This is a genomic window from Pseudomonas shirazensis (assembly GCF_014268785.2).
Classification (GTDB): domain Bacteria; phylum Pseudomonadota; class Gammaproteobacteria; order Pseudomonadales; family Pseudomonadaceae; genus Aquipseudomonas; species Aquipseudomonas shirazensis.
Window position 1 is genome coordinate 287865 of sequence record NZ_JABWRD020000001.1, and the last position, 57671, is coordinate 345535.

At 61.6% G+C, this 57671-nt stretch carries 47 protein-coding genes and 4 pseudogenes (2 of these 51 cut by a window edge); 30 read left to right on the forward strand and 21 right to left on the reverse strand.

The genetic code is table 11. The features are described from left to right. The 4 genes from sucC to HU736_RS01275 all read left to right on the forward strand — a co-directional run. On the forward strand, nucleotides 1-387 hold the 3' end of the coding sequence (gene sucC, locus HU736_RS01260) for an ADP-forming succinate--CoA ligase subunit beta (protein ID WP_008091914.1). 780 nt of this gene lie to the left of the window's left edge; 387 of the gene's 1167 nt are visible here — the last part of the coding sequence; its start codon lies off the left edge, out of view; it ends in the stop codon at nucleotides 385-387. Next, nucleotides 387-1271, forward strand: a complete 885-nt coding sequence (gene sucD / locus HU736_RS01265) for a succinate--CoA ligase subunit alpha (RefSeq protein ID WP_101318141.1) — start codon at nucleotides 387-389, stop codon at nucleotides 1269-1271. The genes sucC and sucD overlap by 1 nt, the downstream gene beginning before the upstream one ends. Nucleotides 1272-1581: 310 nt before the next feature. Further along, nucleotides 1582-2895, forward strand: coding sequence for a branched-chain amino acid transport system II carrier protein (brnQ, locus tag HU736_RS01270; protein ID WP_186698761.1), 1314 nt, complete (start codon nucleotides 1582-1584; stop codon nucleotides 2893-2895). A 199-nt stretch (nucleotides 2896-3094) separates the two neighbouring features. Continuing rightward, nucleotides 3095-3859, forward strand: coding sequence for a DUF599 domain-containing protein (locus HU736_RS01275; RefSeq protein ID WP_186698764.1), 765 nt, complete (start codon nucleotides 3095-3097; stop codon nucleotides 3857-3859). A gap of 51 nt (nucleotides 3860-3910) precedes the next feature. Here the strand turns inward: HU736_RS01275 and HU736_RS01280 are convergent, their stop codons facing one another. Next, a complete protein-coding gene (locus HU736_RS01280) occupies nucleotides 3911-4177 on the reverse strand; it encodes a hypothetical protein (RefSeq protein WP_103436753.1) in 267 nt (88 codons plus the stop codon). A gap of 149 nt (nucleotides 4178-4326) precedes the next feature. Between HU736_RS01280 and HU736_RS01285 the strand changes: the two genes are divergently transcribed. The 4 genes from HU736_RS01285 (at nucleotide 4327) to HU736_RS01300 (ending at nucleotide 8086) form a co-directional block, all read left to right on the forward strand. After that, on the forward strand, nucleotides 4327-4803 hold the full coding sequence (locus HU736_RS01285; protein WP_186698766.1) for a hotdog fold thioesterase: 477 nt from the start codon (nucleotides 4327-4329) through the stop codon (nucleotides 4801-4803). Next, entirely contained in the window at nucleotides 4803-5261 is a 459-nt protein-coding gene (locus HU736_RS01290) for a PaaI family thioesterase (protein ID WP_103436755.1), read from the forward strand. The genes HU736_RS01285 and HU736_RS01290 overlap by 1 nt, the downstream gene beginning before the upstream one ends. A gap of 96 nt (nucleotides 5262-5357) precedes the next feature. Beyond that, nucleotides 5358-7265, forward strand: coding sequence for a molecular chaperone HtpG (gene htpG, locus HU736_RS01295; RefSeq protein WP_103436756.1), 1908 nt, complete (start codon nucleotides 5358-5360; stop codon nucleotides 7263-7265). A gap of 74 nt (nucleotides 7266-7339) precedes the next feature. Continuing rightward, a complete protein-coding gene (locus HU736_RS01300; protein ID WP_186698768.1) occupies nucleotides 7340-8086 on the forward strand; it encodes a dienelactone hydrolase family protein in 747 nt (248 codons plus the stop codon). On the opposite strand, the gene HU736_RS01305 is transcribed toward HU736_RS01300, so the two are convergent. Beyond that, nucleotides 8075-8938 carry a pirin family protein gene (locus tag HU736_RS01305; protein WP_186698771.1) on the reverse strand — a complete coding sequence of 288 codons (864 nt, stop codon included), beginning with the start codon at nucleotides 8936-8938 and terminating at the stop codon, nucleotides 8075-8077. The genes HU736_RS01300 and HU736_RS01305 overlap by 12 nt on opposite strands. Nucleotides 8939-9052: 114 nt before the next feature. On the opposite strand from HU736_RS01305, the gene HU736_RS01310 reads away from it, so the two are divergent. Beyond that, nucleotides 9053-10057, forward strand: a complete 1005-nt coding sequence (locus tag HU736_RS01310) for an amidohydrolase family protein (protein ID WP_186698773.1) — start codon at nucleotides 9053-9055, stop codon at nucleotides 10055-10057. 78 nt (nucleotides 10058-10135) lie between these two features. Here HU736_RS01310 and fabB read toward each other — a convergent pair whose 3' ends face one another. From fabB to HU736_RS01335, 5 genes and pseudogenes are all read right to left on the reverse strand, one after another. Beyond that, nucleotides 10136-11356 (reverse strand): beta-ketoacyl-ACP synthase I, encoded by a 1221-nt coding sequence (fabB, locus tag HU736_RS01315; protein ID WP_101318171.1) that lies wholly within the window; start codon nucleotides 11354-11356, stop codon nucleotides 10136-10138. 11 nt (nucleotides 11357-11367) lie between these two features. Further along, nucleotides 11368-11883: a 3-hydroxyacyl-[acyl-carrier-protein] dehydratase FabA gene (fabA, locus tag HU736_RS01320; RefSeq protein ID WP_101318173.1), complete on the reverse strand. Its 516-nt coding sequence runs from the start codon at nucleotides 11881-11883 to the stop codon at nucleotides 11368-11370. Between the two features lie 227 nt (nucleotides 11884-12110). Continuing rightward, a pseudogene (locus HU736_RS01325) lies at nucleotides 12111-13619 on the reverse strand (ATP-binding protein); the annotation flags it as partial. Continuing rightward, nucleotides 13616-14506 (reverse strand): ABC transporter substrate-binding protein, encoded by an 891-nt coding sequence (locus tag HU736_RS01330; RefSeq protein WP_186698775.1) that lies wholly within the window; start codon nucleotides 14504-14506, stop codon nucleotides 13616-13618. The gene HU736_RS01330 and the pseudogene HU736_RS01325, both read right to left, overlap by 4 nt. Beyond that, nucleotides 14506-16620: a TonB-dependent receptor plug domain-containing protein gene (locus HU736_RS01335; protein ID WP_186698777.1), complete on the reverse strand. Its 2115-nt coding sequence runs from the start codon at nucleotides 16618-16620 to the stop codon at nucleotides 14506-14508. The genes HU736_RS01330 and HU736_RS01335 overlap by 1 nt, the downstream gene beginning before the upstream one ends. Before the next feature lie 186 nt (nucleotides 16621-16806). Between HU736_RS01335 and HU736_RS01340 the strand changes: the two genes are divergently transcribed. The 14 genes from HU736_RS01340 (at nucleotide 16807) to HU736_RS01405 (ending at nucleotide 30700) form a co-directional block, all read left to right on the forward strand. Next, a complete protein-coding gene (locus HU736_RS01340) occupies nucleotides 16807-17832 on the forward strand; it encodes an NAD(P)H-dependent glycerol-3-phosphate dehydrogenase (protein ID WP_103436761.1) in 1026 nt (341 codons plus the stop codon). Between the two features lie 26 nt (nucleotides 17833-17858). After that, nucleotides 17859-18206 (forward strand): DUF4389 domain-containing protein, encoded by a 348-nt coding sequence (locus HU736_RS01345; protein WP_186698779.1) that lies wholly within the window; start codon nucleotides 17859-17861, stop codon nucleotides 18204-18206. Beyond that, nucleotides 18203-18661, forward strand: a complete 459-nt coding sequence (sixA, locus tag HU736_RS01350; protein WP_186698781.1) for a phosphohistidine phosphatase SixA — start codon at nucleotides 18203-18205, stop codon at nucleotides 18659-18661. The genes HU736_RS01345 and sixA overlap by 4 nt, the downstream gene beginning before the upstream one ends. A 96-nt stretch (nucleotides 18662-18757) precedes the next feature. Beyond that, complete coding sequence (locus HU736_RS01355) at nucleotides 18758-19099, forward strand: hypothetical protein (RefSeq protein ID WP_103436764.1); 342 nt, start codon at nucleotides 18758-18760, stop codon at nucleotides 19097-19099. A gap of 102 nt (nucleotides 19100-19201) precedes the next feature. After that, entirely contained in the window at nucleotides 19202-19990 is a 789-nt protein-coding gene (locus HU736_RS01360; RefSeq protein WP_186698783.1) for an alpha/beta fold hydrolase, read from the forward strand. Continuing rightward, a complete protein-coding gene (locus tag HU736_RS01365) occupies nucleotides 19987-20841 on the forward strand; it encodes an alpha/beta hydrolase (protein WP_186698785.1) in 855 nt (284 codons plus the stop codon). Before HU736_RS01360 ends, HU736_RS01365 begins: the two co-directional genes overlap by 4 nt. A gap of 109 nt (nucleotides 20842-20950) precedes the next feature. Continuing rightward, the gene (locus HU736_RS01370) at nucleotides 20951-21733 is read left to right on the forward strand and encodes a DUF4892 domain-containing protein (RefSeq protein ID WP_186698787.1); all 783 of its coding nucleotides are present in this window, start codon (nucleotides 20951-20953) and stop codon (nucleotides 21731-21733) included. A gap of 12 nt (nucleotides 21734-21745) precedes the next feature. Continuing rightward, nucleotides 21746-22795, forward strand: a complete 1050-nt coding sequence (locus HU736_RS01375; protein ID WP_101322976.1) for an AI-2E family transporter — start codon at nucleotides 21746-21748, stop codon at nucleotides 22793-22795. 114 nt (nucleotides 22796-22909) lie between these two features. Continuing rightward, a complete protein-coding gene (kdpF, locus tag HU736_RS01380; RefSeq protein ID WP_101318193.1) occupies nucleotides 22910-22999 on the forward strand; it encodes a K(+)-transporting ATPase subunit F in 90 nt (29 codons plus the stop codon). Between the two features lie 9 nt (nucleotides 23000-23008). Then, on the forward strand, nucleotides 23009-24703 hold the full coding sequence (gene kdpA / locus HU736_RS01385) for a potassium-transporting ATPase subunit KdpA (protein WP_186698789.1): 1695 nt from the start codon (nucleotides 23009-23011) through the stop codon (nucleotides 24701-24703). A 9-nt stretch (nucleotides 24704-24712) separates the two neighbouring features. Further along, entirely contained in the window at nucleotides 24713-26767 is a 2055-nt protein-coding gene (kdpB, locus tag HU736_RS01390; RefSeq protein WP_186698791.1) for a potassium-transporting ATPase subunit KdpB, read from the forward strand. 10 nt (nucleotides 26768-26777) lie between these two features. Next, nucleotides 26778-27356 (forward strand): potassium-transporting ATPase subunit KdpC, encoded by a 579-nt coding sequence (gene kdpC / locus HU736_RS01395; RefSeq protein ID WP_186698793.1) that lies wholly within the window; start codon nucleotides 26778-26780, stop codon nucleotides 27354-27356. 3 nt (nucleotides 27357-27359) lie between these two features. Continuing rightward, on the forward strand, nucleotides 27360-30014 hold the full coding sequence (locus HU736_RS01400; protein ID WP_186698795.1) for a DUF4118 domain-containing protein: 2655 nt from the start codon (nucleotides 27360-27362) through the stop codon (nucleotides 30012-30014). Beyond that, a complete protein-coding gene (locus tag HU736_RS01405; protein ID WP_186698797.1) occupies nucleotides 30011-30700 on the forward strand; it encodes a response regulator in 690 nt (229 codons plus the stop codon). The genes HU736_RS01400 and HU736_RS01405 overlap by 4 nt, the downstream gene beginning before the upstream one ends. A 23-nt stretch (nucleotides 30701-30723) precedes the next feature. Here HU736_RS01405 and HU736_RS21995 read toward each other — a convergent pair whose 3' ends face one another. The 6 genes from HU736_RS21995 to HU736_RS01435 form a co-directional block, all read right to left on the reverse strand. Continuing rightward, nucleotides 30724-31197, reverse strand: coding sequence for a DUF6708 domain-containing protein (locus tag HU736_RS21995; RefSeq protein WP_367615276.1), 474 nt, complete (start codon nucleotides 31195-31197; stop codon nucleotides 30724-30726). 653 nt (nucleotides 31198-31850) lie between these two features. After that, the gene (locus tag HU736_RS01415) at nucleotides 31851-34517 is read right to left on the reverse strand and encodes a T6SS effector BTH_I2691 family protein (protein WP_186698801.1); all 2667 of its coding nucleotides are present in this window, start codon (nucleotides 34515-34517) and stop codon (nucleotides 31851-31853) included. 22 nt (nucleotides 34518-34539) lie between these two features. Then, nucleotides 34540-35406, reverse strand: a complete 867-nt coding sequence (locus tag HU736_RS01420; protein ID WP_186698803.1) for a DUF4123 domain-containing protein — start codon at nucleotides 35404-35406, stop codon at nucleotides 34540-34542. Beyond that, on the reverse strand, nucleotides 35406-37586 hold the full coding sequence (locus HU736_RS01425; RefSeq protein WP_186698805.1) for a type VI secretion system Vgr family protein: 2181 nt from the start codon (nucleotides 37584-37586) through the stop codon (nucleotides 35406-35408). Before HU736_RS01425 ends, HU736_RS01420 begins: the two co-directional genes overlap by 1 nt. A 349-nt stretch (nucleotides 37587-37935) precedes the next feature. Beyond that, nucleotides 37936-39996, reverse strand: coding sequence for a TonB-dependent receptor (locus tag HU736_RS01430; RefSeq protein WP_186698807.1), 2061 nt, complete (start codon nucleotides 39994-39996; stop codon nucleotides 37936-37938). A gap of 79 nt (nucleotides 39997-40075) precedes the next feature. Then, on the reverse strand, nucleotides 40076-40480 hold the full coding sequence (locus HU736_RS01435; protein WP_186698809.1) for a DUF2946 family protein: 405 nt from the start codon (nucleotides 40478-40480) through the stop codon (nucleotides 40076-40078). A gap of 201 nt (nucleotides 40481-40681) precedes the next feature. On the opposite strand from HU736_RS01435, the pseudogene HU736_RS21715 reads away from it, so the two are divergent. Then, nucleotides 40682-40864 (forward strand): annotated as a pseudogene (locus tag HU736_RS21715) (hypothetical protein); the annotation flags it as partial. On the opposite strand, the gene HU736_RS01440 reads toward HU736_RS21715, so the two are convergent. Further along, complete coding sequence (locus tag HU736_RS01440) at nucleotides 40842-42764, reverse strand: ATP-binding protein (protein ID WP_186698812.1); 1923 nt, start codon at nucleotides 42762-42764, stop codon at nucleotides 40842-40844. The pseudogene HU736_RS21715 and the gene HU736_RS01440 overlap by 23 nt on opposite strands. Before the next feature lie 229 nt (nucleotides 42765-42993). Here HU736_RS01440 and HU736_RS01445 point away from each other — a divergent pair, with 229 nt between their 5' ends. From HU736_RS01445 to HU736_RS22090, 3 genes and pseudogenes are all read left to right on the forward strand, one after another. After that, nucleotides 42994-44778, forward strand: a complete 1785-nt coding sequence (locus HU736_RS01445; protein WP_258035077.1) for a putative bifunctional diguanylate cyclase/phosphodiesterase — start codon at nucleotides 42994-42996, stop codon at nucleotides 44776-44778. Nucleotides 44779-44958: 180 nt separating this feature from the next. Then, nucleotides 44959-45645 (forward strand): annotated as a pseudogene (locus tag HU736_RS22085) (PAS domain-containing protein); the annotation flags it as partial. Nucleotides 45646-45744: 99 nt separating this feature from the next. Beyond that, nucleotides 45745-46197 (forward strand): annotated as a pseudogene (locus tag HU736_RS22090) (methyl-accepting chemotaxis protein); the annotation flags it as partial. A gap of 28 nt (nucleotides 46198-46225) precedes the next feature. Here HU736_RS22090 and HU736_RS01455 read toward each other — a convergent pair. The 7 genes from HU736_RS01455 to gloB form a co-directional block, all read right to left on the reverse strand. Next, on the reverse strand, nucleotides 46226-47836 hold the full coding sequence (locus HU736_RS01455) for an ABC transporter ATP-binding protein (RefSeq protein WP_186698814.1): 1611 nt from the start codon (nucleotides 47834-47836) through the stop codon (nucleotides 46226-46228). Between the two features lies 1 nt (nucleotide 47837). Then, on the reverse strand, nucleotides 47838-48857 hold the full coding sequence (locus tag HU736_RS01460) for an ABC transporter permease (RefSeq protein ID WP_101318217.1): 1020 nt from the start codon (nucleotides 48855-48857) through the stop codon (nucleotides 47838-47840). Nucleotides 48858-48860: 3 nt separating this feature from the next. Further along, nucleotides 48861-49934: a microcin C ABC transporter permease YejB gene (locus tag HU736_RS01465; protein WP_101318219.1), complete on the reverse strand. Its 1074-nt coding sequence runs from the start codon at nucleotides 49932-49934 to the stop codon at nucleotides 48861-48863. Nucleotide 49935: 1 nt separating this feature from the next. After that, nucleotides 49936-51783 carry an extracellular solute-binding protein gene (locus tag HU736_RS01470; RefSeq protein ID WP_186698816.1) on the reverse strand — a complete coding sequence of 616 codons (1848 nt, stop codon included), beginning with the start codon at nucleotides 51781-51783 and terminating at the stop codon, nucleotides 49936-49938. Then, nucleotides 51780-53609 (reverse strand): extracellular solute-binding protein, encoded by a 1830-nt coding sequence (locus HU736_RS01475; protein ID WP_186698818.1) that lies wholly within the window; start codon nucleotides 53607-53609, stop codon nucleotides 51780-51782. The genes HU736_RS01470 and HU736_RS01475 overlap by 4 nt, the downstream gene beginning before the upstream one ends. 122 nt (nucleotides 53610-53731) lie before the next feature. Further along, nucleotides 53732-55162, reverse strand: a complete 1431-nt coding sequence (locus tag HU736_RS01480; RefSeq protein WP_103436782.1) for a lytic transglycosylase domain-containing protein — start codon at nucleotides 55160-55162, stop codon at nucleotides 53732-53734. Between the two features lie 100 nt (nucleotides 55163-55262). Continuing rightward, nucleotides 55263-56042 carry a hydroxyacylglutathione hydrolase gene (gloB, locus tag HU736_RS01485; RefSeq protein WP_186698820.1) on the reverse strand — a complete coding sequence of 260 codons (780 nt, stop codon included), beginning with the start codon at nucleotides 56040-56042 and terminating at the stop codon, nucleotides 55263-55265. Nucleotides 56043-56126: 84 nt separating this feature from the next. On the opposite strand from gloB, the gene HU736_RS01490 reads away from it, so the two are divergent. The 3 genes in view from HU736_RS01490 to dnaQ are tightly spaced (at most 58 nt apart) and all read left to right on the forward strand, a layout consistent with a single transcriptional unit that may run on beyond the window. Further along, nucleotides 56127-56903, forward strand: a complete 777-nt coding sequence (locus HU736_RS01490; protein WP_186698822.1) for a class I SAM-dependent methyltransferase — start codon at nucleotides 56127-56129, stop codon at nucleotides 56901-56903. Nucleotides 56904-56926: 23 nt separating this feature from the next. Beyond that, nucleotides 56927-57379: a ribonuclease HI gene (rnhA, locus tag HU736_RS01495; RefSeq protein WP_101318230.1), complete on the forward strand. Its 453-nt coding sequence runs from the start codon at nucleotides 56927-56929 to the stop codon at nucleotides 57377-57379. Nucleotides 57380-57437: 58 nt separating this feature from the next. Beyond that, nucleotides 57438-57671 carry the 5' portion of a DNA polymerase III subunit epsilon gene (gene dnaQ / locus HU736_RS01500; RefSeq protein WP_224785558.1) on the forward strand. 510 nt of this gene lie beyond the right edge of the window, so only the first 234 of its 744 coding nucleotides appear in the window; the start codon lies at nucleotides 57438-57440; the stop codon falls past the right edge of the window.

The window sequence follows — 57671 nt, forward strand, 5'->3', positions numbered from 1 at the left end:
TGCATGGTCAACGGTGCTGGCCTGGCCATGGGTACCATGGACATCGTCAACCTGCACGGCGGCAAGCCAGCCAACTTCCTCGACGTAGGTGGTGGTGCTACCAAAGAGCGCGTGACCGAAGCTTTCAAGATCATCCTGTCCGACAGCAATGTCGCGGCCGTACTGGTCAACATCTTCGGCGGCATCGTTCGCTGCGACATGATTGCCGAAGGCATCATCGGCGCTGTGAAAGAAGTCGGCGTCAAGGTACCGGTTGTCGTCCGTCTGGAAGGCAACAATGCCGAGCTCGGCGCTAAAGTACTGGCAGAAAGCGGTTTGAACATCATTGCTGCAACCAGCCTGACCGACGCTGCTCAACAAGTTGTCAAAGCTGCGGAGGGCAAGTAATGAGCGTCCTGATCAATAAAGACACCAAAGTTATCTGCCAGGGCTTCACCGGCTCGCAGGGTACTTTCCACTCCGAACAAGCCATCGCCTACGGCACCAAGATGGTTGGCGGCGTGACTCCGGGCAAGGGCGGCACCACTCACCTGGGCCTGCCAGTGTTCAACACTGTGAAAGAAGCTGTAGAAGCTACCGGCGCTGACGCTTCGGTCATCTACGTTCCAGCTCCTTTCTGCAAGGACTCGATCCTTGAAGCAGCCCTGGGCGGCATCAAGCTGATCGTCTGCATCACCGAAGGCATTCCTACCCTGGACATGCTGGATGCCAAGGTCAAGTGCGACGAACTGGGTGTTACCCTGATCGGCCCTAACTGCCCAGGCGTGATCACTCCGGGCGAGTGCAAGATCGGCATCATGCCAGGTCACATTCACTTGCCAGGCAAGGTCGGTATCGTGTCGCGTTCCGGCACCCTGACCTACGAAGCTGTCAAGCAGACCACCGACGCCGGCTTCGGCCAGTCGACCTGCGTCGGCATCGGCGGTGACCCGATCCCAGGCTCGAACTTCATCGACATCCTGAAGCTGTTCCAGGAAGACCCGCAGACCGAAGCGATCGTCATGATCGGCGAGATCGGCGGTTCGGCTGAAGAAGAAGCCGCTGCCTACATCAAAGCCAACGTGACCAAGCCGGTCGTTTCCTACATCGCTGGTGTTACCGCTCCTGCGGGCAAGCGTATGGGTCACGCTGGTGCAATCATCTCTGGCGGCAAAGGCACTGCTGACGAGAAGTTTGCAGCGCTGCAGGACGCAGGTGTTAAAACCGTGCGTTCGCTGGCCGACATCGGCAAGGCCCTGGCCGAGCTGACTGGCTGGGAAGCCAAGAAGTAATACGCTAGACCCCCCACGCGCACAGAGGCCACCTTCGGGTGGCCTTTGTCGTTTCAGCAGCACTGCAAGTCAGCCCACCGGGGCTGTCGTTCATAACCGCGACAGCCAATTGCATTGGCGAGACACCTCGTCAGCCAGCCGTGCAGTCGGGGTGCAACTTGGTTACACTGTCGCCCACTTTCGTGTCGGCGCCCCAAAAGGGTGCGGGTATGTCAAAAAGGTCTGTCCCACCCGGACGGTCCCATATTTCCCTCATCCAAGGGGAAATCCCTCTCTAAATCCCGATTTCAGTAGTGTGGTATTTCCTTAAATGAAAGTTCTCAAAGGCCAGGATATTCTGGCGCTTGGCTTTATGACGTTTGCGCTGTTCGTCGGCGCCGGCAACATCATCTTCCCGCCGATCGTTGGCTTGCAGTCAGGCCCGCACGTGTGGATGGCAGCCTTGGGCTTCCTCGTCACTGCAGTAGGCCTGCCGGTCATCACCGTGGTTGCCCTGGCCAAGGTCGGCGGCGGCATGGACGCGTTGAGCAGCCCGATCGGCAAGTTCTTCGGTGGCCTGCTGGCGGCGGTCTGCTACCTGTCGGTTGGCCCGCTGTTCGCCACCCCGCGCACGGCGACGGTGTCGTTCGAAGTGGGCGTAGCCCCGTTGACCGGTGAAAGCCCGCTGGCATTGTTCATCTACAGCCTGGTGTACTTCATCATCGTGCTGGCAGTGTCCATGTACCCCGGCAAGCTGCTCGATACAGTGGGCCGCTTCCTTGCACCGCTGAAGATCCTCGCCCTGGCGGCCCTGGGTATCGCTGCGTTTGCGCTGCCTGCCGGGACCATCGGCGAAGCACAGCCGGCTTACGTTGCCGCGCCGTTCTCGCAGGGTTTCATCAATGGCTACCTGACCATGGACACCCTCGGGGCGCTGGTCTTCGGTATCGTCATCGTCAACGCGATCCGCTCACGTGGCGTCGAGTCGCCAAAGCTGATCACCCGCTATGCAATCATCGCCGGTCTGATCGCCGGGTTAGGGCTGGCACTGGTGTACATCAGCCTGTTCCGCCTCGGTGCCGGCAGCCATGACATCGCCGCTGATGCTACCAACGGCGCGGCCGTGCTGCATGCCTACGTGCAATATACCTTTGGCTCACTCGGTAGCGGCTTCCTGGCGGTGTTGATCGCGTTGGCCTGCCTGGTGACTGCGGTTGGCCTGACCTGCGCCTGCGCCGAGTACTTCAGCCAGATTCTGCCGCTGTCGTACCGCACGCTGGTGGTGATCCTGGCCGGTTTCTCGCTGGTGGTTTCCAACCTTGGCCTGACCAAGCTGATCATGTTCTCGATCCCGTTGCTGACGGCCATTTACCCACCGTGCATCGTGCTGGTGGCGCTGAGCTTCTGCAAAGGCATCTGGAACTCGCCGGTGCGTATCATGGGCCCGGTGATGGCCGTGTCGTTGCTGTTCGGCATTGTCGACGCGATCAAAGGCACGCCGCTTGCCCATATCCTGCCGGATGTCCTGGCGCATCTGCCGCTGAGCGATCAAGGCCTGGCGTGGTTGGTACCTTCGGCGCTGACCCTCGGCGTGGCGGTGCTTTGCGACTGGATGCTGGGCAAGCCGCGCGAGGCGCTGGCGTGAGGTACTGACAGCCCGCTGCAAGCGCTGGCCACAAGCCGCTGCTGCGCTCGCCCAGGCTGGTCATAAAAAACCCCGGGTCCGTGAGGATCCGGGGTTTTTTATGGCCGGCTCCAGGTTTTGTGACGCGGTGCGTGTCTTTTGCCACATTCGGGCGTCGAAACCGATATCCTTTTGTGCACCTGAACGGTCGAGAACCTGCATGAGCTTTATCCAAAGCAACCTGAGCAACTTGTTGGCAGTCTGCTGGTTTGCCCTGTGCTGGGGTGGTTACACCCGCTACGCAATCTGGAAGGGCCGCGATACGGCCTGCCTGGCCAGCGTTCTGCACCTCTATCGGGAAGACTGGATGCGGCGCATGCTGCTGCGCGACAACCGCATTGCCGATGCCAGTGTGATCGGCAACCTTGAGCGCAATGCATCGTTCTTCGCTTCCAGCACGTTGATCATCCTTGCCGGTATCCTCACGGTGCTGGGGGCGTCGGACCGCGCCGTATCGCTGCTGGCCGACCTGCCGTATGTGCAGGTGGCTTCGCAGGGCATGTCGGAAGTGAAGCTGTTGGGCCTGGCGGCGGTGTTCGTCTACGCCTTCTTCACCTTCAGCTGGTGCATGCGCCAGTACAACTTTGCAGCGGTGCTGGTGGGCTCGGCGCCGATGATCGGCGAGCGCCTGGTCAACGAGCTTGAGCGCAAGGCATTTGCCGCGCGGGCAGCACGGGTGCTGTCACTTGCGGCCAACCAGTTCAACTTGGGCTTGCGCGCCTATTACTTCGGCATGGCCATGTTGACCTGGTTCATCAACCCGTGGCTGTTCATGGTCGTCAGCTTGGGCGTAGTGCTGATTCTTTATCGCCGCGAGTTCCACTCCGATGTATTGGAAGTGATGGTGTTCACGCCGACTGAAAGTGTCCCTAGTGACGCGCCGAAAGAGCCGACCGCGGTGTTGACTGAAACGGTTAATCGTTAAACTTCAGGCATAAAAAAACCCGACAATGTCGGGTTTTTTTGTGTGCTGCGATTACGGCTTGACTGGTGCAGTCGGGGCCGGTTCGCCTTTGTCAGCAGCTTCTTCAGCTGCTTTTTGCTGCGCTTCAGCCTGGTCTTTGGCAGCTTCGGCGTTTTCCTTGGCAGCTTCATTCATCTTATCCTGAGCTTCGCCCGCTTTATCCTGGGCTTGCTCGGCGTGTTCCTGTGCATCTTGAGCCTTGTTTTCGCTTGCCTTGTCGCAAGCAGCCAGGCCCATGGCAGCAGCCAGCATCAGAGCAAAAGCAAAAGGTTTACGCATGGGGTGTCTCTCCTTGGGTGGAATAACTTGCTTGAACCTTCGAGTTCAAGTGCACGAAATTAGTTCCACAGAGATTACAGATATATAAGTGCGCGTCCACTCTGGAATTTTCAACGCGCTTGTGCTGTCACGCCGACGAGGGCTTAACGGTGATCGATTCGTCTCTGATGGCTATGGCTGAACGCTTTCTGTCGGCACTCCGGCATTGCCAGTTATTGAACATGCGCGTACATCAAGCTGATGCCGGCGGCATGACCCTGGTGCTGCCTTGGTCGCCGCTGCTGGTTGGCAATCCACAGACCGGTGCAGTCCATGGCGGCGCGCTGACCACGTTGATGGACACCACCTGCGGCATGGCTACTTTGTGTTCGTTGGCGCAGTTCGAAGTGTGCCCGACCTTGGACCTGCGCATCGACTATATGCACTCCGCCGAGGCCGGCAAGGATATCTACGGCCACGCGCATTGTTATCGTGTCACCCGCGATGTGATTTTTACCCGTGGCATGGCGTATCAGGATGACCCCGAGCAGCCTATCTGCCAGGTGGTGGGGACTTTCATGCGCCTGGGGCAGCAGGCCAGGGGTGGTATCCGCTTTGCTGGCAAGCTTGATGGAGGGCAGGGCTGATGATTCCGGCAGACGTTCGCCAGCGCCTTAATCAGGCCCACGCGGTGGGTGATTACGCACCACTGCTGGCATTGATTCCTTATGCAGGGCTCATCGGTATCGAGTGCGAGCGCCAGGGCGAGCAGCTGTTGTTCCGCTTGCCAGCCAGTGCCGACAATGTCGGTAATCCGCTGTTGCCGGCCATTCATGGTGGTGTCATCGCAGGTTTCATGGAGCTCTCGGCGGCGCTCTATCTGCTGGTCTATAGCGAAAGCGCGAGTATTCCGAAAATCATCGATTTCTCCATCGACTACCTGCGTGCCGGCTATGTGCGCGACACCTATGCCAATTGCCAGCTCTGGCGCCAAGGGCGGCGGGTGACCAATGTCGCGATCAGTGCCTGGCAGGACGATCGCAACCTGCCGATCGCCATGGCCCGTGCTCATTTCAAGATCGAACCGGAAAAGCCCTTGAAATAGTCCGCCATGCCCCCATCTGTTGGACATCCCGCCGTAAACGCCGGCCACCGCGGCCTGCCAGGCGACCATTGCCATCAGATCGGAGTTTTGAAGACCATGAGTGTGGAGACACAAAAAGAAACCCTGGGCTTCCAGACCGAGGTAAAGCAACTGCTGCACCTCATGATCCACTCGCTGTACTCGAACAAGGAAATTTTCCTTCGCGAGCTGATTTCCAACGCCTCCGACGCCGCTGACAAGCTGCGTTTCGAAGCCCTGGCCAAGCCGGAGCTGCTCGAAGGCGACGCCGACCTGAAAATCCGCGTCAGCTTCGATGCCGAGGCCGGCACCGTGACCCTGGAAGACAACGGCATCGGCATGAGCCGTGAAGATGTCATTGCGCACCTGGGCACCATTGCCAAGTCCGGCACTGCCGATTTCATGAAAAACCTCAGCGGCGACCAGAAAAAGGACTCGCACCTGATCGGTCAGTTCGGCGTGGGCTTCTATTCGGCGTTCATTGTTGCCGACCAGGTCGACGTCTACAGCCGTCGTGCGGGCCAGCCAGCCGCTGAAGGCGTGCACTGGTCGTCGAAAGGCGAGGGCGAATTCGAAGTTGCCACCATCGACAAGCCACAACGCGGCACGCGCATCGTTCTGCACCTGAAGAAGGAAGAACAGGAGTTTGCTGACGGCTGGCGCCTGCGCAACGTCGTGAAGAAGTACTCCGACCACATTGCCCTGCCAATCCAGCTGCCTAAAGAACAGGCCGAAGCCGCTGAAGGCGAAGCCGCACCTGCGCAGGAATGGGAAACCGTCAACCGCGCCAGCGCCCTGTGGACCCGTTCGCGTACCGAGGTCAAGGACGAGGAATACCAGGAGTTCTACAAGCACATCGGCCATGACTTCGAAAACCCGCTGGCCTGGAGCCACAACAAGGTCGAAGGCAAGCTCGAATACAACTCGCTGCTGTACGTCCCGGCCCGCGCGCCGTTCGACCTGTACCAGCGCGAAGCGCCGCGTGGCCTGAAGCTGTACGTGCAGCGTGTGTTCATCATGGACCAGGCCGAGTCGTTCCTGCCGTTGTACCTGCGTTTCATCAAGGGCGTGGTTGACTCCAATGACCTGTCGCTGAACGTTTCGCGCGAGATCCTGCAGAAAGACCCGATCATCGACTCGATGAAAACCGCGCTGACCAAGCGTGTGCTCGACATGCTCGAGAAGCTGGCGAAGAACGAACCCGAGCAATACAAGGGCTTCTGGAAGAACTTCGGCCAGGTCCTCAAGGAAGGCCCGGCAGAAGATTTCGCCAACAAAGAGAAGATCGCCGGCCTGCTGCGCTTTGCTTCAACCCACGACGACAGCGGCGAGCAAAGTGTGTCGCTGGCTGACTACCTGGCTCGTGCCAAAGAAGGCCAGGACAAAATCTACTACCTCACCGGCGAAACCTACGCGCAGGTCAAGAACAGCCCGCACCTTGAGGTCTTCCGCAAGAAAGGCATCGAAGTGCTGCTGCTGACCGATCGTATCGACGAGTGGCTGATGAGCTACCTGAGCGACTTCGACGGCAAGAGCTTTGTCGATGTTGCCCGCGGTGACCTTGACCTGGGCAAGCTGGATTCGGAAGAAGACAAGAAAGCCCAGGAAGAAGTCGCCAAGGAAAAAGAAGGTCTGGTCGAGCGTCTGAAAGCTGCGCTGGGTGACAGTGTTGCTGAAGTGCGTGTCTCCCATCGCCTGACCGACTCGCCAGCCATTCTGGCCATCGGTGAGCAGGACCTGGGCCTGCAGATGCGTCAGATCCTCGAGGCCAGCGGGCAGAAAGTGCCGGACTCGAAGCCTATCTTCGAATTCAACCCGGCTCATCCGCTGATCGAGAAACTCGATCACGAGCAGAGCGAGGATCGTTTCGGCGAGCTTTCGCACATCCTCTTCGATCAGGCTGCCTTGGCCGCTGGCGACAGCCTCAAGGACCCTGCGGCGTATGTGCGTCGCCTGAACAAGCTGCTGGTCGAGCTGTCTGCTTGAGATAAGCGCTGAATAAGCCCGCTTCGGCGGGCTTTTTTATTACGGTCTTTTGTACCAGGACAAGGAGAAGCTTGATGAGCAAAGCAATCGTCGAATCGTTGGTCTATCACCACGCCGGCAAGGCTTACGAGAGCCGCTTGGTATACGCCCCAGGCGCAGAAGCAAAACCTGCTCTGCTGATGGCGCCGAACTGGATGGGCATCGGCGAAGGTGCCGAGCGCATTGCCAGGGAAGTCGCCGAGAAGGGCTATGTGGTGCTGATCGCCGACCTCTATGGGCAGTTGGTGCGGCCGACCAATGCAGATGAAGCGGGCGCCGCCATGATGCCGCTGAAAAACGATCGTGCTGAGCTGCGCAAGCGCATGCATGCCGCCCTGGCTCAGTTGCTGGGGCAGTCCAAGGCGCAGCTGGCGCCGGGCAAGGTGGCGGCGTTCGGCTTCTGTTTTGGTGGTTGCTGTGCACTGGAGCTGGCCCGCAGTGGCGCTGATCTAAAAGCCACTGTCTCCTTCCACGGCACCCTCGACACACCTGATAGCGCCGATGCCGGCAACATCAAAGGTTCGGTACTGGTGCTGCACGGCGCCAGCGATCCACTGGTACCCCGCGAGCAGCTACCTGCCTTCGAGCAGGAAATGAACGCGGCCAAGGTCGATTGGCAACTGGTCAGCTACGGCGGTGCGGTGCATTCGTTCACCGACCCGGCGGCAAACGTACCGGGCAAGATGCAATTTGACTGGCGCACCTCACAGCGCGCGTTCAAGGCCATGCACAATCTGCTCGAAGAAGTGTTCAAACCGGATCCTGCTCAGCTAGCGGGGTAACTCGATCCGCTGGGTTTCTCCGGCTACCACTGGCCATTGCCCGGCTGCCCAGTTGGCCCGTGCCTGTTCGATCAGTGCCGGGTCGCTGGCAACAAAGTTCCAGTTCATCCGCCGCGGCCCATCCAGCGGCGCGCCGCCGATCAGTGCCAGTTGGCATTCACCTTGCGCGTACAGCGTCAGTTCCTCGCCTTCTGGCAGCACCAGCAAGCTGTGCGGCTCGACCGGCTCTTCATCGAGCAACACCTCGCCCTCCATTAGATACAGCGCACGCTGGGTATGTTCAGTGGGGATCAGCAGGCTAGTTGCCGGTTGCATGCCGATGTGCGCGTACAGGGTAGGGGAGAGCACCGGTACCGGCGACTCAAGGCAAAAGCCTCGACCGGCAATCAGACAGATACGCACTCCCAGGGTGTCGCTGACCGGCAAGCTCGCTGCGCAGTGATGGCTGTAGTTGGGCAGTGCCTGCTCGTGTTCCCGCGGCGCCGCCAGCCACACCTGCAGCCCATGCAGGCGTGAGCCGCTTGCGACCAGCTCGGCCGGCGTGCGCTCGACGTGGGCCACGCCACGACCGGCGCTCATCCAGCTGACCTCGCCAGGCCGCACACGTTGATCAGAGCCAATGCTGTCCTTGTGCAGCAGTTCGCCTTCGAAGAGGTAGGTCAGGGTGGCCAGACCGATGTGTGGATGTTGGTGGATATCCATGCCACTGCCCGCAGCGTAGTCGGTTGCGAGCATGTGGTCGAAGAACACGAACGGGCCGACGCTGCGGCACTGCGCTGAGGGTAGCAGCCGCAGAATGGGCTGGCCCGCGATGGTTTCGGCGCGTGGGCGGATGATCAATGGGCGGCTCATGCAAGGCTCCAGGTACAGGGCTGAGGCTGCAAGCATAGCGATTTGCCAGCCATTGCTGAACCGTGGCCGTCAGGCGCGGGTCTACTCTGTTCGAATCAGCTCAAGGAAACTGCCATGATCGCCAGAGCACTGGCTGCGGTGCTGGTCTCGGGCCTGCTGTGCCACGCGGCGCAGGCGCGCGACTACCGCTACAGCGATGCCCATCTGCATTACGTCGACTTTTTCCAGGAATCCGAGGGCATGCCGACCCTGCTTGCGGCGATGGACAAGGCCGGTATCGATCAGTCGATGATTTCCGGGGTGTCAGTGGCGAAGAAGTGGCACGAGGACGAACCCAAGCGCCCGCGCTACTACGCCGGTGATGATGCCGATGCCTACTGGTACAGCGCCACTGACGTCTATGTGGCGGCCGCATTGGAAAAGCTGCCGGCCGAACAGCGCAAGCGCTTCCATCCATTCCTGACCGGCTTCAATCCGGTCGACAAGAATGCAGCCAGCCACATCGAGCGTATGCTCGAGCTGTATCCGGGAATGTGGCAGGGCATCGGCGAGGTGTTCACCCGCCATGACGACCTTACTGCGCTGACCAGCGGCGATACGCCGAGGGCCAACAACGAGGCCATGACACGGATTTATCACCTGGCCGCAGAACGTGACCTGCCCGTGCTGATCCACTCCAACATCACCTCCAAGCGCGAGCGCAACCCACTGTACCTGGCCGAGCTGGAAGAGCCCCTGCGCAACCATCCGCACACACGATTCATCTGGGCGCATGCCGGTACCAGCATGGAGATTCATCGCCATCAGACGCAGATGGACTTCCTCTTGCCGGTAGTAACGCGATTGTTGAAGGACTATCCGAACCTGTACATCGACTTGTCCTGGAGTGTGCTCGAGCCGTATCTGCTCGACGAGGCAGGCAAGCCGCGCAAGGCCTGGGTCGAGTTGGTCGAGCAGTACCCTGACCGGTTCATGTTGGGTTCGGATGTGGTTGGTCGGTTCGACAGCCTGGGCAAGGAGCTGCATGGCTTCGATCCATTTCTGGATGCTTTGAGCGAAGAGGTGGCGCACAAGGTGGCGCGGGACAACTTCCTGGCGGTGCTGCCCAAGGGGCACTGAGCCGCGCCAGGCAACGCAAACGCCGAAAACAAAAACGCCCCGAACCAGTCGGGGCGTTTTCAGTGCAGCAGTCAGGCCTTACTTGCCTTCCCAGCGCTTGAGCACCAGGGTGGCGTTGGTGCCGCCGAAGCCGAAGCTGTTGCTCATGACGGTGTCGATCTTCGCGTTTTCGATGGTTTCACGCTGGATCGGCAGGTCAGCAACTTCCGGGTCCAGCTCATCGATGTTGGCGGAGCCGGCGATGAAGTTGTTTTCCATCATCAGCAGGCAGTAGATCGCCTCGTGCACGCCAGCGGCGCCCAGCGAGTGGCCGGACAGGCTCTTGGTCGAGCTGATCTTTGGTGCCTTGTCCTTGAACACTTCACGAACACCTTTCATCTCGGCAACGTCGCCGACCGGAGTCGAGGTGCCGTGAGTGTTGAGGTAGTCGATTGGTGTATCAACGGTCGACAGCGCCTGCTGCATGCAGCGGATCGCGCCTTCGCCGCTTGGAGCGACCATGTCGTAACCGTCGGAAGTTGCACCGTAGCCGACGATTTCAGCGTAGATCTTGGCACCGCGGGCGAGGGCGTGTTCCAGCTCTTCGACCACGACCATGCCGCCGCCGCCAGCGATGACGAAACCGTCACGGTCGGCGTCGTAGGCGCGCGAAGCCAGCTCAGGCGTTTCGTTGCGCTTGGTCGACAGGGCGCCCATGGCATCGAACAGGAACGACTGGCTCCAGTGCTCTTCTTCACCGCCACCGGCAAAGACAATGTCCTGCTTGCCCCACTGGATCTGCTCCAGAGCGGTACCGATGCAGTGTGCGCTGGTAGCGCAGGCCGACGAGATCGAGTAGTTGATACCCTTGATCTTGAACGGCGTGGCCAGGCACGCGGAAACGGTGCTGCCCATGGTGCGGGTAACCCGGTACGGACCGACGCGCTTGACGCCTTTCTCGCGCAGGGTGTCCAGCGCTTCCATCTGGTTCAGGGTCGATGCGCCGCCGGAGCCTGCTACCAGGCCGGTGCGTGGGTTGGAAACCTGCTCTTCGCTCAGCCCCGAATCCTTGATCGCGTCCTGCATTGCCAGGTAGGCGTAGGCAGCAGCGTGGCCGACGAAGCGGAACACCTTGCGGTCGATCAGTTCTTCGAGGTTCAGGTCGATGGAACCGGAAACCTGGCTGCGCAGCCCCATTTCCTTGTATTCCGGGTTGAAACGAATGCCCGGACGGCTCTTGCGCAGGTTTTCGGTGACGGTCTCTTTGTCATTGCCCAGGCAAGATACGATGCCCAGACCAGTGATAACGACGCGGCGCATGCGAATAACCCTTAGAAATTGTCAGTGGAGGTGAACACGCCGACCCGGAGGGCTTCGGCCGTGTAGATCTCGCGGCCGTCGACACTGACCGAGCCATCGGCGATGGCCATGTTCAGCTTGCCTTTCAGGACGCGCTTGATATGAATGTTGTAGGTGACTTTCTTCGCAGTAGGCAACACCTGGCCGAAGAATTTCACTTCGCCAGAGCCCAGTGCGCGACCGCGACCCGGCAAGCCCTGCCAGCCGAGGAAGAAGCCGACCAGCTGCCACATGGCATCGAGGCCCAGGCAGCCCGGCATGACCGGATCACCTTCGAAGTGACAGGCAAAGAACCACAGGTCTGGAGTGATATCCAGCTCAGCGACCAATTCACCTTTGCCGAACTTGCCGCCTTCCTCGCTGATATGCGTGATGCGATCAACCATCAACATGTTGGGGGCGGGCAGTTGCGCGTTACCTGGGCCGAACAGCTCACCGCGACTGCAGCGCAGCAGGTCTTCCCGAGTAAAGGCGTTTTGTTTGGTCATGCGAGCTCCTCAATAATCCCCATGCGGCAGGGGATGAATCTTCCCGGCCATCCCTGAGCACCAACGGGCTCAAGGCGGCAGCCTACAGATAGACTATTGCGTTGTGGTGAAAGTCACAGTGATCCTGGTAAATGAGTACAGGTGTTCACTGAAACCGGTATTTTCAGGCCCAGCGGCGCGCCTGTCCAGCATTAAGACTGCCGCACTTTAACATTTATCGCCAGTCACGGCTGTCTGGCCGGGTGGCTGGCGGCCGCAAGCGTCAGCGGTATTTCCAGGGTGAACGTCGAGCCCCGCCCCGCGCGGCTCTGTGCGTGCAGGCGGCCGCCCATGCGCTCTGCCAGGCTTCGCGCGATGGCCAACCCCAACCCGGTGCCGCCGTAGCGGCGCGAGATCGAACTGTCGGCCTGCTGGAAGGCAACGAACATGCTTTCCATATGCTGGTCGTCGATGCCGATGCCGGTGTCGCGAACCGCGCAGGTGAACCATAGCCCACCCGTATCGGCCAATTGCCAGCGCGGCTCGATTTCGACCCTGCCTTGCTCGGTAAATTTCAATGCATTGCCAATCAGGTTGAGCAGGATTTGGCGAATCCGCGTCGGGTCGCCATAGACGCGCATGTGCTCGGCGCCAGCGGGCAACTGCAGGTGCAAGCCCAGGCCACGCTGCTGGGCGCTGTGTTGGAAGGCTTGCACACTGCTGCTGATCAGTTCGCCAAGGCTGAATTCGATGTGTTCCAGCTCAAGCTCGGTGCGCTCGATACGCGAGAAATCGAGGATGTCATTGATGACTTTGAGCAGATGCCCGGTCGATTCACTGGCGACAGAGGTGTACTCGGCCTGCTCGACGGTCATCTGGGTGGTTTCCAGTAACTGCAGCATGCCAAGCACGCCGTTCATCGGTGTGCGCAACTCGTGGCTCATCATCGCTAGAAAGTCCGACTTGGCGCGGTTGGCCTGTTCGGCTTCCTCGCGCGCCTGGGTCAGTTGCGCGATTGCCTGACGCTGCTCCTGGCTGGCCTGCTCAAGGGCGCTGGCGAGGTTGTTGATGTGCCGTGCCAGGTTGCCCAGTTCATTGTCATCGACCACCGGCACCGGGGTATTGAAGGTGCCTTGCTGAATCGCCTTGACGGCAAGCCCCATATCGCTGATCGGCTCGGCCAGGCTGCGTGCCAGGCGCCGCGCCACCAGGAACGTGAAGAGCAGGGCAAACAGGGCGAGGATGCCGGCCTTGATCACAATCTCCTGCTGGCGCTGGTTGAAGGCATCGTCCGACATGCCGACGATGACCCGGCCCAGGTAATCATCGGTGATGCCCGGCAAGGTGGTGTTGGTGGGTGGCAGGAAGTCACTGTCCAGGCGAATCTGCTGCAGACGGATCGGCGCCTGGAACACCTCGACCCGCTGTGCGCGGTTGGCGCTCTCATCGGCCTGCTCGACGTACACCAGAATATTGTTGCGGCCGTCCTGAACCTCGAGGAAGCGCACATGGGGGATGCTCAAAGTGGCGCGCATCAGGCTGTCGAGCACTTCATTGTTGCCTGAGATAACCCCGTATTCGGAAGCCGGGGCCAGCTGATTGGCGATCAGTTGCCCGGTGTGATTGAGCTCCTGACGCAAATCCTGAATGCGCACGAAGGTGAAGAAGCTGATCAGCAGCAGCGTCAGCAGCAGGGCCGGCCCCAGGCTGATGATCTGGGTGCGGGTATGGATATCCCAGCTCAGGCGTTTGCTCATGGGGTGGACTCTCCTGCGGCCAGGGCCAGTGCAGCGGCCTGCGGGTCGATCGGTTCGAGGCCCAGCGCGCGCGCCACCTGTTGGTTGCCGCTGACGCCGTAATGGGCGGGATACAAGCTGCGTGGCCAGCGAGCTGGCGGCTGATCGAGCAATTGATCGAGCACTGCCAGCCAGTCGTCCTGGTCGCTGTAGGTGCTGGCCAAGGCGCCGGCACGGACAAAGCCGGCGTTGGGGCCGATCAGCGCCATTTGCCGGCCGTAGCTACTGAGCAAGACGTTTTTCGCGGTCTTGGCGTTATACAGATCAGGGTCATCCAGGCCGAGCAGTACGTCGCTGTCAGCCAGCACTTGCTGTAGCGGGCGGCTGTCGCGCAGGTCTGGCCAGTGCTGGGCAACGATCTCAAGCCCCAGTGGCCGTGCGGCCTGGCGCAACTCATTGAGCAAAAAGTGGCTGTGCTGGCCATAGAGCACGCCGATTCGCCGTGCCTGCGGCATCAGCAAGCGGGTCAGGCGCAACTGCCGGGCCAGCGGCGGATCGTTCCAGAGCAGGCTCAGGTAGCCCGGGCGATCTGCCCCCAGCAGTTGTTCGGCCTCGACGCGGCTGACCCGCATGAGCAATGCGCGCGGCCCGGCGGATTCGCTCATGCGCCATTGCAGCGCGGCGCGGTCGAGCAAGATCAGGCGCAGGTCACGCGACAGTTGGCTGGGTGGTGGCAAGCTTGAGACGGGTTGGAAACGCACCTGATCATTGCCACGGCGAACTTGCAGTGCCTGGGCGAAGCTGCGCATTCCAGCCTGGTCGCTGGCGCCGACTACCAGCACCTCATTGGCCGACAGTGTCGCCAGTGGCCACAGGCAGATCAGCAGCAGGCCGAGCAGGCGCGCCATCAGAACTCCAGCTCCGCGCTGACGCTCAGGCGCTGACGACTGTCGTAGCGGTTCTGCGCGAGGGTGATCGGTTCATCGTCCAGACGCTGCTGCCACAGTGCGGCCAGCTCAAGGTTGCTGCGCCGAATGCGCAAGCGCTTGGCCAGGCGCAGGTCAACCCGCTCATAGCGATACTGGTTAAGCGCGTCATCGCCGTAGTAGAACAGCGCACTCGACCAGCCATCGCCCCAGTCGCGCAACCAGCCTGCAGAGCCGCTATTGCGCGCACTGGCTTCGCTGTCGTTGCGGTTGCTGGCCCAGGCGTCGACATAAGCGTAGGTCAGGCGCAGCCGGTCACGCTGGCCAAGGCGCCAGTCGAGTTGCAGCTCACTGCCGCTGAAGCGGGCCTTGTTGCTGTTACTGGCGATGTACTGGTTGTTGCGCAGCGGCTCGCTGATCATGCCGCTGATTTCGTCGTAGAAGACCTTCAGGTCAAGGTTCAGACCGATTTCGCTGAAGCTGCCGTTGTAGCCCAGTTCACGCGAGCGCATCCGCTCCTGATCGAGATCGCCCGGGCCGCGGGTCTTGACGAAGTACTCGCCCCTGCCCAGACCAGGCTGATAGGGGCTGAGGTTATTGACCGTATAGCTCCAGTTGACGTTGTTCTCGAACATGTCGGGTGAGCGCACTGCTTCGGAATACACCGCGCGCAGGCCATGACGCGGGGTGATCAGGTAGTTGACCGCCAGGCGCGGCGTCAGCGAGCTGCCGGACAGGCGGCTGTCCTCGAACATGGTTCCGCCCTGGATGATCCAGTGCTTGTCGGCGCGCCATTCCAGCTGGCCGAACAGGCGCCAGGTCTGGTCGCTCAGGGTGCCATTGAAATAGGTCTGCGAGTCAGCCTGGTCATAGCGAAAGTTGGCGCCGCTGAGCAGGCGCAGGTTGTCGGTCAGGCTCAGGGTGTCCTGGATTTCCAGGTCGTAGCGGGTTTCCCGGGTGCTTTGGTCGACATCACCGCACACGACCTGGCTGCCGCCCTGGCTGTCCCATTGGGTCTTGACCTGATCGCGCAGTGCCTGCAGCGCAGGATTGTTGTTGGCCGGCGGGTTGACGATGTTGCGGGCGACCTGTTCGGCGTAGTTCGAGTCGAGCTGCCACAGTCGAGTCAGGGCTGGGCTGAACGACAATGCCGCATCGCAGGCACGCCACACTTGCTGGCGGTCGAAGTGCTGCGCCGAGCCCTGTACATAGAGACTGTGCTGGTCATTGAAATCAATGTTCCAGCGCAGCGAGCCAGCGTAGTCCTTGGCCTTGACGTCTGCGTTGTTGCCACGGGCGGTGACGTAGGGAAACACCGGCTGATAGGTGTAGGGGCGCTGATTGCTGCCTTCCTTGGCCGCCAGTTGCCACTCCAGCGTTTGGTTGCTCGCCAATTGCTGCAGCACGCTCAGGTTGATCCGGTTGAGCCGGCGGCTGTCGCGGTAGTCAGTGCCCGACTGGTCGTGATCGAAGCCGTCATCCTCCTGTCCGGACATTGACAGACGCAGGTCGCCGCCCTCCCAGCCCAAACCCTGGCTGGCGTAAAAGTCGTTGACGCCATCCGCCCCGCGGCTCAGCTTGAGGCGCGTGCCCTGGCTGTCGGCAGGGCTTCGGGTGAGGATGTTGACCACCGCCATCAGGGCATTGGCGCCATAACTGACCGTGTTTGGCCCGCGAAACACCTCGATCCGCTCAATATCCTCAAGTGCTACCGGGATATCGCTCCAGTCGACGGTGGCCAGGCCTGCGCGGTACACCGAGCGGCCGTCGATCAGCACCTGCATGCGCCGCGCCTCGCTGACGTTGCTGCCATGGTAGTTGACCGTCGGCTGGTTGCTGGCGCTGTAGCCGATCATCATGCCCGGCACCAGCCGCAAGAGCTCGGGGATGTCGCGGGCGCCGCTGGCGCGGATCAACTGGCTGTCGAGCACAGTCATGCTGCCCGGTACGCCGGCTGCAGATTGTTTAAGTCGAGTGGCAGTGAGAACTTGCGGCAGGTCCTGGTTGTCAATAAACAGGTCGTCGGCCACAGCTGGCCCGCCAAGCAGGGCAGTCAGTAATAGCAGGCGAGGGAAGGGCGGCGTGCCAGACAACACGTTACAGCCTTGTTTCAGCAGGAAACGCGCATGTTAACCGACCGCAGAGGTTTTTCCAGCAGCCCCATCCATGCTGGCTACGCCGTCGAGCGGGTAACAGGCTGACACTGCGTGCCTCTGGTTATGCCGCATCTGGCCCGTATAATGCGCCCGTCGCCACTCAACTTTGGCTTTAACGGACTGGATATGACTGAACAGCAACCTGTTGCAGTTCTTGGAGGCGGCAGCTTCGGCACCGCCGTGGCCAACCTGCTGGCCGAAAACGGCAACCCTGTGCGCCAGTGGATGCGCGATCCGGACCAGGCGCAAGCGATGCGCGTCAACCGCGAAAACCCGCGCTACCTCAAAGGTATCCGCTTGCAGGACGGCGTCGAGCCGGTCAATGACCTGCTGGCCACCCTGCAAGCTGCACAATTGATTTTTGTTGCGCTGCCATCCAGCGCCTTGCGCAGCGTACTGGCGCCGCATGCCGCGCTGCTGCGCGGCAAGTGCCTGGTGAGCCTGACCAAGGGCATCGAGGCGCAGAGCTTCAAGCTGATGAGCCAGATTCTCGAAGAAATCGCCCCCGAGGCGCGTATTGGGGTGCTCTCCGGGCCCAACCTTGCGCGCGAAATCGCCGAACACGCACTGACCGCCACGGTGGTCGCCAGCGAAGACGAAGCGCTGTGCCTGAGCGTGCAAGAGGTACTGCACGGGCGCACCTTCCGCGTCTATGCCAGTGCCGACCGCTTCGGTGTCGAACTGGGCGGCGCACTGAAAAACGTCTACGCGATCATTGCCGGTATGGCCGTGGCGCTGGGCATGGGTGAAAACACCAAGAGCATGCTGATCACCCGCGCGCTGGCCGAAATGACTCGGTTCGCCGTCAGCCTGGGGGCCAACCCGATGACCTTCCTCGGCCTTGCCGGAGTCGGTGACCTGATCGTCACATGCTCGTCGCCGAAAAGCCGCAACTACCAGGTCGGCTATGCGCTGGGCCAGGGTTTGTCGCTGGAAGAAGCGGTGAGCCGGCTGGGCGAAGTGGCCGAGGGCGTGAACACCATCAAGGTGCTCAAGGCCAAGGCCGATGACGCCCAGGTGTACATGCCACTGGTAGCCGGGCTGCATGCGATCCTGTTCGAAGGGCGCACCTTGAATCAGGTCATCGAACACCTGATGCGCGCCGAACCGAAAACCGACGTCGACTTCATTTCCACCAGCGGTTTCAACTAAACGCTGAGCACAGCAAGGAGCAATACATGAGCGATACCCCCGAGCGCGTGGAGCGCGAATCGATCATCCTGCGGGTGCTGTGGATGCTCGTGTTCCTGGTGGTCTGGCAGTTGGCCGAATTGCTGCTGGCCGGCCTGGTGCTGGTGCAGCTGATCTACCGTCTGGTATACGGCGCGCCGAGTGCCAGCCTGATGAACTTTGGCGACAGCCTGAGCCAGTTTCTGGCGCAGATCGGCCGCTTTGGCACCTTTCACAGCGATCGCAAGCCGTGGCCGTTTTCCGATTGGCCAACCCCGCGCGCACCCGAGGGGGAGGCGCCACACGTTGTAGCCCCCGCGCCCCATCCGGTGCGTGATGAGGAGCCCAAGCTGTGAAACTGTGGATCCTGCGTCACGGCGAAGCCGAGCCACGCGCCAATAGCGATGCCGAACGGCGCCTGACCAGCCACGGCCGCGAGCAGGTCCTGTACAGCGCAGCGCGGCTGCTGGGGCAACCACTGCAAGCGATTCTGGTGAGCCCTTACGTGCGTGCTCAGCAAACCGCTGCATTGGTGCAGGAAACCCTCGATTTTGCTCAGCCGCTGCGTACGGTGGCCTGGCTAACCCCAGAAAGCAGCGTGCGTGAAGCCATCGCCGAGCTTGAACAATTGGGCTTTGAGCACGTCTTGCTGGTCAGCCACCAGCCGCTGGTAGGCGCATTGGTCGGCATGCTTGAACACGGCCATTTGCAACAGCCGGCAGCCATGAGCACCGCCAGCCTGGCCGAGCTGGAAGGGGACTGGCCGTTGCCTGGATTGATGTCACTGAAAGCCTTGAGTCATTCCGGCTAGCCTGCGGCAACTGGCATTTTTGCCAGTTGCCTGGGCGTTCGGCTGATTGCTAGCGTTGATCGCGTGAGAGTCGAACCGTGTAACAGGGAGTAGTGGATGAGTAGTCGACGTCTTGAATTGGTGAGCTCGGTGAGCCCACAGCGGGTGCTGGACAAACTGAACGAGCATGGCGTACCGGACTTTGCCGAGCACCGTTTGCTGCAGGATTGCGCGGATGCCAGCTTCAATCGCCTGCTGGGCAAGTGCGAAGGCCAATATGAGCTTGAGCAACTGCGCCAGGCGAGCATTCGTATGGCGCATCTGCTGCAGACCTGCTGCCTTGCGCTGCGCCGCTCCAAGCTCGAAGAAGCGGACAAGGCCCAGGCTCGCGAGGCACTCGAGTATCAATTGGCCTACATGCAGGCGTGCCTGCGCCGGTCGATGGCCAGCTTCGATTGAACCGGCGATGACCTGAACGCCCTTGGCGATGACCTATCCGGACGTTGCCGCCGCCGCTGCGCTTGCCGACAATGGGCAATCTTTTCGTGAGAGCAGGCGGCCATGTCGCAGCAAATCTTCTTCGCCCATGCCAATGGCTTCCCCTCGGCCACCTACGGCAAACTGTTTGCTGCGCTCGCGCCGGACTATCAGGTTCAGCATCTGCTCCAGCACGGCCACGACCCGCGCTTCCCGGTCGATGACAACTGGCTCAACCTGGTCGATGAACTGCTCCACCACCTGGCTCGGCAGCCAGGGCCGGTGTGGGGTGTTGGCCATTCTTTGGGCGGGCTATTGCACCTGCACGCGGCGCTGCGCTGCCCGCAGTATTACCGCGGCGTGGTCATGCTCGATTCGCCAGTGTTGACCCGCGCCGATCAGTGGCTGCTGCGCACGGCCAAACGCTTTGGCTTCATCGACCGCATTACCCCGGCTGGGCGTACTCTGAACCGCCGCGCTGTGTTTGCTGATCGGGACAGTGCGCGGGGCTACTTCACTGGCAAGACGCTGTTCCGTCATTTTGACCCAGACTGCCTCGAGGCCTATCTGGAGCATGGTCTGGAAGCCGCTGACGGGGGGCTGCGCCTGCGCTTCGATCCTGCCACCGAGATCAGCATCTATCGCAGTATCCCGCACTTGAGCCCGGCACCGGCGCGCCAACTGCAGGTGCCGCTGGCCATGGTTCGCGGCGATCGCAGCCGGGTGATCCGCCGCCATCACGCCTTTGCCGTGCGCAGCATGCCGCTGGGCGAATACCACAGCGTGCCGGGCGGGCATATGTTCCCGCTGGAGCGCCCCGCTGATACCGCCAGCTTGATCAAAGGACTGTTTGATCGTTGGGGGCAGCCATGAGCGCGCAGGTCGAGGAAATCCGGCTCAATCTGGGCCACATCGAATTGGCGGCACATCTGTTTGGCCCGCAGGATGGCGAGCCAGTGATCGCGCTGCACGGCTGGCTGGACAATGCCAACAGCTTCGCCCGGCTGGCGCCGCTGCTGCGCGGGTTGCGTATCGTTGCGCTGGATCTGGCTGGCCATGGTTATTCGGACCATCGCCCGGCGGGTGCCAGCTATGCGCTGGCCGATTATGCCCACGATGTCGTGCGGGTTGCCGAGCAGCTCGGCTGGCAGCGCTTTGGCCTGCTTGGCCATTCGTTGGGCGCAATCATTTCGGTGCAGCTGGCCGGAGCGCTGCCAGAGCGTATCAGTCGCTTGCTGCTGATCGACGGCGTGCTGCCGCCTACCGGCGCCGAGCAGGATGCTGCGCAGCGGCTGGGCATGGCCCTGCAGGCGCAGTTACGCCTGGACAGCAAACGCAAGTCGATCTATCCGAGCCTCGAACAAGGCATCGAGGCGCGTATGAAGGGTATGGTCGCGGTCAGCCGCGAAGCCGCCGAGCTGCTCGCCCAACGCGGCCTGATGCCGGTGCCGGGCGGCTACAGCTGGCGCAGCGACAGTCGTCTAACCCTGCCGTCGCCAGCGCGCCTGAGTGAGGCGCAGGCCATGGCCTTTGTTCAGCACATCGAATGCCCGACCTGCCTGGTGGTTGCGGCGGATGGCATGCTCGCGCGGCACACGGCGCTGCTGGAGCAGCTACCCTTCGAGCAGGTGCGCCTGCCTGGCGGTCATCACTTGCACCTGAACGACGAGCAGGGCGCGACCCTTGTCGCAGACTGTATCAATCGCTTCTGCGGGTTTTCTTGACTTGCTCCGGACAAGTGCCGAGGCTTGGCAGGCTGAACAGGGAGACAACCATGGACATGCCTGACATTTACCCCCTCGCCACCCACGCCGCCAGCGGCAAGGGAGGCCGATGAGTATTCGAATTCTCGTTGCCGGCTGTCTGGGCCTTGCCAGCCCGCTGTTGTGGGCCGGCAGCCTGCCGGTACCGCTGGACGCCAAGATAGTCGATCAGCGCCCGGCGCTGGAGCAGGAGCGGGTTTATCCACTTGGCCCGTTGCGCAAGATCAGCGGCCGTCTGCGGGTTGACGACAAGGTCGAGAGCCGCGGCCAGGTCAGCTCGGTGACCTACCAGTTGCCCGCCGAGCGCACCGCACGCGAAGCCTTTACCAGCGCCCGCGAAGCACTGCAGGAGGAGGGCGGTTATCCGCTGTTCTGGTGTGAAAAACGCGACTGCGGCGAAGCCAGCCTGTGGGCCAATGAGGTGTTCAAGAACGCCAGGCTCAACGGCGGCGATGAGCAGCAGGCGTTTATCCTGCTGCGCCGCGCGGCCGAAGAAGCCGATACGTTGGTTGCCTTGTACAGCGTCACTGCGGGTAACAAGCGGGTTTACCTGCATGTCGAGGAATTTGTTGCCGAGTCGCCGCTGGGCGAGCTGCTGCCGACCTCGGCCACGGTCATGCGTGAGCTGCGCGACACCGGCAAGCTTGACTATCCTGACCTGACGGCACCGTTGCCGGCCTGGGTGACCCTGCTCGGTCGCAGCCTGAATCTGGACAGCACTTTGCGGGTCAGCCTGAGTGGCAAGCAGGCTGAAGATTGGCGCGAGCAGTTGGTCAAGATGGGCGTACGCGCTGCACGGCTGGAGGTCGGCACTGCCGAGACCGAGGGGTTGCATCTGGAATTGATTCGTTAAGTGAGTGCACCTGTGGCCAACAATGATCGCCTGCTAGTACAGATTCTGCTGTTGGCGCTGCTGGGCGCCGGCTTGTGGGTAATGGCGCCGTTCATCTCGGCGCTGCTGTGGGGGGCAATCCTGGCGTTTGCCAGCTGGCCGCTGATGCGCTTGCTCACCCGTTGGCTGGGCGGACGTGAAACCCTGGCTGCGGCGGTGCTGACCACCCTGTGGATTCTGATCGTGGCGCTGCCACTGGTGTGGCTCGGCTTCAACTTGGCTGACCATATTCGCGATGCCACGGCGTTTATCCGCGATGTGCAGGTCGATGGTCTGCCCGAGGCACCGGCCTGGCTGGGCAGCATTCCGCTGGTCGGTGAGCGCCTGCTGACCTGGTGGAACTCCCTTGACCAGCAGGGCGCGGCGCTGCTGGCATCGGCCAAACCTTACTTCGGCCAGGTCGGCAACTGGCTGCTGGCGCGCAGCGCGCAAATTGGCGGCGGCGTGCTCGAGCTGTCGTTGAGCCTGGTCTTTGTATTCTTCTTCTACCGCGACGGCCCGCGGCTGGCGGCATTTGTCCTGCGCCTGCTGCAGCGGCTGATCGGCGAGCGCGCCGAGTACTACCTGGAACTGGTCGCCGGCACCGTGCAGCGCGTAGTCAACGGCGTGATCGGCACGGCGGCGGCGCAAGGCCTGCTGGCGATGATCGGTTTCCTCATCGCTGGCGTGCCGGGGGCGATTGTGCTCGGTCTGGTGACCTTCATGCTCAGCCTGATTCCGATGGGGCCGCCGCTGGCCTGGCTGCCCGCCACCGCGTGGCTGGTGTGGCAGGGGCACTACGGCATGGCAGTGTTTCTCGGTATCTGGGGCACCTTCGTCATCAGCGGCGTGGACAACGTGCTCAAACCGTACCTGATCAGCCGTGGCGGCAATCTGCCGCTGGTGATCGTGCTGCTTGGGGTATTCGGCGGCCTGATCGCGTTTGGCTTCATCGGCCTGTTCATCGGCCCGACCCTGCTCGCCGTGGCCTACAGCCTGTTGCTGGACTGGAGCCGCAGCACTCAGCCGAGCGTGCAGCCCTAGCAGGCTTTACGCTTTCTTTATGCGCTGAACCAGCGCTCGCTCTCGTTCCTTTACGGCCATCCCCAGGACAATCCTCGCAAAGCGGCCCACGCCGCATTCCGGGGAGATTGGCTCATGTACATGCTTGAAGGCGTGTCACTGCTCTTGGCAGTGGCGTTGGCGGTTTACCTGCTGGTCGCGCTGTTGCGCGCCGACCACAGCTAGGGAGCGGCCATGCACAGTTATGACTTCGCCTTGCTGCTGGCGTTTTTCGCCATCGTGCTGCTACCCGCGCCCTGGCTCGGGCGCTTCTACTACAAGGTCATGGAAGGCCAGCGCACCTGGCTGTCGCCGGCGCTCGGCCCGCTGGAGCGCGGCTGCTACCGGCTGGCGGGCGTCCAGGCCGAGCAGGAGCACAACTGGAAGCAGTACGCGCTGGCCCTGCTGACGTTCAACCTGGCCGGGTTTGTCCTGCTGTTCGCCGTGTTGATGCTGCAGGGTTACCTACCACTCAATCCGCAACGGTTGCCGGGCCAGGACTGGTCGTTGGCATTGAACACGGCGGTGAGCTTTGTCACCAACACCAACTGGCAGGCCTACAGTGGCGAAGCGTCGCTGAGTTACCTGAGCCAGATGCTCGGCCTGACCGTGCAGAACTTCGTCAGCGCCGCGACCGGCCTGGCCGTGCTGGTCGCGCTGTGCCGCGGGATTGCCCGGCGTTCGGCCACAACGGTCGGCAACTTCTGGGTCGACCTGACCCGCGCCACCCTCTACGGCCTGTTGCCGCTGTGCCTGCTGCTGGCGCTGTTGCTGGTGTGGCAGGGCGTGCCACAGACCTTTGCCGATTACGCCCATGCCGTGACCCTGCAAGGCGCTGACCAGACTATCCCGCTCGGGCCGGCCGCAAGCCAGATCGCAATCAAGCAACTGGGCACCAATGGCGGCGGCTTCTTTGGTGTCAACTCGGCCCATCCATTCGAAAACCCCACGGCCTGGAGCAACCTGTTCGAGCTGGCGTCGATCATCCTGATCCCGGTGGCGCTGGTGTTCACCTTCGGCCACTACGTCAAGGACCTGCGCCAGAGCCGGGCGATTCTCGCCTGCATGCTGGCGTTGTTTCTGATCGGCGGGGCTACTGCGCTGTGTGCCGAGTACCAGCCCAATCCAGCGCTGATCAGTGAGCAGGTGCAGCAATCGGCACCGATGGAGGGCAAGGAAAGCCGCTTCGGCACCACCGGCTCGGTGCTCTGGACAATCACTACTACCGCCGCTTCCAACGGCTCGGTAAACGCCATGCACGACAGCCTCAACCCGCTGACCGGGATGGTCGCGATGCTCAACATGATGGTCGGCGAGGTGATCTTCGGCGGCGTTGGTGCGGGCCTCTACGGCATGCTCCTGTTCGTCTTGATTGCAGTGTTTCTGGCGGGGCTGATGATCGGTCGCACGCCTGAATATCTGGGCAAGAAGCTGCAAGCGCGGGAAGTCCAACTGCTGGTGGCGACCTTGCTGGTGATGCCGCTTGGCGTGCTGGTGCTCGGCGCCCTCGCGGCCAGCCTGCCAGGCCCTGCCGGTGCGGTCAGCAACCCCGGCGCGCACGGCTTCAGCCAACTGCTCTACGCCTACACCTCTGGCACCGCCAACAACGGCTCGGCCTTCGCCGGCTTTGGCGCCAACACGGTGTACCACAACGTCATGATCGCCCTGGCCATGCTCATTGGCCGCTTGGGCTACATCCTGCCGGTGCTGGCCCTGGCCGGCAGCCTGGCGGCGAAGAACCGCGCACCGCAGGGGCAGAACAGCTTCCCCACCCACGGCCCGCTGTTCACCGGTTTGCTGCTGGTGATCATCCTGCTGATGGGCGGCCTGACCTTCCTGCCAAGCCTGGCCCTGGGGCCGATTGCTGAACAACTGAGCCTGGGTTTCTGAGGAATCAACATGAACATGCCTATTGCTCAAGTCCAGGCGCCACGCCCTGGCACTGATCAGACCCGCTTCGCCGCATTGTGGCGGCCCGCCCTGATACAGGCGCTGGTCAAGCTCGACCCGCGTCAGCTCAAGCGTTCCCCGGTGATGCTGGTGGTGGCGCTGACGGCGCTGCTGACTACGCTGCTGTGTTTTGCGCCAGAGAGCGGTGTCAGCACTGCGGTGGCGATCCAGATCGCGCTGTGGCTGTGGTTCACCGTGCTGTTCGCCAACTTTGCCGAAGCGCTGGCCGAGGGCCGCGGCAAGGCACGCGCCGACAGCCTCAAGGCCGGCAGCCAAGGCTTGAATGCGCAGCGCCGGCGTGCCGATGGCAGCTTCGAAACGGTTGCCGCCAGCGCGCTACGCAAAGACGATGTGGTCAAGGTGGTGGCCGGTGAGCTGATTCCCGGCGACGGCGAGGTGCTCGAAGGCATCGCGGCGGTCAATGAGGCGGCCATCACTGGCGAATCGGCGCCGGTCATCCGCGAGTCCGGTGGGGACCGCTCCGCCGTCACCGGCAACACCCGGCTGGTCTCCGACTGGCTGCTCATCAGCATCACCAGCAACCCGGGCGAATCGACCCTGGACCGCATGATCGCCCTGGTCGAAGGGGCCAAGCGACAGAAGACCCCGAACGAGATTGCCCTCGACATCCTGCTGATCGGCCTGACCCTGATCTTCTTGATCGTAGTGGTGACCTTGCAGCCCTTCGCCCGCTTTGCCGGCGGCAGCCTGCCGTTGATCTTCCTCGCCGCGCTGCTGGTGACGCTGATCCCGACCACCATTGGTGGCCTGCTTTCGGCTATCGGCATCGCCGGCATGGACCGACTGGTGCGGCTCAACGTGATTGCCCGCTCCGGGCGAGCAGTGGAGGCGGCCGGCGACGTGCATACGCTGATGCTCGACAAGACCGGCACCATCACTTTCGGCAACCGTCGCTGCAGCGCGCTGCACACAGCGCCAGCGGTGACGGCCAGGGAGTTGGGCGAGGGCGCCTTGCTGGCGTCGCTTGCCGACGACACCGCCGAGGGCAAGTCGATTGTCGAATACCTGCGCCAGTTGCACGACTTCAACGAGCCGGCCGCCGATCAGTTCAGCCCGGTGGCGTTCAGCGCCGAGACACGGCTGTCGGGCGTCGACTTCGAGCAGCGCCGCTACCGCAAGGGCGCCGTCGATGCGGTGCTGGGCTTTATCGGTATCGAGCGCTTGCAGATGCCATCGGCGCTGGCCAAGGAAGTCGAGCGCATTGCCCAGAGTGGCGGCACGCCGCTGCTGGTGTGTGTAGACCAGCGCCTGCTCGGCGTGATCCACCTCAAGGACGTGGTCAAGCCAGGCATCCGCGAGCGCTTCGCCGAACTGCGCAAGCTTGGCATCCGCACGGTGATGGTGACCGGCGATAACCCGCTGACCGCTGCTGCCATCGCCGCCGAAGCCGGCGTCGATGATGTACTGGCCGAAGCCACCCCGGAGAAGAAGCTGGCGCGCATTCGCCAAGAGCAAAACGACGGCCGATTGGTCGCCATGTGCGGCGACGGCGCCAACGATGCGCCGGCGCTGGCCCAGGCCGATGTCGGCATGGCCATGAACGACGGCACCCAGGCCGCGCGTGAGGCGGCCAACATGGTCGACCTCGACAGCGACCCGACCAAGCTGCTCGATGTGGTCCAGGTCGGCAAGGAGCTGCTGGTCACCCGCGGTGCGTTGACCACCTTCTCGATTGCCAACGACGTGGCCAAGTACTTCGCCATCCTGCCGGCGCTGTTTGCCGCGATCTACCCGCAACTGGGCGTGCTCAACCTGATGCAGCTGGCCAGCCCGCAGAGCGCGATCCTCTCGGCGATCGTGTTCAACGCGCTGATCATTGTCGCGCTGATCCCCTTGGCACTGCGTGGGGTGAGGGTGCAGGCAGCGAGTGCCGCACATCTGCTACGGCGCAATTTGCTGATCTACGGTGTCGGCGGCCTGATCGTGCCGTTTGCCGGGATCAAGCTGATCGACATGCTGCTCAATGCCCTGCACCTGGTCTGAGGAGGCCGTTATGACTACTTACCTTCGCCCGGCCCTGAGCCTGGTTGTATTGATGACAGTGATCACCGGCGCGCTTTATCCGCTGGCGGTGACGGCGGTTGCGCAAGTGGCCTTCCCCACGCAGGCCAACGGCAGCCTGGTACACGACGAGCACGGCCAGGTGCGCGGCTCGGCGCTGATCGCCCAACCGTTCACTGGCGATGGCTGGTTCCACCCACGTCCGTCTGCGGCGGCGTATGCCACCGTGGCCAGTGGCGCGAGCAATCTGGCGCCGAGCAATCCGGCTCTGGCCGAGCGGGTCAAGGCAGACGCAGGCACGCTGTATCGCGCCGAGTTGGGGCCGGTACCGCAAGCCCTGCTGACCACCTCGGCCAGCGGTCTCGACCCGCACCTGTCGCCGCAAGCGCTGGCGTATCAGATCCCCCGAGTGGCGGCGGCGCGCAAACTGCCGGTAGAGCGCTTGCAAGGGCTGATCGAAGAGGCCACCCTGCAGCCATTGATCGGCCCACCGGTGGTCAACGTGCTGGCGCTGAATCAGGCGCTGGAGCAATTGACCCGCTGTGCTGATCACCGCAATTGTGAAGGATGAAACATGAGTGACTCTGCCCGCGCCGACGCGCTGTTGGCCAACCTGCCGCGCGCCGGGCGTGGCCGGCTCAAGGTATTTCTCGGTGCAGCGCCCGGCGTGGGCAAGACCTTCGCCATGCTCCAGGCCGCCCACGCCCAGCAGCGCCAAGGGGTGCAGGTGGTGGCCGGGGTGGTCGAAACCCACGGCCGGGCCGAGACCGAGGCGCTGCTCGGCGGCTTGCTCCAGCAGCCGCTGCTGCGCAGCCAATACCGGGGCGTCACTCTTGAGGAAATGGACCTCGACGGCTTGCTGCGCGCCAGTCCCGAGCTGGCTCTGGTCGACGAACTGGCCCACAGCAACGCCCCCAACAGCCGCCATGCCAAGCGCTGGCAGGATGTGCAGGAGCTGCTCGCGGCCGGCATCGATGTCTACACCACGGTCAACGTGCAGCATCTGGAAAGCCTCAACGACAAGGTTCGCGACATCACCGGTGTGCAGGTCCGCGAAACCCTGCCCGACTGGGTGCTGCAGGAGGCCTTCGAACTGGTGCTGATCGACCTGCCCCCGCGCGAACTGCTGCAGCGCCTGCGCGAAGGTAAGGTCTACGTGCCCGAGCAGGCCCGCGCCGCCATCGATGCGTTCTTCTCGCAGACCAACCTCAGTGCCCTGCGGGAGCTGGCCATGCACACCGCTGCGGCGCAGGTGGATGCCGACCTGGCCCACGGCTACCGCCAGCTTGGCCAGGAAGCGCCGGCCCTGCGTGGTCGCTTGCTGGTCGGCGTCGACGGCGATCAGCAAGCCGAGCGGCTGGTCCGCCACGCCTGCCGCGTGGCCCAGCGCCGGCATTTGCCGTGGAGCCTGGTGCATGTCGACAACGGCAAGCTGCGCGACGAAAGCGCCCGCCAGCGTCTGCAAAGCGCGCAGCAACTGGCTGAGCGGCTGGGCGGCGAGGTAGTGCTGTTGCGCGCCGGCGAAGTCGCGAGGACCTTGCTCCAGCATGCCGCCGAGCGCCGTGCCAGCCTGGTGCTGGTGGGGCAGTCGCGTGATCGTCTGCGCCGGCGTCTGTTCGGCGCCGGTGTCGCTGCGCGGCTGCTGCGCGAAAACCACGGCCTGGAAATCAACGTGCTCGACCGCGAGGCGCAGCCACCCGCACCGCGCACGGCGGCGAAGCGGGTGTGGATCTGGCGGCACTATCTGCTGGCGCTGCTCGCCACTGCGCTTGCCGCAGGCCTGGCCTGGGCGGTCTCCAGCGTGCTGGCGCTGCCGAATATCTCGCTGGTATTTCTCGCCGCCGTGCTGCTGGTGGCGGTGCGCAGCAGCCTCGGTCCGGCGCTGGCGTGCGCGGTGCTGTCGTTTGTCAGCTATGACTTTCTGTTCATCCCGCCCAACTTCTCTCTGAGCATCCAACGCGAAGAGGATGTGCTGACGCTGGTGTTCTTCCTGCTGATGGCCGCGCTCACCGGCAACCTCGCCGCGCGCCAGCGGCGCCAGTTGCAGGCCTTGCGCGAGACCCAGGCGCAGACCAGTCAACTGCTCGACCTGTCACGCAAGCTCACCGTCGCCACCGACCGCCAGGCAGTATTCAGCGCCGCCAGCCAGCACCTCGACGGCTGGCAGGATCTGCACGTATGCCTGCTCGAGCGAGGTAGCGAAGGTCTGCTGCAAGCTGCCAACGGCCAGATGCCCGGCTTGAGCGACACCGAGCGCGCTGCCGCTGACTGGGCCTGGCAGTACGGCCAGGCCGCTGGCCACGGCAGCGACACCTTGCCCAATGGTCGCTGGTGGTGGTGGCCGCTGTTGGTCGATGAGCAACCGCTGGCCCTGCTCGGCGTACGTCCAGGTGACAGCACGGCCCTCACAGCCCAGCGCCGACGCCTGCTGATGGCGCTGGCCCAACCGCTGGCGCAAGCCCTGGCCCGTGCGCGCCTCGGCGAACAACTCGAAGCTGCGCGGCTGCACGGCGAAACCGAACAGCTGCGCAGCGCCTTGCTGGCCTCGGTGTCACACGACCTGCGCACACCGCTGACCGCTATGCGCGGCGGCATCGATAGCCTGCTTGCGCTTGGCGATGCTATCCCGCCCGACGACCGCCGCGAATTGCTCGAAGGCACCCGCGATGAAGCCGAGCGCCTCGACCGCTACATCCAGAATCTGCTCGACATGACCCGCCTCGGTCACGGCAGTCTCAAGCTTGCGCGTGACTGGGTGGCCCCGGCCGATATCGTCGCCAGCGCCCTGCAGCGCCTGCGCGTGGTGCTGGCGCCGCTGCGGGTCAGCACCGAGGTGCCGAGCGAGCTGCCGCTGCTGTTCGTGCATGCCGCCTTGATCGAACAGGCGCTGGTCAACGTGCTGGAAAACGCCGCGCGCTTTTCACCCCCAGATGGCCGCCTGCAACTGCAGGTCGACGTGCGTGATGAGCAACTGTGCCTGGCCGTCAGCGATCAAGGCCCCGGCATCCCCGAAGCTGAACGCGAAAAGATCTTCGACATGTTCTACACCGCCGCCCGCGGCGACCGCGGCGGGCAGGGCACCGGCCTCGGCCTGGCCATCTGCCAGGGCATGATCGGCGCCCACGGCGGCAGCATCCAGGTGGCTGACGGCATCGATGGCCACGGCACCTGCATCACTCTATGCTTGCCATTGCCCCCACAGCCCACCGCCGAAAGCCAGGACTCATGAGCCAAACCGCCACCTTGCTGGTCATTGACGACGAACCGCAGATTCGCAAGTTCTTGCGCATCAGTCTGAGCTCGCAAGGCTACAAGGTCATCGAAGCCGCCACCGGCGGCGAAGGCCTGGCCCAGGCGGCCTTGGCCAAACCCGACCTGATCGTGCTCGACCTCGGCCTGCCAGACATGGACGGCCAGCAGGTGCTGCGCGAATTGCGCGAGTGGAGCTCGGTGCCGGTGATGGTGCTGTCGGTGCGTGCCAGCGAGCTGCAAAAGGTAGATGCCCTGGATGGCGGCGCCAACGACTACGTCACCAAACCGTTCGGCATTCAGGAGTTTCTCGCCCGCATTCGCGCCCTGTTGCGCCACGGGCCACAGGGTAGCGCCGCCCAGGCCAGTGCCAGCTTCGGGCCGCTGCTGGTGGACTTCGCCTACCGCCGCGTGACCCTTGATGGCAGCGAAATAGCGCTGACCCGCAAGGAGTACGCACTGTTGGCGCAACTGGCCGGGCAGCCCGGGCGAGTGATCACCCAGCAGCAACTGCTCAAGGATATCTGGGGGCCGACCCACGTCGACGATACGCACTACCTGCGGATCGTGGTTGCGCATGTGCGGCAGAAGCTGGGCGATGACCCTACTGCGCCACGGTTTATCGTGACTGAGCCTGGGGTGGGGTATCGGTTGTTGGTGCAATAGCGTAGCTATCGAGTTAGCAAACGTCATTCTGCTACGGCTTTGGGCTTGCGTTTACCTGGGGTGTGGGGTTTCTCTTGCGGGCGCTTGCCGGGTTTGAGTTTCCAGCGGTCGGCGTTGGCCAGGAGCCTTTCCTGCACCTTGGGTGGGTAGTCAGCCAGGGTCGTGAGAGGAGGCACTGGTTTGCCGGGACGCCCTGCTTCGCGGATAACCTTGGGCCAGCGGGGGCGCCAGCACAGCATCAGGCTGACCCAGTGCGCGGTGCCTAAGATGAGGAAGGCTGGCCAGATTAAAAGCAGGATGACTTTGAACAACCAGCTGCTGTTACGGAAGAACCGACCCAGGCCTTCAAACTGTGCACTGAATGCCTGGATGGGGGAAGGCAGCTGGGTGCTCAGGCGAGGGCGGGGGAGGGACTCCGGGCCTTCTTCCATGTACCTACGAATGAATTCCCATTGATCACGCAGTTCGCTGCCACCGTGGCCTTGTTTGCCGATCATGGCTATTTCCAGATGTGGCAGGCCCGTGAGTGCGGGTTGCCAATGCAAGACTTGCCGCATCCCTAGGCTGGTGTGATCGTCCCGCGGATCAATTGCGCTACTACCCGTTGTCCGCCAAGGGAATGTGACGATGCCTCCGCAGCTCTTGGGGCGATGCAAGTGGACTTGCTGTGTTGCCCGGTTGAAACGTATCAGCAAGTTTCGAGTAGTAAAAGATTCAAGTCGAGTTACTTGAAACCCATACCTAAAGTAGATGTAGTTTACAATCCCGCTGAATGCTGTCATTACGAAAGTTAGAAGGACTGAAATAGTTGAAGATGTGTGAGGTTTTACAATGTCCATGTACGCGAAGGTAGCGGCTGAAGCGGTCGTCGCGTAGATGACAGGTAATATGCCGGCCAGCGTCATGATAGTTATTATTCCTCGTTTTTCTTCTGATCCCCCACAGCGTATATCCATGTGGAATGCATTGTATGTGTACATGGGGTGTGGTGGTATAGGACGCTCGCTGACTGATTCAAAATGCAAATCGTCCAAGTCGCTTTGATACGGTCGGTGATTGTTGCCTGGGTGGGGCGAAGTAATACAAAGGTCTGTGTCGTTAATTGCTGATTTTTGGAGCGCTTTCCACCAGGTCCACTCGATTAGGTACATTAAACAACTCCTTGAAGCGCTTCAAAGAGTTCTGTCAGCTCCTTGGTCTCATCATAGACAGTCAAGGAGGTAGATATTTTTCGGTAAATTGAGCGCTTGCACCACTTCTCGAGAGCATCATCATCGAAAATGATAATGATGACCGTTACAAAGAACCCAATCCAGAATCCACCCAGAATCATACGGACGAGAAAGAGACGTGTGGCTTGGGAGCCAAGTTTAGATGCCAATCCGCTCATCCCACTAGCTAGGTAACGAACGAATTTGCTTGTGCTGTTGCGGGAAAGGTAATCAAAAAGTGGGCGGGCTATAGCGATGGCAGTGCCCAGCTCTGCAAAAGAAAGCGTAACCGTGGCCGCTCCCCGCGTAGCATATGCCGTCACCAATATCCTCGCGCGGGCTTCTATCTCAGTCGACGATGCCCCAAGTGCCTCCTGATGGTGTGTTCGCATGTCTACAAAATCCCACCACGAGATCATCAATCCGCCCATACCAGCTAAACTCGCACCCCAAAGCTTCAAGCGCCCCAGCGTCACTGCCGCACCCCTTCCAGTCACACTACTGCCGCCATACTTCGCCAGCACCTGATCCACATAACTGGCACCTATTTCAAACCCGGCCGCGGCGGTTGTCATAGCCATTGCCAGCATCTCTGCTTTAACCCGAGTGCTGCTGTCTGGCAGTTGCTGTGCCTTGTTCGCCATCAGCATCCCTTCCAACAGGCAAATTACCGCGGACGCGCGGACTTTGTAGAAGTCGCTGCGGTTGGCCTGTACCAAGCCCTCTGCCCATGCCTGATCCAGATAACGCGCAACCTGGCCGCCGCTGCGTTGCGGGTTCACTGCGTGACCGCTGCGTGCTGCATCGCCAAGACGAACTTCAACCGCTGTTTGGTGAACCGAAGCAAACAGGGTCAGGCGCAGGCCATGGTGCAGTGCGCGGTCGACGCTGTTGGGTGCCGCAGTACGCAGTACTTGGCGGCCGAGGAGAACAAACCATGCGTACAGGCCGATGCTGGCGGCGGCGCTTTGGCTTTGCAGTTGCTCGTAGAGTGTGTTGACGCGGTCAAAGGCGCTGGCGGCAGCAAGTGCTTGTTTGGTGACGGCTTCGGGCACTTCAAGGGACGATTGCGTTGCGGGAGCAGCTTTGGCGGCTTCAAGCAGTGCGGCAAGTTCTTCGCGGATGTCGTCCTGGTTGTAGCAGAGGGCGCGCATGATCAGGTTGCTGGGGTGCAGCCATCTACCGTGCCAGCATCGGTCGAGCACTCTGCTGCCCAGATCGCTTAGTTCCATACCGATCACGCACTGGCCGGTCTGCTCGGCAAATGCCAGGCCGCTGATCAGATCCTGGGTGTCGTAACTATCAAGGGCCTGCAAAAGGCGATCATCTTGCACCCAGAGGCAATGATCAAGGCTGCGCTCTTCTGCTATCTGTTGCGCGTGTTGCATCACCTCCTCAAAACGCTGAACCTGGCTGCGCATGGCCTTGCCATCCACCAAGGGGCCATACTTTTCATTGAATTTGTTCTCGAACTCGCCGTTGTCCAGACGCCCTTGTACCTCGGCGCGCAGCTCTTGTTCATACCGCCGCATCTGAGGTTCCATGCGTTGGTGGTGCTCTTCCGGGCTAACCGGATTTGCAGAGGTATGGTGCTCAACCAAGGCCATGGAGCTTAGGTGCGCTTCCTTGGCCATGAGCTTGGTCTGAACGATGTTCTCGGCCATCATCTGTGGGTAGAGCTTGGCCACCTCCAGAAATGACTGCGCCACCAGCAGCCGGCGCTCATTGTCTACCCCCGGTTCGACGGTGCGCTGCAGCCAGTTGCTTTTCACTTCGTCAACTGCCGCGTTGCGCCAGGCGTTGAGCTCTTGAGTAATGCCAATGGCATCGGCGATGACGATCGCAGCGCCGCGCGGCTTGACCTGGTTGACCGCTGGCGCCAGGGCTTGGTGAGAGGCATGCCGCGAAACGATCTGGTTGTAGTTGAAGGGCTGCAAATCCAGCAGTGCCTGGAGCTCGGGCTGACCCGCAGCCTTGAAGTCAACCACCCAGTCCAGCTGATCGTGTTTGATCACATGGGCTTGGTGGGGCGCCTCAGCTGGCTGAATGAGTTGGGCGATGTCAATCGCAGGCAAGTTGTTGCGGTACTCGGTCTCAAGCAGCCGGTAGTTGTCGAGCATGCGCGGCGTCAGCGGTGATGGACTGTATAGCGGGCGTAGCTCCTCGATATCATCCAGATCGTGCAGGGTGATGGTCCAGCCGAAACTGCGGATCATCTCTTCCAGGTTGCTCGCCATCGGCGCAGCCCACGGCGCATCGGCGCTGATGTACTGCAGCGAACCGTTGGCGGCAACGCGGTACTGGCTGTGCCACTCATGGGCTGATGCGCTGCGGCGTTTGAACAGCAGGTAGAAAAAACCTTCGCGCAGCGGGCGTATGGCATAGGTGGAGTGCTGTAGCTCGCCGACGTCCTGAAAAGGGCTCAGATGGCCGGGTAGTTGCGGCAATAGCGCGCGCTGAGCCGGGTTGCCACCAATTGCGGCATAGCGTAATGGCAGCAGTTCGAAGCGTCGGGTGCAGTTGGCGACCGGGCTGTTGGACAGAGCTGGCTTGTAGCCCGAGTTGATTCGTTGGCATAACGCGAGTGTTTCGACGAGTGAGTTCAAGGGGAGGCCTCAGTTTGGCTATCTACAGGCGAGCCTGAATATTGTCGTGGAGCGAGGAGTGTTCATCGCGGGTCTGTGCCACCGCGTCAGCCCAGTCTTGCAGTTCGCTGATGGCAGCACCGTAGCGGGCGATCAACAGGACATAGACGATCAAGTCATCGTCGCGGCTCAGGCCCTGCCTGCGGGCTTCTGCCAGGAAGTGCTGGATCAGGCCCAGGCGTGTGCCGTGGCACTCGTTGCTCAGCTTGGGACAGGTGTACTGCTTCTTCGTCATTTCGGCGATCTGATAGCTCAGTGGGTCGCCGGCCAGGGCCAGGCAGAAGGCTTGGTCGAGAACGAGGGGTGGCGTGGCGGCAGAAGATGGGCGATCAGCGCCGGCAATCGACGGCCATACCGTACCGGTAGGGGTGGGCTCTGCGAACCACCAGCGCTGAATCGGCGCCAGCCATTCGCTGACACCCGGCAGGTCGCGGCGTTTGTCCAGCGTGCGCAGCGCGGTAGCAGTATGCCAACGCAACAGGTAGCGATGACCATCTGCAGCAACGGCTATATTGGCCTGGCTTAGATGGGTGAGCAGTTGCGCGGGCTGCAGGGCGCTGACGATCCAGCCGCAGACTGCTATCGACGCGACCCTGGCCACGTTGTCCATAAAGCTGTGTTGAAAGGTGACGCCGTAGTCGGCTCTTGCACCGAACAGCCATGGGCCGCGGTCACGCAGATTACTGAACTGAGCTTGCTGCAACAGCGGCCAGCCGCAATCGCCATACATCCGCATCAGTTTTTCGCGGGCGGCCGGTGTGAGTCTGGCCATCTCGATGATGCCGCTTAGGCGGTAGCGACTGGAAATGCGCAGTTGTTCAACAAATTCTTTGTCTGGTGGCATTTGCATCAGTAAGCACCCTCCATTCGGACCAGGTTGTGGCCATCGGCGATGGCCTTGAGCAAGCAACTTAGGCAAATTGGCTCGCCAGGCTCGGCTACCCCGTTGGCTGAGGTGGTGTGCTGGCTACCCTGCGGCTGCTGGGCGATCGGCCCTTTGAAGGTCAAGCCGACGCCATTCAGGGTGATGCCTGCGCCATCTACCCGCAGCTGGCCGGCAGGGCTGGTTATGGTCAGACTCTCGGTGACCTGAATTTCATAGGTTCTGGTGGTGTGGCGGATCGCCTCGCCGGTTTGCAGGGTGCTGTGGCCACTGACGACCTGTTGGTGGTGGCCCCCAATGTTGACCAGGTGATTGGCTTTGATGGTGTCCTGACGGTGATTGCCGACGGACTCGATCCGGTCCTGGCCGATGACCACAGTTTGGCTGTGACCAATGCTTAGGCTGTCGTTGTTGCCGATCTCGTGCTGGCGGTCCTGGCCGATGGTCAGGCTTTCGTTGCGGGCAATGTACTCGCGACGGTCCTGGCCGACCGACAGGGTTTCATCGCGCCCGATCCGTTCGCTGCGATCGTTGCCGACCGAAGTGGTTTCATCGTGCTTGACGACGTTGTTCTGATCGCGCTCGGCATGAATGAAAACCTCCTGGCGGTCTAGCTCGTCCTCGAAGCGCAGTTCATTGAAGCCCCGACCCTTGTGGGTCTGACTCTTGATGGTCATGCGCGTCTTGTGTTCTGGCAGGTCATAGGGCGGCAGCTGATTACCGCAGTACGTGCGGCCGGTGATCATCGGCTGGTCAGGATCGCCGTTGACGTACTGGATGATAACGTCCTGGCCGATCCGCGGGATCGCCATCGAGCCCCAGCTACCACCGGCCCAGCCTTGTGACACGCGCACCCAGCAGGAGCTGAATTCGTTATCACGGCTCTCGCGATCCCAGGGAAAGCTGACCTTGACTCGGCCCCATTCGTCGCAGTAGATCTCTTCACCTGCAGGGCCGACCACGGTGGCCATGTGCGGGCCGTCGACACGTGGCCTGGGCAAAGACTCCGGGCGCCATTCGACTCGTCCCGGAACAAGCACTGCTGCCTGTTTGTATTCAGTGCCTCGCTCGGCGCCAGCACTTTCTTCTTCGAAACTGGTGAACTGGGTGCCCTCGTGCCGCGCACTGATGACGCGCCAATGCACATTAAGACTTGCCCGGGGGTGCTCGATCAGATTGAAGCTCAAGCCGGGTTGCAGGCGCGCGTCATCGCCAGCGACGTGAGCCAATCGCGCATCGTGGCGCAGTGCGTTGGCGCGGGTTTCGGTAAAGGGCTTGCCGGCGATATCACGCTTGTAGCGTCCCGGGTAGTCGAAGCGCTGGTAGACCGTGGCATTGGCTACGGCGTCGTAAGGCGTGGCGAAGTGTTCCTGGCGGTAGCGAGGGTTGGTGAAGGTATAGTCGCGCTGTACCTGCCGGTTGCTGCGGATCTGCTCGCTATATTCAAAACGGCGCAGGCAAGGTTGTGCTTGATCACCTCCGCTAAGTGAGTGGTAGAGCACCCCAATGGGGTCTTCAGGTTCATCTTCCCGAGGCGCGCGGTCGTTCTCCTCTTGCTTGATCGCACCGGCGCTGATCAAGCCCAACGCCAGCAGGCGATCGGTGATCAGCAAGCGGTGGTGCTGCGGGGTGTGTTCAAAGCGGTAGACGAAGCCTTCTTCAGCTGCCAGGCGAGCGATGAAGTCCAGGTCGGTCTCGCCTGCCTGGACGCAAAACTCGCGAACCTGATGCTCGAAACTGGTGCCCAACTGGTACTGCGTGATGCCCTGTCGTTCAAGCATGACTTCGAGGATCTGTACGACGCTTTTATGTTGGAAGATGCGCCAGTTCGAGCGCAGGCCGGCTCGGGCCAATTGGGGCTCGACCACTGCGCGGTAACGAGTGCGGTAGAACCCGGTTTCACCCTGGCTGAAGCTGCTGACCAACCCGTGTACGTAGCGTAACGGATGCTCGCCGCGCCACAGGGTGAACAGGACAGGCTGATCAAGCAGTTGTTTGAAGTCGAGCTCATCTTGATGACTGATCAGCTCAAGACTCAAGCGGAAAGGGCTGCTGACTGCTTCTTCGAGAATGAACGACATGACTTCGAAGGTCGCTTTGCCCGCGAGCGGCTGAAAGCTGAAACGTAGATCGGATTGACTGGGCATATTGATGTTTCCTCGTCTACCAGATAGCTGCGCCGCTTTAGTGCACAGAGCTGGTTGATTCGTCATGGCCACGAGCGTGAAAGCTGGGGCTGAACATTAACGAGGAATTGTTTTGCTGGGAATTTTTTGCTTCCTAAAGTCTTGTAGGATATTTCCGAAGATGAAACTTTTGAATGTTTCCGTTTTTTGCTAGCTGAGTTTAAGTCGTAGGCACTACAGGCAGTAGGGCGGCAGTTACACATAGCTAACGTCAATTAAAAATTGCAGAACCTGAGAGCGCATGCGTCATCAAGGACCGAAGTTCGGAAGCTGCCTTTGCAGGCCACTCCCGTCAGTTCCAATTTCTTTCCTAGAAGTCGACCGTCAACCCCGCATACGACGCTCGCCCATCACCAGGCGAGTGCAGTGAGTCTTTAGCCCCATCCGGGTCATACCAGGCATATTCGTAATAACGGTCGGTGAGGTTCTTGAGCTGCAGGTCAACGCTCAACGTCTCGGTGAACGTGTAAGTCGCGCCGATATTCATCAACACATAACCGCCATACGTACCTTGAGTGTTTTCCCGCTCAAGATAGTAGTTGGTCTGCCCATTCATCCACGCAGTCAACTGCAACGCTTGCGTCGCCTGGTAACTGATACCGGTATTCCACAAATGATGCGGAACATGGTCAATTTCCTTGCCTTTACTCTGTGGCAAGGCGCTACTCGGCTCGAGGATTTTCGAGTATTGCCATGAATACGAAGCCCACACTTCGGTGCGTTCGTCCGGGTGCAGGTTGACCTGCAGGTCGTAACCCCAGCGGCGGGTTTCACCAACGTTGTCGGACTCCCCGCTGGGGTCGTTGAGGCGGCGGCTGACTTCGCCGGTGGCGTCCTGGCGCCAGTAGGCGACGCGGCCATCAACCCAGCTGGCGGGGGTGAACTTCATGCCGGTTTCCCCGCCTTCGTTGATCGACGGTTGCAGGTCTTCATTGCGCGGCGGCACCTTGTAGGCCGCAGCGCCGCTGCCGACCTGGAACGTGCGGCCCCAGTTGGCGTAAAGGCTGGCGTACTTCCAGGGCGAATAGACCACACTGAGCTTGGGTTGCTTGATCAGCCCGTAGTCGTTGATGTCGGAGGTTTGCCCGGTGAGTTGGTTGGTGAAGTCGCCGCTGATCTTGTCGACGCGATAGGCCGGCACGATCTTCAGCGACTCGAACGGTTCGATCTCGGCCTGCACGTAAGCGCCGACCGTGTTGAAATCGAAGTCCTGGTCGCGGGTCTGTGCTTGGCGTACGCGCTGGACGGTGCGATAGCGCTCGCTGCGGTTGTTCTGCTTCTGCACGTCGCTGCCGCCTTCCAGGGCAAAGCTGTGCAGCCAGTCCACTTCTGGTCGCCAGGTCAGCGAGGTGAGGGCGCCGTACTGGGTTTCATAGGCATCACGCTCTTGCTGCGCGCTGGTGCGCCAGTACTGGGTCCAGCGCCGATCATCGAAAGTATTCAGGTAGGTCTTGGCCGACCAGGCGAGGGTCTCGGCCAGGTCGGTGTCGAAGTGCACGCTGAGCTGGTTCATGCGCCGGGTGCCTTTGTCGCTGGCGTTGAAGTCGTTGCTCAAGCGCGGGTGCTGGCGGGCATCGGCTTCGCTCAAGTAACCCGCTTCCTGTGCGTCGGCTTCGTAATGGCGGGCGCTAAGGCCGAGACGGTAGCTGCCGTCGTCGGGGGTATAGAACCACTTGCCGCTGAAGCTGTAGCGCTCGGTATCTGCATGCTCGCGGTAGCCGTCGACCTGCTGGCGGGCGAAGAAGTAGTTCTGCGTCCAGTTGCTGGTTTCGATGCCCTTGGCCAGTTGCACTTCGCGGGTATTGAAGCTGCCGTAGCGCAGGCGCGCCTTGTTGTAGTTGCCGCCGCTGCGAGTGTTGATATTGACGTTGCCGGCGATGTTGTTGAGGCCATAGCGCGGATCGCTGGTACCGCGCACGACCTCGACGCTGTCGATGTCCAGCGGGAATACCGAGTCGATGAAGGGCATGTTGCCGTCATTGGTATTGCTCGGGATGCCGTCGATCAGCAGCTTTACGGCGTTGACTTCGCCTTCCCCATTGAAGCCGCGAAACGACAACTTGCCCGAGGTGGTGCCTTGGTTGAAGCCGGTGAGCATCACGCCCGGTGCACGGTTGAACAGCTCCCAGCTGTAGGCAACGGGCATTTTCTCGAGAATGTCGCCGCCAAGAATATCTACTGAACTGAGCACACTGCTGGTCGCCAGCGGCCCGCTACTGGTGCCGGAGACGGTAACGGCGCCGAGAGTCAGGGTGGAATTGTCGGTAGGCACAGCCTGAGCAATGGCTTGGGACAGTGGGCAGAGCGTGGCGGCACAGGTAATGGCAAGCACGGGCACGACGCTACGTGCAGTACGAAGGTACGCAGGCATGAATAAAGGTTCCTGACAGAAAAGTCGGAGACGACCGTGCTGCGCAGTTCGCGCGCACGATCATTTGCTTGGCGACGATTCAGGTCAGCGGCGGGGCGCGTGGGGTGAGGTTCGGCCACTGCTGGCGCGGCAGCGGCAACTCCGGCCGCTGGCCGAGCAACAGGGCGTCTGACCAGAAGCGTGGCAACAGGTGTTTGAAGTAGGCGCCTGGCAGCGCCGCTTGGCCGGTATGGCCACAGCAGCAATCACCGGCCTGGGGCTTGATCTCGCCGTGCCCGGAGAAGTCTGGCAACTCCAGCTTGAGTTGCGCCAGCACCGACCTGGGCAAATTCTGCCCGCCATGCAGGCTGCAGAAGCTGCCGAAGATCAGCGATTCATCCAGGGCGGGCTCACGCAGGGCACGCTCGAGCGGCATCGCCAGCAGGTTGAACAACACTGCGCAACAGGCGAGTAGCAAGAGGTAAGGGTGCAGGCGTGACCGCATCGGCGTTACCAGAAAAGTAGGCGCGCATTAAGCCGCATCTGGCTGGGCCTGTAAAAGTGTCTTGATGCGCTATGTTGTCACGGGTGAGCGCGATTGGTGCAGGCATGCTCCATGCAAAGCCAGGCGTCGAGCGCTCGACACAGGCGACCACTGCGCAGACAATCATGCCTGCCGGCATCGGCTGTGCCCTGGAGCAAACGCCAAGTGCCCAAAGCGGTCGTCAACCACGCCTCTCGCAAGGTTTCGCTACACGAGGGCATGCGCCTGGTAGCCAGGCACGATGGGGATTATGTGAGCGGGCCGATGCAGACCGAGATCTGGGAGCTGACGTACAGCGAGTGGCTCGACAGCTGCAAACAGGCTAAGCGCCAGCCGGTGAGTTGAGCAAATGCTCAACGCTGGCCCTGAGCTGCTCGATGGTGAACGGTTTGGCCAGCAACCGCGACTGCTCCTGCCGCTCAGGGCTGCCGTTCGCGGTATCTACGCAACCTGAGATGAACAGCACCTTGAGTGTTGGCCGTACTGCCCAGGCGGCTTCGGCGATTTTGTGTCCGCTGCTGCCACCGGGCAAGATCAGGTCAGTAACGATCAGCTTCAGATCAGGCAACTCGGCGATACGCTGCACGACCTGATCAGCGCTGGGCATTTCAGCCACTTCAAAACCAGCCTCGTGCAGGGCTTCACCTACCAGCTCACGAATGGCAACTTCATCGTCGATGACCATCGCCGTACCGCGACTGCTGCTGGCTGCCGCTGGCTGCAGAGTTGCCTGCAGGTCTTTCGCTACAGGGGCGCTGCCTTCGTGAACCGGCAGGAACAGGCACACCGCGGTGCCTTTGCCCAGCTCTGACTCAATACGAACAGCCCCGCCGGCCTGGCGTGCGAAGTCCTCGACCATCGACAGCCCAAGCCCGGTCCCGGAGCCCAGCGGTTTGGTGGTGAAAAACGGCTCCAGCGCGCGCTCGACGATGCTCGCCGGCATGCCCATGCCGGTGTCCGCCACGCAGATCCGTACATAGTCACCCGCTTGCACATGCAGAGCGCCCGGGTCGGTCAGCGCCAGCGTACTGACCTCGATTCGCAGCCTGCCGCCTTGAGGCATTGCGTCACGCGCGTTGATGCACAGGTTGAGCAGGGCGTTCTCGAGTTGGTGGGCATCACAGTGGCACAGCGTGGGTGCGCCAGGGGCAAGCAGTTCGATGTTGATCAGCGGCGTCAGCGTGCGCGCAATCAACTCTTCCATGTTCTTTATCAACACCGCCGGATCGACGCTTGCAGCAACCAAAGGCTGTTTTCTGGCATACGCCAGCAGCCGATGGGTCAGTGAACTGGCTCGTAGCGTGGCGTTTCGGGCGAGGGTGACATAGCGCTCGATCCCTGACAGGCGGCCTTGGGCGATGCGTTGTTCGATCATGTCCTGGCTGCCGCTGATGATCGTCAACAGGTTGTTGAAGTCATGGGCTAAGCCTCCGGTCAATTGCCCCAGCGACTCCATTTTCTGACTCTGCTGCAGCTGCGAACGGACTTGATCGAAGGCCAGCTGGCGCTCGCGGTACAGTGTGACATCGCGGGCCACGGCAAAAAACCGACCCTGGCGGCCGGTGATACGCCAGTTGAGCAGCAGAGGCTGGCCGTTGCTGCGTACGCTTTGCGTGTCGAGCTCGGCAATCTGTCGATCATGCAGGTTGCGCACGGCGTCGGATAATTGCGCAGGCGAAATATAGCTGTAGAACGCGCCATCTTTGAGCTGCTGCTCGGTCCAGCCGGTCTCGGCCTGCCAGGCCGGGTTCATCGCCAGCACTTCACCCTGTGCCGACAAGGTGCAGATCAGGTCGGGGGACAGTTTCCAGATGTCATCGCGCTCATCGGTACGCCGCTCGACTTCGTCCTCAAGGTTTTGATTGAGCCGGTCCAGTGCTCTGATGCTGCGCCGAAACAGCGCGCACACCACTGCCATTCCCAGCGTGACCAGGCCAAAACTCAGGCTGTTGATCCAGTCGGTCCAGTCGGCGCCAAAGCCGACCGGCCCGATGAAGCAATATTGTGCCGTCAGCACTGCCATGATGCATCCCAGTACCGCTGGCCCCGCGCCAAACCAGAAGCCGATGAACATCAGCCCCGGAATGAAGAACAGGTAGGGCAAGGCTGTAGCGGGCAGTTGCGCTCGCGCGTAAGCGCACGCCACGACCACCACTACGGTGCCCAGGTAGCGCAGTGCAGGCGAGAGCTGCTTGCGCTCCAGGCGCAGCAGGGCAGCGGCGGTCAATCTAGGCAAACGGGTCAAAAAACACTCCGAACAGTGGTAGCCAGGCATGCAGGTAACAGGGCGTGTATAGCGCTAAAGGACTGCTTTAGGCGTTTTCCCGGACTGATAGGCTAGTTACGCCTGGTCGTCCAATAGTTTTTTTTACGGTCGGCCGGTGCGAGGTTTGATTGTCCTGGCGCGCTCGGGCTGACTAAGCTGGCAATGTGCCTCATAGGTGAGTCTTTTGGATAGTGCTACAGGAGTTACGGTGGGTAATTCGACAATTATGCACGATGAGCGGTTGCGTCTGGCCGAGGTCGATCGACTGACGTCCGACCTGGTCAGTGGCTCGGACCCGGTGCTGAACAGTGTCGTGGCGATGCTCTGTGGCCATTTTGAGGTGCCTACCGCGCTGGTCAGCATCATCGACCGCAACTATCAGGTGTTCAAAGCGCGGGTAGGCATGGTCGCCGAGCGCACGCCCAGAGAGATGTCGTTCTGTGCCCTTGAACTTGAGCAGGATACTGTGCTGGAAATCTGCGACGCCTTGACCGATGCGCGCACTATCGATAACCCGCTGGTGCAGGGTGACCCCTACATTCGCTACTACGCTGGCGCACCGCTGGTGATCAAGCCAGGGCTGAGCCTGGGGCGGCTGTGCATCATCGACCAGGCGGCACGTCCGTCGTTGTCCGAGCGCGACCAGGCGCTGTTGCGCAGCGCGGCGCAGATTGTTGTCTCGCGGTTGCAGTCGATCCATGAGCAACATTTCTACGACAGTATGACCGGCTTGCCCAACCGGCGCCGTTTCGAAGCCGACTTCGCCGGCTGCGCCAGCGTCGCTGGCCAGGTCGCAGTGTTCATCGAGCCCATTTCAGCAGCCGGCATGGACCGCCTGGTGAAGGCACTGGGCATCGAGTTTTTCGCAAGCTTCATGCTGGCCGTGAAAGAGGCCTTGCTGGCAGCCCTGCCGCCGGGGTCGCGCCTGTACCGCCCGAGCACGCTAGGTTTTCTGACCCTGATCGAATGCAATGACATGGCCTCATTGCCGGCCAGGCTTGGCGCTATCGTTGCTGCGCTGAGTGGGCCGTTGCACAGCGGCAATGTGCCGGTGTTCGCCGATGTCGGCATGAGCGTGCTCGAGCCGGGTGGAGGCACCGATGCATCGCTGGATACCCTGCGTTTGATGGCGAGCATGACCGATGCGGCGCGCCGCAGCGAACGACGCTGGCTGGTCTATGACCCGCTGGTCGATACCAGCCAGCGCCGCAGTACGGCCTTGCTCAACGCTCTGGAACCGGCGCTGGTAGCTGCCGACCAACTTCGTCTGGTCTATCAGCCAAGGGTTGATCTCAACAGCAAACGCTGCGTGGCAGTAGAAGCGCTGTTGCGCTGGAAGCATCCGACCATGGGCGAAATCAGCCCGGCTGAATTCATCCCATTGGCTGAAACCACAGCTTCGATTCGCGGCATTACCCGTTGGGTGATCTGGCATGTCTGTCAGCAAATGCGCAGGTGGCGGGCGGAGGGGCTGCAGATGACCGTGTCGCTGAACATCTCCGCGCTGGATCTCGCCGATGGGCACCTGTTCGAGTACCTGAGCCGTACGCTCGGCGAGTTCGGCGTGGACCCGCGGCGCATCGAGCTTGAGTTTACCGAAAGCGCTCTGGTCACTGACTTCGACCAGGTGCAGCAACAGCTTCAGCGTTTTCGCACACTCGGGGTGGCGATTGGCATCGATGACTTCGGCAGCGGCTACAGCAACTGGGTGTACCTGCGCATCATCCCGGCCACCAGCGTCAAGCTTGATCGCTCGCTGCTGGCCAACCTGCAGCCGGGCAACAACGAATGGCACATTATTCGCGGGCTGGTCAGCTTGCTGCGCGACCTGCGCCTGACGGTGGTGGCCGAAGGTATCGAGACCGACCTGCACCACCATTTGTTGCGTGGCTGGGGCTGTGAGCAGGGCCAGGGCTATTTTTACGCGAAGCCGATGCCGCCCGCAGAACTTGAAACCTGGCTGCAGAAGGACTGCTGCGTGCCGATGACCTGACAAGGACGATGTTTAATCTCACGGCTGCACCTGCAAGATCGTCGACAACCCCCTGCCATTTCGGCCGCGTCGCTAACCACCGAGAACACCATGTTCAACTCAAAGCTAAAAAACCAGCTACAGCGACTGCAGGACGAAATAGACGCGCTGCAGCGCGCGCAGGCCGCGAGAACTGACGAGATGTTGGAAATAACGGTTGATCGGAACCTGCTCATCACAGCGGTCAATCGCAACTTTGCTCGATGGGTTGGGCGTGAACAGTCGCAATTGCTTGGGCAATCGCTGGCTAGCATCGCGCCCAGCTATGTCAAAGAGTTGCCATGCTTCAAGGACTTTCAGCAGGCCATGAGCACTGGCACCGGGGCCAGCGACGAGTATCGCTATATCACCGCCGACGGCAGGATGGTCTGGATGAGAGCGGCCTGGTGCCCGGTCAAGTCAGCAGCGGGTGCCGTTACCCATATGTCGGCCTACGGCACCGAGGTAACCGCGAGCATCGATAAGGCGCGTGAAAACGACGAGTTCATCAAGGCGCTGTACCGCTCGACCGCGGTCATCGAGTTTGAGCTGGACGGTACTATCGTTGCTGCCAACGACAACTTCTTGAGGACGGTGAACTATTCGCTGGCAGAGATCGTGGGCAAACATCACCGTATTTTCTGTGACCCCAACTATGTCAACTCGCCTGCCTACCAGCAGCTATGGCGCAGCCTCAACGAGGGGCAGTTCGTCGCCGAGCGCTTCCTGCGCTTTGACAAGTCAGGGCGCGAGCTCTGGCTGGAAGCATCCTACAACCCGGTGCGCGACACCCGTGGCCAGCTCTACAAGATCGTCAAATTCGCGATCGATATCAGCGAGCAGGTCAAGCATGAGCAGGAGGTCAGCGCGGCCGCCGGGGTTGCCTATGACGTTTCTCGCAAAACCGATGACTCGGCGAGAAGGGGGGCGGTGGCCGTAAAGGATACCGTCGAGACCATGAACCGTATCGTCTCGCAGGTCTCCACGGCCTCCGCTGGGGTCGAGGCGCTGGGGCAGCAGTCGCAGTTGATCACATCGATTGTTTCCACCATCGGCGGCATTGCCCAGCAGACCAACCTGCTCGCCCTCAATGCGGCTATCGAAGCCGCGCGCGCAGGCGAGCAAGGTCGGGGCTTTGCCGTGGTGGCCGATGAGGTGAGGAAGCTGGCCGGACGCACCAGTGCCGCCACTCAGGAAATCGTAGAAGTGGTGCAGAAAAACAACGCTCTTGTGGAGGCCGCAGTGGTCAGCATGGGTGAAAGCACGCATCAGGCTGAAATCGGCCTGGCGCTGGCCAGCCAGGCCGGCCATGTCATCACTGAAATTCAGACGGGTGCGCAGGAAGTGGTGACAGCGGTCGGCCGATTCTCATCGCAGATTGCCGGGCAGTCACACCCGTGAAAGCGTGACCGGTAGCGCCGGCACGCCATCAGGCAGCCGGCTCGACCTCCAGAAACGCCGCTTCCAGCAGCTGCCGGGTGTAGGGATGCTGCGGCGCATGGAAGATCTCCCGCGCGTCACCTTGTTCCACCACCTGCCCCTGTTTGATCACCATCAGCTGATGACTCAGCGCCTTGACCACCGCCAGGTCATGACTGATGAACAGGTAGGTCAGGTTGTATTTGAGCTGCAACGAACGCAACAGCTCCACTACCTGCCGCTGCACGGTGCGGTCAAGCGCCGAGGTCGGCTCGTCGAGCAGAATCAACGCCGGTTTGAGCACCAGCGCGCGAGCGATGGCGATGCGTTGACGCTGACCACCGGAGAACTCATGGGGGTAGCGGTGGCGGGTGGCCGGATCGAGGCCTACTTCCTGCAGCGCGGCAATGATCGCCGCCTCTTGTTCCTGGGCGGTGCCGATGCGATGAATGCGCAGGCCTTCGCCGACGATATCGGCGACACTCATGCGCGGGCTGAGGCTGCCGAACGGGTCCTGGAACACCACCTGCATTTCTCGCCGCAGCGGCCGTACCTCCTGCTGGTTCATGCCCTGCAGGTTTTGCCCGTGAAAACGGATGTCGCCCTGGCTCGAGATCAGCCGCAGGATCGCCAGGCCCAAAGTCGATTTGCCCGAGCCGCTTTCGCCAACGATGCCCAGGGTCTGCCCTTGGGGCAGGCTGAAATTGATCCCGTCGACTGCCTTGACGTAGTCTACCGTGCGCCGCAGCAGGCCTTTCTTGATCGGGAACCAGACGCGCAGATCATCCACCTCCAGCAGCGGCGCCCCGAGCGGGTTGGCCGCAGGCTGGCCGCTGGGTTCGGCGTTGATCAGCATCTGCGTGTAGGGATGCTGCGGGGCGGTGAACAGCGTCGTGCACTCGGCCTGCTCGACGATCTTGCCTTGCTGCATCACGCAAACACGGTGTGCGATGCGCCTTACCAGGTTGAGGTCATGGCTGATCAGCAGCAGGGCCATGCCCAGTCGTGCCTGCAGCTCTTTGAGCAGATCGAGAATCTTCAGCTGTACGGTGACGTCGAGCGCAGTGGTCGGCTCATCGGCGATCAGCAGTTCCGGCTCGTTGGCCAGGGCCATGGCAATCATCACCCGCTGGCGCTGGCCGCCGGACAACTCATGCGGCAGCGCCTTGAGGCGCTTGTGCGGTTCAGGGATGCCGACCAGGTCGAGCAGTTCCAAGGTGCGCGCCGTCGCCTGCTTGCCGGTCAAACCCTTGTGCAGGAGAAGTATCTCGTTGATCTGCTTCTCGATGCAGTGCAGCGGGTTGAGCGAGGTCATCGGCTCCTGGAAGATCATTGCGATGCGGTTGCCACGGATGCGCTGCATCGGCTTTTCGCCAAGCTTGAGCATGTCCTTGCCACCATACTCGATGCTGCCACTGGGGTGGCGCGCAAGCGGGTAGGGCAACAGGCGCAGGATCGAGTGGGCAGTGACCGACTTGCCCGAGCCGCTCTCGCCGACCAGGGCCAGGGTCTCGCCCTTACGGATGTCGAAACTGATGCCATCGACCACGCGGTTGATCTGGTCACCGCTGAGGAACTCGACCGCAAGATCACGGACTTCGATCAGGTTGGGTTCGCTCATGTCATTTCCTCGGGTCGAAGGCGTCGCGGGCGGATTCGCCGATAAACACCAGCAGGCTGAGCATCACGGCCAGCACGGCGAAGGCACTGATGCCCAGCCATGGTGCCTGCAGGTTGGATTTGCCCTGGGCAACCAGCTCACCCAACGACGGTGAACCGGCGGGCAGGCCAAAGCCGAGGAAGTCCAGCGCGGTCAGGGTGCCGATGGCGCCGGTGAGGATGAACGGCATGAAGGTCATGGTCGAGATCATTGCGTTGGGCAGAATGTGCCGGTACATGATCGCGCCGTTGCGCATGCCCAGGGCGCGCGCCGCGCGCACATACTCCAGGTTACGCCCACGCAGGAATTCGGCGCGGACTACATCGACCAGGCTCATCCACGAGAACAGCAACATGATCCCCAACAGCCACCAGAAGTTGGGCTGGACGAAGCTGGCCAGAATGATCAGCAGGTACAGCACCGGCAAGCCTGACCAGATCTCCAGGAAGCGCTGGCCGGCAAGGTCGACCCAGCCACCATAAAAGCCCTGCAGAGCCCCGGCAATGACGCCAATGATCGAGCTGAGGATGGTCAGGGTCAGGGCAAACAACACCGAAACGCGGAAGCCGTAGATCACCCGCGCCATGACATCGCGGCCCTGGTCATCGGTGCCCAGCCAGTTGTCCGCCGAGGGCGGCGCGGGCGCCGGCACCTTCAAGTCGTAGTTGATGCTCTGGTAGCTGAACGGAATCGGCGCCCACAGCACAAAGCTGTCTTTCTTCTCCAGAAGGTCGCGGATGTAGGGGCTCTTGTAGTTGGCTTCGAGCGGGAATTCACCGCCAAAGGTGGTCTCGGGGTAGCGCTTGAACGCCGGGAAGTACCACTCGCCGTCGTAGCGCACGGCAATCGGTTTGTCGTTGGCGATCAGCTCGGCGCCAAGGCTCAGGCCGAACAGGATCAGGAACAGCCACAGCGACCACCAGCCTCGGCGGTTGGCCTTGAAGCGCTCGAAGCGCCGTCGATTGAGCGGGGACAGGGCCATTGGTCAATTCTCCCGGCTGGCGAAGTCGATGCGCGGATCGACCAGGGTATAGGTCAGGTCGCCGATCAGTTTCACCACCAGCCCGAGCAGGGTGAAGATGAACAGGGTGCCGAAGACCACCGGGTAATCGCGGTTAATCGCCGCTTCGAAACTCATCAGGCCCAGGCCGTCGAGGGAGAAGATCACCTCGATCAGCAACGAGCCGGTGAAGAAGATGCCGATGAATGCCGAAGGGAAGCCGGCGATCACCAGCAGCATGGCGTTACGGAACACGTGCCCGTAGAGCACCCGCTGCCGGCTCAGGCCTTTGGCTTTGGCGGTGACCACATACTGCTTGTTGATCTCATCGAGGAAGCTGTTTTTGGTCAGCAGGGTCATGGTGGCGAAGTTGCCGATCACCAGTGCAGTAATCGGCAGGACCAGGTGCCAGAAGTAATCGAGGATCTTGCCGGTGGTGGACAGCTCGTCGAAGTTGTTCGAGGTCAGCCCGCGTAACGGGAACCAGTCGAAGTAACTGCCGCCGGCGAACAGCACGATCAGCAGAATCGCGAACAGAAACGCCGGGATGGCATAGCCGACCACGATCGCCGAGCTGGTCCAGACATCGAAGTGGCTGCCGTGGCGCACCGCTTTGGCGATCCCCAGCGGGATCGACACCAGGTACATGATCAGCGTGCTCCACAGCCCGAGCGAGATCGACACCGGCATCTTCTCGGCAATCAGGTCGATGACCTTGGCATCACGGAAGAAGCTGTCGCCGAAGTCGAGCTGGGCATAGTTCTTGACCATGATCCACAAGCGCTCCGGGGCGGACTTGTCGAAGCCGTACATGTGTTCGATTTCAGCGATCAGGGCCGGGTCCAGGCCCTGTGCGCCGCGGTAGTTGGAGCCGGCCACCGAGACTTCGGCGCCGCCGCCGGCGATGCGGCTGGTCGCGCCGTCAAAGCCTTCGAGTTTGGCGATCATCTGCTCGACCGGGCCGCCCGGCGCGGCCTGGACGATTATGAAGTTGATCACCAGGATGCCGAACAGGGTCGGGATGATCAGCAGCAGGCGCCGCAGGATATAGGCGAGCATGTCAGTTGGCCTCGCTCGGCGTGGTCTCTGGCGCAGGCTGCGTGGTCACGGCCGGTTTCACATCAGGCTTGATCCACCAGGTGTCGATGCCTACGTCGTACTTGGGCGAGACCTTGGGGTGGCCGATGTGGTTCCAGTACGCCACCCGCCAGGTCTTGATGTGCCAGTTGGGTATCACGTAGTAGCCCCACTGCAACACGCGGTCGAGGGCGCGGGCGTGGTTGATCAGGCTCTGACGTGAGTCGGCGTTGATCAGTTGCTCGACCAGTTGGTCAATGGCCGGGTCGCGCAGGCCGATAAAGTTGCGGCTACCAGGGTTGTCGGCGGCGCCCGAAGTCCAGAACTCACGCTGTTCGTTACCCGGTGAGCTGGACTGGGGGAAGCCGCTGACGATCATGTCGAAGTCGCGCGAACGCAGACGGTTGATGTACTGCGGCACCTCGACCCGGCGCAGGGTCAGCTCGATGCCGAGGTCTGCCAGGTTGCGTTTGAACGGCAACAGCACGCGTTCAAACTCCGTCTGTGCGAGCAGAAACTCGATCACCACCGGCTTGCCCTGGGCGTCGACCATCTTGTCGTCGACGATTTTCCAGCCCGCTTCCTGCAGCAGCTTGTAGGCCTGACGTTGCTGCTCGCGGATCATGCCGCTGCCGTCGCTGACCGGGTTCTTGAACACCTCGGTGAAGGCCTGCTCGGGAATCTTGCCGCGCAGCGGCTCGAGGATCTTCAGTTCATCCGGCGTGGCTGGCTGCTTGGCCGCCATGTCGGAGTTCTCGAAGTAGCTGCTGGTGCGAGTGTAGGCACCGTTGAACAGCTGCTTGTTGGTCCACTCGTAGTCGAGCAGCAGGCTTAGCGCCTTGCGCACACGTACGTCCTGGAACATTGGCTTGCGCAGGTTGAAGACAAAACCCTGCATGCCGGTCGGGTTGCCGTTGGGCAGCTCTTCCTTGATCAGGCGGCCTTCGCGTACGGCGGGCACGTTGTAGGCGTTTGCCCAGTTCTTTGCCGCCACCTCCAGGTTGTAGTCGAACTGGCCGGCCTTTAGCGCTTCAAGGGCAACGGTGCTGTCGCGGTAATAGTCAAAGGTCATGACGTCGAAATTGAACATGCCGCGGTTGATCGGCAGGTCCTTGGCCCAATAGTCCTTGACCCGCTCGAAACGCACCGAACGACCGGCCTTGACCTCGGCAACCCGGTAGGGACCGCTGCCCAAGGGAATTTCCAGGTTGCCGCGGTTGAATTCGCGGTTTTCGTACCAGTGCTTGGGCAGTACCGGCAGTTGGCCAAGGATCAGCGGCAACTCACGGTTGATCTTGTGCTTGAATTTGAACAGCACTTTCAGCGGGTCTTCGGCAATGACCTCGGCGACGTCACCGTAGTACACCTTGTACAGCGGGGCGCCTTGGCTGACCAACGTGTTGAAGGTCCAGACCACGTCATCGGCACGCATGGGGTGGCCGTCATGGAAACGTGCCTCCGGGCGCAGGTAGAAGCGTACCCAGCTGTTGTCCGGAGCCTTCTCTATCTTGTCGGCAACCAGGCCGTACTCGGTAAACGGCTCGTCCAGGCTCTGGCGCATCAGTGTGTCGTAGATGCTGCCGACGTTTTCTGCGGTCACGCCTTTGTTGATGAACGGGTTGAGGCTGTCGAAACCGCCAAAGCCGGACTGGCGAAAGGTGCCGCCTTTGGGCGCATCTGGGTTGACGTAGTCGAAGTGTTTGAAGCTGGCCGGATACTTGGGCGGCTCGTCATACAGGGTCAAGGCGTGCTGCGGGGCAGCCAGCACGGGCAGGCTCAGGCAGGCTAGCAGAAGGCTGCCGGCCAGTTGGCGCAGGCGGTGCGGCATCATTTGGCTTTCTCCGAAGTCTTGAGCCACCAGCTGTTCAGGCCCAGGGTGTAGGGCGGCGTGGTGACGAAGGCGAACCGATTGCGGTAGGCCAGGCGATGATTGTCCAGATACCAGTTGGGGATCATGTAGTAATGCCACGACAGCACCCGGTCCAGCGCACGCGCGGCGGCGACCTGGTCATCGCGGGTGCGGGCAGCGAGCAGGGTGTCGAGCAGGTGGTCGATCACCGGGTCTTTGACCCCCGCATAGTTCTTGCTGCCTTTGGTCGAAGCCTGGCTGGAATGGAAGTACAGCCATTGCTCGAGGCCTGGGCTGAGGGTCTGGTTCAGGGTCATCAGGATCATGTCGAAATCAAACTGGTCCAGCCGTTGTTTGTACTGGGCGCGGTCTACCGTGCGCAAGCGTGCATCGATGCCAATGCTCGCCAGATTTTCGACATAAGGTTGCAGGATCCGTTCTAGATTGGGGTTCACCAGCAACAACTCCATCTGGAACTGCTTGCCCTTGGCATCCACCAGGCGTTGGCCGTCCAGCTTCCAGCCGGCTTTGTCCAGCAGGGTCAGGGCCTTGCGCAAGGTCTGGCGGCTGACGCCGCTGCCGTCGGTATGGCTGACCTGGTAGGGCTCGGTGTACAGCTTGGCCGGCAGTTCGTCGCGAAACGGCGCCAGCAGCAGCCACTCCTTCCCGGTCGGCAGGCCGCTGGCAGCAAACTCGCTGTTTGGGTAATAACTGGTCGAGCGCCGATAGGCGCTGCTGAACAGGGCGCGGTTGGTCCACTCGAAATCCAGCATCAAGCCCAGCGCCTGGCGTACCTGCGGGTCGCTGAACGTGGCGCGGCGGCTGTTCATGAACAGCCCTTGGGTCTGGGTCGGGATGCGGTGCGGGATCTGCGCCTTGATCACCTCGCCACGGCGCACCGCAGGGAAGGTATAGCTGTTGGCCCAGTTCTTCGCCTGATGTTCGATGTAAATGTCGAACTCGCCGGCCTTGAACGCTTCGAAGGCGACCGTGGCGTCGCGGTAGAACTCATATTCGACGCGGTTGTAGTTGTACTTACCGCGATTGACCGCCAGGTCCTTGCCCCAGTAATCCTTGACCCGCTTGAATACCAGGCGCCGCCCCGGCTGCACTTCGGTGATGCGATAGGGCCCGCTGCCCAGCGGTGGCTCGAAGGTGGTGGCCTTGAAGTCGCGCTTCTGCCAGTAATGCTTGGGCAGTACCGGCATCTCACCCAGACGCAGGATCAACAACGGGTTGCCGGCACGCTTGAACACGAAGCGAATGCGCAACGGCCCGAGAATGTCGACTCGCTGCACTTCCTGCAGGTTGGTGCGGTACAGCGGGTGGCCGTCCTTGAGCAGGGTGCGATAGGAGAACGCCACGTCCGCCGAGGTGATCGGCTTGCCGTCGTGAAAGCGTGCCTCTGGGCGCAGGTTGAACACCACCCAGCTGCGGTCTTCGCTGTACTCGACCGAGCGCGCAATCAGGCCGTAGCTTGAGGTTGGCTCATCGCCGGACGGATCGTACATCCCCGTACCGACCATAAGCGTCTCGTTCAGCTCGCTGACACCGTATTGCAGGAAGTTTGGCGTGGTGACCGGGCTCGACCCTTTGAAGGTATAGGGGTTGAGCGTATCGAACGTGCCAAATGCCATGGCCCGCAAGGTTCCGCCCTTGGGCGCTTGCGGGTTGACCCAATCGAAGTGGGTGAATGTGGCTGGGTATTTGAGCGTGCCGAACTGCGCGTAACCGTGGCTTTCGCTGACGGTGGCGGCGGCGGGGAAGCTCAAGGCCAGGCTGAAGGACAGCAGGAGGGGACGTATCAAATCGGCATCCGATCCAGAGGGCGTTGGGCTTTGGTCGGGCTACAGTAACAGCTTGGCGGGATTGGAAAAAGAGTGATGCGAAAGGGGGCTGCAAGCGGGGCTGGGGGACAGCCCCGGGAGGATCAATGGCCGAGGTAGACGGTCAGAGTCTGGCCTGGTTTGAGGGCATGCCCGCTGCGCGGATTCCAGCGCTTGAGGTGCTGCATTTCGACGTTGAAACGCTTGGCCACCAGGTACAGTGAATCGCCCTTGCGGACCTTGTACTGAGTCGAGCGCTGCTTGGCCGAAGCAACCCGGTTGGCGGCTGCAGAGGGCGCATTGCCACCGCGCATGGCCAGGACCTGGCCGGCCTTGAGGCGATTGCCGGAGATCTTGTTCCAGCGCTGGATATCCTTGACCGAAACCCGGTTGGCCTTGGCAATGCTGCCCAGGTTGTCACCGCGCTTGACTCGGTAGCTGCGCGTGGCCGGTGCGCTGGCTTCGGCGACAGCGGCTTCGAACACGGCCTTGCGTGGTTGCAGGCTGAGCAGCTGTTCAGGGTTCAGGTTGGACAGGCTGGCCGAGAGCAACTGCGCCTTGGCAGTCGGCACCAGCAGTTGTTGCGGGCCGTCGACCGTCATGCGCTTCTTGAATGCCGGGTTGAGCTGGATCAGCTCGTCTTCATCGATATCGGCAAAGGCTGCGACCCGCGACAGGTCGAGGCGGTCATTGATGGCGACGGCGGCAAAGTACGGTTCGTTGGCGATCGGGTTAAGGTTGACGCCATACGATTCAGGCGTCGATACCACCTGCGACAGGGCCAGCAGCTTGGGCACGTAGTCGCGGGTTTCCTGCGGCAGCGGCAGGTTCCAGTAATCGGTCGGCAGGCCGAGTTTTTCGTTGCGTTCGATAGCGCGGCTGACGGTGCCTTCACCGGCGTTGTAAGCCGCCAGAGCCAGCAGCCAGTCGCCGTTGAACATGTCGTGCAGACGGCTCAGATAATCCAGTGCAGCGTTGGTCGATGCTGTGACGTCGCGGCGGCCATCGTAGAAGTTGGTCTGGCGCAGATTGAAGTGGCGCCCGGTCGAGGGGATGAACTGCCACATGCCGGCTGCGTGGGCACGGGAATACGCCATCGGATTGTAGGCGCTCTCGATCGCTGGCAGCAGGGCCAGCTCCAGCGGCATGTCGCGTTCTTCGAGGCGCTCGACGATGTAATGCAGGTACAGGCTGCCGCGCTCGCCGGCGGTTTCAACGAAACGCGGGTTGCTGGCGAACCACAGGCGCTGTTGCTCGATGCGCGGATTGACGTCGATGGTGTCCTGCAGCGCGAAGCCCTGGCGCATGCGTTCCCAGACATCCTGGGGCGCCTGCTGCTTGGGCTTGGCCATGATCAACGGGGCCGGCTTGTGCTTGATTCGGGCCTGATAGTTGTGCGCGCGAACGCTTTCGGATTCATCTACCTGACGGGTGCTCTGGCAGCCCACCAAAGTGGCGGCCAGGGCCAGCGCACTGATCTGTGCGAGGCGCGTCAAAGCGACGGATTGCGAGGTTCTGCGGCTACTGGAAGACATCGGCTGGGGCAGGTATCCGGGTGAAAAAGTTGGGCGATTCTAGGAACCGCTTTTGCCCGGGTCAACCTTTGCCCCTCAATTACGATATATCTTGAGGTTATCAGAAGCCGTCTTTCCAAGACCTCAAGGCAGCAAAAACAGCAGCTTGGCCTTCGTTTGAATGTCCCTTCCATTCGTCTGCTTTTTGTTTAACGGATGTTTCTGCGGTACGCAAAAAAGGGTTGGTGAGGCGTTCCAGGCCAATGCTGGAAGGCAGCGTCATGCGCCCATCTGCGCGCAGTCTGGCCACTTCCTCAAAGCGCGCGAGCACATCCGCATTGCTCGGTTCGACGGCCTTGGCAAAGCGCAGGTTGCTCAGGGTGTATTCATGGGCGCAGTAGACCTCGGTGGCGTCAGGCAGGGCGGCGAGGCGCTCAAGCGAGTTGTGCATCTGCGCAGGCGTGCCCTCGAACAAACGGCCGCAACCGCCGGCAAACAGCGTGTCGCCACTGAACAGCACGGGTGTCGGCGTCTGTGCGGTATAAAAGGCGATGTGGCCAAGGGTGTGCCCGGGCATCGCCAGCACCTCGAAGGTCAGCCCCAGCGCGGTGACCTGGGCATTGTCTTCGAGCGCCAGGTCACGGCCTGGGATCTGCTCGCTGGCCGGGCCGCTGACCCGCGCCCCGGTGGCCCGTTTGAGTTCGGCTACGCCGCCGACATGATCGTGGTGGTGATGGGTGATGAGGATATCCTTCAGCTCCCAGCCTGGGTTGGCCTCAAGCCAGTCCAGCACCGGTTGGGCGTCACCAGGATCGACCACCGCACAGTGGCGTTTGGCAGTATCCTGTAACAACCAGATGTAGTTATCAGAGAAAGCGGGTAGTGCATCGATCTGTATCATGTGCGGATCCGAATCATCTGCCGTGGGACATAAGGGCATCTTAGCCGCGATGGCGCGGCGGGAGAACCTTGGAGGGAAGACGCAATGACCGACCAAGCCTTTGCCCAGGCCGACCCTGAATGGGTCGAGCTGATCAGCCTGGCCCGCGAATGGTTTCAAGGCCCTGTTGGGCAGTTGATGCTGCGCGAAGAAGAAAAGTTGCTTGAAACTGAACTCGCGCGTTTTTTTGGTGGTTATCTGGTGCATTACGGGCCAGGTGCGCAGGTGCCGCCACATGCCAAGCAGGTGCATCGCAATGTGCGCCTCGGTGCGCCGTTGCCCGGGGTTGAAATCGTCTGCGAAGAACAGGCCTGGCCGCTCGCCGAACATGCGGCGGACGTCGTGGTGCTGCAGCACGGGCTGGACTTCAGCCTGTCGCCTCACGGCCTGCTGCGCCAGGCCGCCAGTGCGGTGCGTCCGGGTGGCCATCTGCTGATCGTCGGTATCAACCCGTGGAGCAGTTGGGGCATGCGCCACCTGTTCAGCAAAGGCGCCTTGCGCAAGGCACGGTGCATCCCGCCGTCGCGGGTCGGTGACTGGCTCAACCTGCTCGGCTTTGCGCTGGAGAAACGCCGCTTCGGCTGTTATCGTCCGCCGCTTGCTTCACCGGCCTGGCAGCAGCGCCTCACCGGGTGGGAGCGGGTAGCAGGTGGCTGGCAGATGTCAGGTGGCGGCGTCTACCTGCTGATAGCGCGCAAGATGGTAGTCGGTCTGCGGCCACTGCAACCGGCCCGGCGTGAGCCGATGGGCAAACTGCTGCCGCTGCCCCTGGCCAAGGTCAATCGCGACCCTGCCAACCGCGACCATCATCCGGGTCGATAAATTACAGCGAATTAAGGCAGTACATGAGCGAAGAAAGCATCGAGATGTTTACCGACGGCGCCTGCAAGGGCAATCCGGGCCCTGGCGGCTGGGGCGTGCTGATGGTGTACAAGGGCGTGGAAAAGGAACTCTGGGGTGGCGAGCTGGAAACCACCAACAACCGCATGGAGCTAATGGCGGCCATCGAGGGCCTCAAGGCGCTCAAGCGTGAATGCGAGGTGGTGCTGACCACCGATTCGCAGTACGTCATGAAAGGCATCAACGAATGGATGGCCAACTGGAAGAAGCGCGGCTGGAAGACCGCGGCCAAGGAACCGGTGAAAAACGCCGACCTGTGGCGCGAACTCGATGAGCAAGTCAACAGGCACAAGGTCACCTGGAAATGGGTGCGCGGGCATATCGGCCACCATGGCAACGAACGCGCCGACCAGTTGGCCAACCGCGGCGTCGACGAAGTTCGCGCGCGTCACAAGTAATCCGACGCTGGGGTATACTCCCGGCTCTTTTTTGTCGTAGCAGTTGGAGCCACCGCCCGTGGAGCAGCAGAACACCCGATACGTCGTCCTCGATACCGAAACCACCGGCATGCCGGTCGGCGAGGGCCATAGGATCATCGAAATCGGTTGCGTCGAAGTGCTGGGCCGGCGCCTGACCGGGCGACATTTCCATGTTTATCTGCAGCCTGACCGCGAAAGTGACGAGGGCGCGATTGGTGTCCACGGCATCACCGACGCATTCCTGATTGGCAAGCCGCGCTTCGCTGAAGTG

Excerpts from the sequence above, each read along its gene's own strand:
- HU736_RS01430 (WP_186698807.1), bottom strand. The coding sequence starts at position 39,996 with ATGCCTGCGTACCTTCGTACTGCACGTAGCGTCGTGCCCGTGCTTGCC.
- HU736_RS01455 (WP_186698814.1), bottom strand. The coding sequence starts at position 47,836 with ATGAGCGAACCCAACCTGATCGAAGTCCGTGATCTTGCGGTCGAGTTC.
- HU736_RS01465 (WP_101318219.1), bottom strand. The coding sequence starts at position 49,934 with ATGCTCGCCTATATCCTGCGGCGCCTGCTGCTGATCATCCCGACCCTG.
- htpG (WP_103436756.1), top strand. The coding sequence starts at position 5,358 with ATGAGTGTGGAGACACAAAAAGAAACCCTGGGCTTCCAGACCGAGGTA.
- HU736_RS01330 (WP_186698775.1), bottom strand. The coding sequence starts at position 14,506 with ATGGCGCGCCTGCTCGGCCTGCTGCTGATCTGCCTGTGGCCACTGGCG.
- sucD (WP_101318141.1), top strand. The coding sequence starts at position 387 with ATGAGCGTCCTGATCAATAAAGACACCAAAGTTATCTGCCAGGGCTTC.
- brnQ (WP_186698761.1), top strand. The coding sequence starts at position 1,582 with ATGAAAGTTCTCAAAGGCCAGGATATTCTGGCGCTTGGCTTTATGACG.
- HU736_RS01480 (WP_103436782.1), bottom strand. The coding sequence starts at position 55,162 with ATGTCTTCCAGTAGCCGCAGAACCTCGCAATCCGTCGCTTTGACGCGC.
- HU736_RS01345 (WP_186698779.1), top strand. The coding sequence starts at position 17,859 with ATGAGCGATACCCCCGAGCGCGTGGAGCGCGAATCGATCATCCTGCGG.
- kdpB (WP_186698791.1), top strand. The coding sequence starts at position 24,713 with ATGAACATGCCTATTGCTCAAGTCCAGGCGCCACGCCCTGGCACTGAT.
- kdpA (WP_186698789.1), top strand. The coding sequence starts at position 23,009 with ATGCACAGTTATGACTTCGCCTTGCTGCTGGCGTTTTTCGCCATCGTG.
- gloB (WP_186698820.1), bottom strand. The coding sequence starts at position 56,042 with ATGATACAGATCGATGCACTACCCGCTTTCTCTGATAACTACATCTGG.
- HU736_RS21995 (WP_367615276.1), bottom strand. The coding sequence starts at position 31,197 with ATGATCGGCAAACAAGGCCACGGTGGCAGCGAACTGCGTGATCAATGG.
- fabB (WP_101318171.1), bottom strand. The coding sequence starts at position 11,356 with ATGCGCCGCGTCGTTATCACTGGTCTGGGCATCGTATCTTGCCTGGGC.
- fabA (WP_101318173.1), bottom strand. The coding sequence starts at position 11,883 with ATGACCAAACAAAACGCCTTTACTCGGGAAGACCTGCTGCGCTGCAGT.
- kdpC (WP_186698793.1), top strand. The coding sequence starts at position 26,778 with ATGACTACTTACCTTCGCCCGGCCCTGAGCCTGGTTGTATTGATGACA.
- HU736_RS01280 (WP_103436753.1), bottom strand. The coding sequence starts at position 4,177 with ATGCGTAAACCTTTTGCTTTTGCTCTGATGCTGGCTGCTGCCATGGGC.
- HU736_RS01400 (WP_186698795.1), top strand. The coding sequence starts at position 27,360 with ATGAGTGACTCTGCCCGCGCCGACGCGCTGTTGGCCAACCTGCCGCGC.
- HU736_RS01355 (WP_103436764.1), top strand. The coding sequence starts at position 18,758 with ATGAGTAGTCGACGTCTTGAATTGGTGAGCTCGGTGAGCCCACAGCGG.
- HU736_RS01340 (WP_103436761.1), top strand. The coding sequence starts at position 16,807 with ATGACTGAACAGCAACCTGTTGCAGTTCTTGGAGGCGGCAGCTTCGGC.
- HU736_RS01425 (WP_186698805.1), bottom strand. The coding sequence starts at position 37,586 with ATGCCCAGTCAATCCGATCTACGTTTCAGCTTTCAGCCGCTCGCGGGC.
- rnhA (WP_101318230.1), top strand. The coding sequence starts at position 56,927 with ATGAGCGAAGAAAGCATCGAGATGTTTACCGACGGCGCCTGCAAGGGC.
- HU736_RS01490 (WP_186698822.1), top strand. The coding sequence starts at position 56,127 with ATGACCGACCAAGCCTTTGCCCAGGCCGACCCTGAATGGGTCGAGCTG.
- HU736_RS01300 (WP_186698768.1), top strand. The coding sequence starts at position 7,340 with ATGAGCAAAGCAATCGTCGAATCGTTGGTCTATCACCACGCCGGCAAG.
- HU736_RS01360 (WP_186698783.1), top strand. The coding sequence starts at position 19,202 with ATGTCGCAGCAAATCTTCTTCGCCCATGCCAATGGCTTCCCCTCGGCC.
- HU736_RS01470 (WP_186698816.1), bottom strand. The coding sequence starts at position 51,783 with ATGATGCCGCACCGCCTGCGCCAACTGGCCGGCAGCCTTCTGCTAGCC.
- HU736_RS01420 (WP_186698803.1), bottom strand. The coding sequence starts at position 35,406 with ATGCAAATGCCACCAGACAAAGAATTTGTTGAACAACTGCGCATTTCC.
- HU736_RS01310 (WP_186698773.1), top strand. The coding sequence starts at position 9,053 with ATGATCGCCAGAGCACTGGCTGCGGTGCTGGTCTCGGGCCTGCTGTGC.
- HU736_RS01435 (WP_186698809.1), bottom strand. The coding sequence starts at position 40,480 with ATGCGGTCACGCCTGCACCCTTACCTCTTGCTACTCGCCTGTTGCGCA.
- HU736_RS01365 (WP_186698785.1), top strand. The coding sequence starts at position 19,987 with ATGAGCGCGCAGGTCGAGGAAATCCGGCTCAATCTGGGCCACATCGAA.
- HU736_RS01405 (WP_186698797.1), top strand. The coding sequence starts at position 30,011 with ATGAGCCAAACCGCCACCTTGCTGGTCATTGACGACGAACCGCAGATT.
- HU736_RS01275 (WP_186698764.1), top strand. The coding sequence starts at position 3,095 with ATGAGCTTTATCCAAAGCAACCTGAGCAACTTGTTGGCAGTCTGCTGG.
- kdpF (WP_101318193.1), top strand. The coding sequence starts at position 22,910 with ATGTACATGCTTGAAGGCGTGTCACTGCTCTTGGCAGTGGCGTTGGCG.
- HU736_RS01290 (WP_103436755.1), top strand. The coding sequence starts at position 4,803 with ATGATTCCGGCAGACGTTCGCCAGCGCCTTAATCAGGCCCACGCGGTG.
- HU736_RS01305 (WP_186698771.1), bottom strand. The coding sequence starts at position 8,938 with ATGAGCCGCCCATTGATCATCCGCCCACGCGCCGAAACCATCGCGGGC.
- HU736_RS01370 (WP_186698787.1), top strand. The coding sequence starts at position 20,951 with ATGAGTATTCGAATTCTCGTTGCCGGCTGTCTGGGCCTTGCCAGCCCG.
- HU736_RS01460 (WP_101318217.1), bottom strand. The coding sequence starts at position 48,857 with ATGGCCCTGTCCCCGCTCAATCGACGGCGCTTCGAGCGCTTCAAGGCC.